The 55,871-nt window shown below is 36.8% G+C and carries 63 protein-coding genes and 6 pseudogenes (2 of these 69 only partly in view); 44 read left to right on the forward strand and 25 right to left on the reverse strand.

Annotated elements, in window-relative coordinates; genetic code table 11:
* Positions 1-182 carry the 3' end of a hypothetical protein gene (locus tag LEP1GSC059_RS10030; RefSeq protein ID WP_020980683.1) on the forward strand. The gene continues 571 nt to the left of window position 1, outside the view, so the window shows 182 of its 753 coding nt (coding positions 572-753); the start codon falls outside the window, past its left edge; the stop codon is at positions 180-182.
* Between the two features lie 12 nt (positions 183-194).
* Here the strand turns inward: LEP1GSC059_RS10030 and LEP1GSC059_RS10035 are convergent, their stop codons facing one another.
* Positions 195-920 carry a leucine-rich repeat domain-containing protein gene (locus LEP1GSC059_RS10035; protein WP_017213383.1) on the reverse strand — a complete coding sequence of 242 codons (726 nt, stop codon included), beginning with the start codon at positions 918-920 and terminating at the stop codon, positions 195-197.
* A 364-nt stretch (positions 921-1,284) separates the two neighbouring features.
* Here LEP1GSC059_RS10035 and LEP1GSC059_RS10040 point away from each other — a divergent pair, with 364 nt between their 5' ends.
* From LEP1GSC059_RS10040 to LEP1GSC059_RS10055, 4 genes are all read left to right on the forward strand, one after another.
* Positions 1,285-1,863, forward strand: a complete 579-nt coding sequence (locus tag LEP1GSC059_RS10040; RefSeq protein ID WP_002179683.1) for an LIC20153 family lipoprotein — start codon at positions 1,285-1,287, stop codon at positions 1,861-1,863.
* A 16-nt stretch (positions 1,864-1,879) separates the two neighbouring features.
* The gene (locus LEP1GSC059_RS10045; protein ID WP_017213382.1) at positions 1,880-2,581 is read left to right on the forward strand and encodes an HmuY family protein; all 702 of its coding nucleotides are present in this window, start codon (positions 1,880-1,882) and stop codon (positions 2,579-2,581) included.
* The gene (locus tag LEP1GSC059_RS10050; protein WP_020980664.1) at positions 2,560-4,713 is read left to right on the forward strand and encodes a TonB-dependent receptor plug domain-containing protein; all 2,154 of its coding nucleotides are present in this window, start codon (positions 2,560-2,562) and stop codon (positions 4,711-4,713) included. Before LEP1GSC059_RS10045 ends, LEP1GSC059_RS10050 begins: the two co-directional genes overlap by 22 nt.
* A gap of 493 nt (positions 4,714-5,206) precedes the next feature.
* Entirely contained in the window at positions 5,207-5,737 is a 531-nt protein-coding gene (locus tag LEP1GSC059_RS10055) for a DUF1564 domain-containing protein (RefSeq protein ID WP_036057431.1), read from the forward strand.
* 384 nt (positions 5,738-6,121) lie between these two features.
* Here the strand turns inward: LEP1GSC059_RS10055 and LEP1GSC059_RS10060 are convergent, their stop codons facing one another.
* On the reverse strand, positions 6,122-7,339 hold the full coding sequence (locus LEP1GSC059_RS10060; protein ID WP_017213379.1) for an MFS transporter: 1,218 nt from the start codon (positions 7,337-7,339) through the stop codon (positions 6,122-6,124).
* Positions 7,314-7,991 (reverse strand): biliverdin-producing heme oxygenase, encoded by a 678-nt coding sequence (locus tag LEP1GSC059_RS10065; RefSeq protein ID WP_004429493.1) that lies wholly within the window; start codon positions 7,989-7,991, stop codon positions 7,314-7,316. The genes LEP1GSC059_RS10060 and LEP1GSC059_RS10065 overlap by 26 nt, the downstream gene beginning before the upstream one ends.
* Before the next feature lie 1,361 nt (positions 7,992-9,352).
* On the opposite strand from LEP1GSC059_RS10065, the gene LEP1GSC059_RS10070 reads away from it, so the two are divergent.
* From LEP1GSC059_RS10070 to LEP1GSC059_RS10080, 3 genes are read left to right on the forward strand one after another with little or no spacing between them, the layout of a single operon-like run.
* Positions 9,353-9,745, forward strand: coding sequence for a Fur family transcriptional regulator (locus LEP1GSC059_RS10070; protein WP_002179801.1), 393 nt, complete (start codon positions 9,353-9,355; stop codon positions 9,743-9,745).
* Positions 9,742-11,319 (forward strand): hypothetical protein, encoded by a 1,578-nt coding sequence (locus tag LEP1GSC059_RS10075; RefSeq protein WP_017213378.1) that lies wholly within the window; start codon positions 9,742-9,744, stop codon positions 11,317-11,319. Before LEP1GSC059_RS10070 ends, LEP1GSC059_RS10075 begins: the two co-directional genes overlap by 4 nt.
* Positions 11,316-12,548, forward strand: a complete 1,233-nt coding sequence (locus LEP1GSC059_RS10080) for an AZOBR_p60025 family cell surface glycopolymer formation protein (protein ID WP_020980716.1) — start codon at positions 11,316-11,318, stop codon at positions 12,546-12,548. The genes LEP1GSC059_RS10075 and LEP1GSC059_RS10080 overlap by 4 nt, the downstream gene beginning before the upstream one ends.
* Positions 12,549-13,147: 599 nt before the next feature.
* Here the strand turns inward: LEP1GSC059_RS10080 and LEP1GSC059_RS10085 are convergent.
* The 7 genes and pseudogenes from LEP1GSC059_RS10085 to LEP1GSC059_RS10120 form a co-directional block, all read right to left on the reverse strand.
* Positions 13,148-14,740, reverse strand: coding sequence for a PDZ domain-containing protein (locus LEP1GSC059_RS10085; protein WP_020980691.1), 1,593 nt, complete (start codon positions 14,738-14,740; stop codon positions 13,148-13,150).
* Between the two features lie 14 nt (positions 14,741-14,754).
* A pseudogene (locus tag LEP1GSC059_RS10090) lies at positions 14,755-16,270 on the reverse strand (S1C family serine protease).
* 37 nt (positions 16,271-16,307) lie between these two features.
* Entirely contained in the window at positions 16,308-16,841 is a 534-nt protein-coding gene (locus tag LEP1GSC059_RS10095) for an adenine phosphoribosyltransferase (RefSeq protein ID WP_017213376.1), read from the reverse strand.
* A 288-nt stretch (positions 16,842-17,129) separates the two neighbouring features.
* Positions 17,130-18,017, reverse strand: coding sequence for a protease HtpX (gene htpX, locus LEP1GSC059_RS10100; protein WP_004444052.1), 888 nt, complete (start codon positions 18,015-18,017; stop codon positions 17,130-17,132).
* A gap of 405 nt (positions 18,018-18,422) precedes the next feature.
* Complete coding sequence (locus LEP1GSC059_RS10110) at positions 18,423-20,033, reverse strand: hypothetical protein (protein WP_002179964.1); 1,611 nt, start codon at positions 20,031-20,033, stop codon at positions 18,423-18,425.
* On the reverse strand, positions 20,030-20,500 hold the full coding sequence (locus tag LEP1GSC059_RS10115) for a hypothetical protein (protein ID WP_017213374.1): 471 nt from the start codon (positions 20,498-20,500) through the stop codon (positions 20,030-20,032). The genes LEP1GSC059_RS10110 and LEP1GSC059_RS10115 overlap by 4 nt, the downstream gene beginning before the upstream one ends.
* Positions 20,493-22,385 (reverse strand): polysaccharide biosynthesis protein, encoded by a 1,893-nt coding sequence (locus LEP1GSC059_RS10120; protein WP_002179684.1) that lies wholly within the window; start codon positions 22,383-22,385, stop codon positions 20,493-20,495. Before LEP1GSC059_RS10120 ends, LEP1GSC059_RS10115 begins: the two co-directional genes overlap by 8 nt.
* A 148-nt stretch (positions 22,386-22,533) precedes the next feature.
* Here LEP1GSC059_RS10120 and LEP1GSC059_RS10125 point away from each other — a divergent pair, with 148 nt between their 5' ends.
* Positions 22,534-22,998, forward strand: coding sequence for a hypothetical protein (locus tag LEP1GSC059_RS10125; protein ID WP_002180002.1), 465 nt, complete (start codon positions 22,534-22,536; stop codon positions 22,996-22,998).
* Positions 22,999-23,003: 5 nt separating this feature from the next.
* Here the strand turns inward: LEP1GSC059_RS10125 and LEP1GSC059_RS10130 are convergent.
* The 5 genes and pseudogenes from LEP1GSC059_RS10130 to LEP1GSC059_RS10150 all read right to left on the reverse strand — a co-directional run bounded on the left by LEP1GSC059_RS10130 (position 23,004) and on the right by LEP1GSC059_RS10150 (position 28,938).
* Positions 23,004-25,127: pseudogene (locus LEP1GSC059_RS10130) on the reverse strand (hypothetical protein).
* 439 nt (positions 25,128-25,566) lie between these two features.
* Positions 25,567-26,274, reverse strand: a complete 708-nt coding sequence (locus tag LEP1GSC059_RS10135) for a FecR family protein (RefSeq protein WP_017213370.1) — start codon at positions 26,272-26,274, stop codon at positions 25,567-25,569.
* A gap of 428 nt (positions 26,275-26,702) precedes the next feature.
* Positions 26,703-27,254, reverse strand: a complete 552-nt coding sequence (locus LEP1GSC059_RS10140; protein ID WP_002179724.1) for a HAMP domain-containing protein — start codon at positions 27,252-27,254, stop codon at positions 26,703-26,705.
* A 66-nt stretch (positions 27,255-27,320) separates the two neighbouring features.
* The gene (locus LEP1GSC059_RS10145) at positions 27,321-28,400 is read right to left on the reverse strand and encodes a FecR family protein (protein WP_017213369.1); all 1,080 of its coding nucleotides are present in this window, start codon (positions 28,398-28,400) and stop codon (positions 27,321-27,323) included.
* Positions 28,401-28,437: 37 nt separating this feature from the next.
* A complete protein-coding gene (locus LEP1GSC059_RS10150; RefSeq protein ID WP_001971886.1) occupies positions 28,438-28,938 on the reverse strand; it encodes an RNA polymerase sigma factor in 501 nt (166 codons plus the stop codon).
* 861 nt (positions 28,939-29,799) lie between these two features.
* Here LEP1GSC059_RS10150 and LEP1GSC059_RS24860 point away from each other — a divergent pair.
* From LEP1GSC059_RS24860 to LEP1GSC059_RS10330, 34 genes and pseudogenes are all read left to right on the forward strand, one after another.
* Positions 29,800-30,096 (forward strand): annotated as a pseudogene (locus LEP1GSC059_RS24860) (IS481 family transposase); the annotation flags it as partial.
* 218 nt (positions 30,097-30,314) lie between these two features.
* Complete coding sequence (locus LEP1GSC059_RS10165; protein ID WP_017213367.1) at positions 30,315-30,695, forward strand: hypothetical protein; 381 nt, start codon at positions 30,315-30,317, stop codon at positions 30,693-30,695.
* Complete coding sequence (locus tag LEP1GSC059_RS10170) at positions 30,695-30,892, forward strand: hypothetical protein (RefSeq protein WP_017213366.1); 198 nt, start codon at positions 30,695-30,697, stop codon at positions 30,890-30,892. The genes LEP1GSC059_RS10165 and LEP1GSC059_RS10170 overlap by 1 nt, the downstream gene beginning before the upstream one ends.
* A 230-nt stretch (positions 30,893-31,122) precedes the next feature.
* Entirely contained in the window at positions 31,123-31,332 is a 210-nt protein-coding gene (locus LEP1GSC059_RS10180) for a hypothetical protein (protein ID WP_017213364.1), read from the forward strand.
* Positions 31,329-31,703, forward strand: a complete 375-nt coding sequence (locus LEP1GSC059_RS10185) for a hypothetical protein (RefSeq protein ID WP_017213363.1) — start codon at positions 31,329-31,331, stop codon at positions 31,701-31,703. Before LEP1GSC059_RS10180 ends, LEP1GSC059_RS10185 begins: the two co-directional genes overlap by 4 nt.
* Entirely contained in the window at positions 31,700-31,885 is a 186-nt protein-coding gene (locus LEP1GSC059_RS10190) for a hypothetical protein (RefSeq protein WP_017213362.1), read from the forward strand. The genes LEP1GSC059_RS10185 and LEP1GSC059_RS10190 overlap by 4 nt, the downstream gene beginning before the upstream one ends.
* Entirely contained in the window at positions 31,882-32,088 is a 207-nt protein-coding gene (locus LEP1GSC059_RS10195) for a hypothetical protein (protein ID WP_017213361.1), read from the forward strand. The genes LEP1GSC059_RS10190 and LEP1GSC059_RS10195 overlap by 4 nt, the downstream gene beginning before the upstream one ends.
* 29 nt (positions 32,089-32,117) lie before the next feature.
* Positions 32,118-32,528 (forward strand): hypothetical protein, encoded by a 411-nt coding sequence (locus LEP1GSC059_RS10200; protein ID WP_155243426.1) that lies wholly within the window; start codon positions 32,118-32,120, stop codon positions 32,526-32,528.
* 72 nt (positions 32,529-32,600) lie between these two features.
* Entirely contained in the window at positions 32,601-32,837 is a 237-nt protein-coding gene (locus LEP1GSC059_RS10205; RefSeq protein WP_017213359.1) for a hypothetical protein, read from the forward strand.
* A complete protein-coding gene (locus tag LEP1GSC059_RS10210) occupies positions 32,830-33,021 on the forward strand; it encodes a hypothetical protein (protein WP_001124228.1) in 192 nt (63 codons plus the stop codon). The genes LEP1GSC059_RS10205 and LEP1GSC059_RS10210 overlap by 8 nt, the downstream gene beginning before the upstream one ends.
* The gene (locus LEP1GSC059_RS10215) at positions 33,018-33,860 is read left to right on the forward strand and encodes a hypothetical protein (protein ID WP_017213358.1); all 843 of its coding nucleotides are present in this window, start codon (positions 33,018-33,020) and stop codon (positions 33,858-33,860) included. The genes LEP1GSC059_RS10210 and LEP1GSC059_RS10215 overlap by 4 nt, the downstream gene beginning before the upstream one ends.
* A gap of 153 nt (positions 33,861-34,013) precedes the next feature.
* On the forward strand, positions 34,014-34,199 hold the full coding sequence (locus tag LEP1GSC059_RS10220) for a hypothetical protein (RefSeq protein WP_017213357.1): 186 nt from the start codon (positions 34,014-34,016) through the stop codon (positions 34,197-34,199).
* On the forward strand, positions 34,200-34,436 hold the full coding sequence (locus tag LEP1GSC059_RS10225; RefSeq protein ID WP_017213356.1) for a hypothetical protein: 237 nt from the start codon (positions 34,200-34,202) through the stop codon (positions 34,434-34,436). It begins immediately after the preceding gene.
* Positions 34,437-34,445: 9 nt separating this feature from the next.
* The gene (locus tag LEP1GSC059_RS10230) at positions 34,446-34,697 is read left to right on the forward strand and encodes a hypothetical protein (RefSeq protein ID WP_017213355.1); all 252 of its coding nucleotides are present in this window, start codon (positions 34,446-34,448) and stop codon (positions 34,695-34,697) included.
* Positions 34,698-34,710: 13 nt separating this feature from the next.
* Positions 34,711-35,091: a DUF736 family protein gene (locus LEP1GSC059_RS10235; RefSeq protein WP_020980650.1), complete on the forward strand. Its 381-nt coding sequence runs from the start codon at positions 34,711-34,713 to the stop codon at positions 35,089-35,091.
* Between the two features lie 185 nt (positions 35,092-35,276).
* Positions 35,277-36,440 (forward strand): replication initiation factor domain-containing protein, encoded by a 1,164-nt coding sequence (locus LEP1GSC059_RS10240; RefSeq protein ID WP_020980675.1) that lies wholly within the window; start codon positions 35,277-35,279, stop codon positions 36,438-36,440.
* Between the two features lie 302 nt (positions 36,441-36,742).
* Positions 36,743-37,315, forward strand: coding sequence for a hypothetical protein (locus LEP1GSC059_RS10245; RefSeq protein ID WP_036057434.1), 573 nt, complete (start codon positions 36,743-36,745; stop codon positions 37,313-37,315).
* A gap of 110 nt (positions 37,316-37,425) precedes the next feature.
* Positions 37,426-38,529: a hypothetical protein gene (locus LEP1GSC059_RS10250; RefSeq protein WP_017213350.1), complete on the forward strand. Its 1,104-nt coding sequence runs from the start codon at positions 37,426-37,428 to the stop codon at positions 38,527-38,529.
* On the forward strand, positions 38,530-38,832 hold the full coding sequence (locus LEP1GSC059_RS10255; RefSeq protein ID WP_017213349.1) for a hypothetical protein: 303 nt from the start codon (positions 38,530-38,532) through the stop codon (positions 38,830-38,832). It begins immediately after the preceding gene.
* Positions 38,825-39,439, forward strand: coding sequence for a hypothetical protein (locus LEP1GSC059_RS10260; RefSeq protein WP_017213348.1), 615 nt, complete (start codon positions 38,825-38,827; stop codon positions 39,437-39,439). Before LEP1GSC059_RS10255 ends, LEP1GSC059_RS10260 begins: the two co-directional genes overlap by 8 nt.
* Positions 39,440-39,475: 36 nt before the next feature.
* The gene (locus LEP1GSC059_RS10265; RefSeq protein ID WP_017213347.1) at positions 39,476-40,159 is read left to right on the forward strand and encodes a hypothetical protein; all 684 of its coding nucleotides are present in this window, start codon (positions 39,476-39,478) and stop codon (positions 40,157-40,159) included.
* A gap of 73 nt (positions 40,160-40,232) precedes the next feature.
* Positions 40,233-40,634, forward strand: a complete 402-nt coding sequence (locus LEP1GSC059_RS10270) for a hypothetical protein (protein ID WP_017213346.1) — start codon at positions 40,233-40,235, stop codon at positions 40,632-40,634.
* 15 nt (positions 40,635-40,649) lie between these two features.
* The gene (locus LEP1GSC059_RS10275; protein WP_017213345.1) at positions 40,650-41,345 is read left to right on the forward strand and encodes a hypothetical protein; all 696 of its coding nucleotides are present in this window, start codon (positions 40,650-40,652) and stop codon (positions 41,343-41,345) included.
* Positions 41,346-42,743: a phage tail protein gene (locus LEP1GSC059_RS10280; RefSeq protein WP_017213344.1), complete on the forward strand. Its 1,398-nt coding sequence runs from the start codon at positions 41,346-41,348 to the stop codon at positions 42,741-42,743. It abuts the gene before it with no gap.
* Positions 42,744-42,752: 9 nt separating this feature from the next.
* Positions 42,753-43,205 (forward strand): D-Ala-D-Ala carboxypeptidase family metallohydrolase, encoded by a 453-nt coding sequence (locus LEP1GSC059_RS10285; RefSeq protein ID WP_017213343.1) that lies wholly within the window; start codon positions 42,753-42,755, stop codon positions 43,203-43,205.
* Positions 43,206-43,212: 7 nt separating this feature from the next.
* A complete protein-coding gene (locus LEP1GSC059_RS10290; protein ID WP_017213342.1) occupies positions 43,213-43,812 on the forward strand; it encodes a hypothetical protein in 600 nt (199 codons plus the stop codon).
* Positions 43,809-44,183, forward strand: coding sequence for a hypothetical protein (locus LEP1GSC059_RS10295; protein WP_017213341.1), 375 nt, complete (start codon positions 43,809-43,811; stop codon positions 44,181-44,183). Before LEP1GSC059_RS10290 ends, LEP1GSC059_RS10295 begins: the two co-directional genes overlap by 4 nt.
* On the forward strand, positions 44,176-44,562 hold the full coding sequence (locus tag LEP1GSC059_RS10300; protein ID WP_017213340.1) for a hypothetical protein: 387 nt from the start codon (positions 44,176-44,178) through the stop codon (positions 44,560-44,562). Before LEP1GSC059_RS10295 ends, LEP1GSC059_RS10300 begins: the two co-directional genes overlap by 8 nt.
* On the forward strand, positions 44,562-45,008 hold the full coding sequence (locus LEP1GSC059_RS10305; protein WP_017213339.1) for a hypothetical protein: 447 nt from the start codon (positions 44,562-44,564) through the stop codon (positions 45,006-45,008). Before LEP1GSC059_RS10300 ends, LEP1GSC059_RS10305 begins: the two co-directional genes overlap by 1 nt.
* A gap of 6 nt (positions 45,009-45,014) precedes the next feature.
* Positions 45,015-45,479 carry a hypothetical protein gene (locus LEP1GSC059_RS10310; RefSeq protein WP_017213338.1) on the forward strand — a complete coding sequence of 155 codons (465 nt, stop codon included), beginning with the start codon at positions 45,015-45,017 and terminating at the stop codon, positions 45,477-45,479.
* Positions 45,479-45,919, forward strand: coding sequence for a M15 family metallopeptidase (locus LEP1GSC059_RS10315; RefSeq protein WP_017213337.1), 441 nt, complete (start codon positions 45,479-45,481; stop codon positions 45,917-45,919). The genes LEP1GSC059_RS10310 and LEP1GSC059_RS10315 overlap by 1 nt, the downstream gene beginning before the upstream one ends.
* Positions 45,874-46,074 carry a hypothetical protein gene (locus tag LEP1GSC059_RS24205; RefSeq protein WP_020980700.1) on the forward strand — a complete coding sequence of 67 codons (201 nt, stop codon included), beginning with the start codon at positions 45,874-45,876 and terminating at the stop codon, positions 46,072-46,074. The genes LEP1GSC059_RS10315 and LEP1GSC059_RS24205 overlap by 46 nt, the downstream gene beginning before the upstream one ends.
* Positions 46,065-46,280: a hypothetical protein gene (locus tag LEP1GSC059_RS10325; protein ID WP_020980639.1), complete on the forward strand. Its 216-nt coding sequence runs from the start codon at positions 46,065-46,067 to the stop codon at positions 46,278-46,280. Before LEP1GSC059_RS24205 ends, LEP1GSC059_RS10325 begins: the two co-directional genes overlap by 10 nt.
* 106 nt (positions 46,281-46,386) lie before the next feature.
* Positions 46,387-46,572, forward strand: coding sequence for a hypothetical protein (locus LEP1GSC059_RS10330; protein ID WP_017213334.1), 186 nt, complete (start codon positions 46,387-46,389; stop codon positions 46,570-46,572).
* A 176-nt stretch (positions 46,573-46,748) separates the two neighbouring features.
* On the opposite strand, the pseudogene LEP1GSC059_RS21815 reads toward LEP1GSC059_RS10330, so the two are convergent.
* A pseudogene (locus LEP1GSC059_RS21815) lies at positions 46,749-46,967 on the reverse strand (ISNCY family transposase); the annotation flags it as partial.
* A 363-nt stretch (positions 46,968-47,330) separates the two neighbouring features.
* Here LEP1GSC059_RS21815 and LEP1GSC059_RS10335 point away from each other — a divergent pair.
* Positions 47,331-47,638: pseudogene (locus LEP1GSC059_RS10335) on the forward strand (M24 family metallopeptidase); the annotation flags it as partial.
* Between the two features lie 191 nt (positions 47,639-47,829).
* Here LEP1GSC059_RS10335 and LEP1GSC059_RS24960 read toward each other — a convergent pair.
* The 9 genes and pseudogenes from LEP1GSC059_RS24960 to LEP1GSC059_RS10380 form a co-directional block, all read right to left on the reverse strand.
* Positions 47,830-47,947: pseudogene (locus LEP1GSC059_RS24960) on the reverse strand (IS982 family transposase); the annotation flags it as partial.
* 77 nt (positions 47,948-48,024) lie between these two features.
* Positions 48,025-48,800, reverse strand: a protein-coding gene (locus LEP1GSC059_RS23005) for an IS5 family transposase (RefSeq protein ID WP_238323707.1) whose coding sequence is annotated in 2 segments (ribosomal slippage) — positions 48,025-48,476 and positions 48,476-48,800 — 777 coding nt in all. Because the reading frame shifts where the segments join, the coding sequence is not laid out codon by codon here.
* A gap of 129 nt (positions 48,801-48,929) precedes the next feature.
* The gene (locus LEP1GSC059_RS10350) at positions 48,930-49,271 is read right to left on the reverse strand and encodes a hypothetical protein (protein ID WP_004426193.1); all 342 of its coding nucleotides are present in this window, start codon (positions 49,269-49,271) and stop codon (positions 48,930-48,932) included.
* 486 nt (positions 49,272-49,757) lie between these two features.
* Entirely contained in the window at positions 49,758-50,453 is a 696-nt protein-coding gene (locus LEP1GSC059_RS10355) for a hypothetical protein (protein WP_002180015.1), read from the reverse strand.
* A gap of 218 nt (positions 50,454-50,671) precedes the next feature.
* Entirely contained in the window at positions 50,672-51,292 is a 621-nt protein-coding gene (locus LEP1GSC059_RS10360) for a histidine phosphatase family protein (protein WP_017213329.1), read from the reverse strand.
* A gap of 16 nt (positions 51,293-51,308) precedes the next feature.
* Positions 51,309-52,256 (reverse strand): adenosylcobinamide-phosphate synthase CbiB, encoded by a 948-nt coding sequence (gene cbiB, locus LEP1GSC059_RS10365; protein WP_017213328.1) that lies wholly within the window; start codon positions 52,254-52,256, stop codon positions 51,309-51,311.
* Between the two features lie 2 nt (positions 52,257-52,258).
* Positions 52,259-54,850: a cobyric acid synthase gene (locus LEP1GSC059_RS10370; protein ID WP_017213327.1), complete on the reverse strand. Its 2,592-nt coding sequence runs from the start codon at positions 54,848-54,850 to the stop codon at positions 52,259-52,261.
* Positions 54,851-54,873: 23 nt separating this feature from the next.
* Positions 54,874-55,422 carry a bifunctional adenosylcobinamide kinase/adenosylcobinamide-phosphate guanylyltransferase gene (gene cobU, locus LEP1GSC059_RS10375; protein ID WP_020980697.1) on the reverse strand — a complete coding sequence of 183 codons (549 nt, stop codon included), beginning with the start codon at positions 55,420-55,422 and terminating at the stop codon, positions 54,874-54,876.
* Positions 55,404-55,871: the 3' portion of an adenosylcobinamide amidohydrolase gene (locus LEP1GSC059_RS10380; RefSeq protein ID WP_002180080.1), read on the reverse strand. It continues 216 nt past the right edge of the window; only the last 468 of its 684 coding nucleotides appear in the window; its start codon lies off the right edge, out of view; it ends in the stop codon at positions 55,404-55,406. The genes cobU and LEP1GSC059_RS10380 overlap by 19 nt, the downstream gene beginning before the upstream one ends.

Consider the following 55,871-nt stretch of genomic DNA (forward strand, 5'->3'; position numbering starts at 1 on the left):
TTTCCAGAGTGAGAAAAAACGCAACCGTTGTATTAGAAAAAGAAAACGGGCAAAAATATTCAGTCCGGGCCTTAGAAACCGTCGAAACCACTGGACAAGTTTTGGCGGAAAAAATCCCTATCGAAAAAGGAGATATTCTTTTGTATGATAATCATACCAATTTTGGATCTTTTATATATTAAAGAATTAAAATATTATAATCCTGGATGTATTGGGATCAGTTTTAAATAGGGGAGTCGTTTTCGGATTTGGTCTAGTTCTTCCTTGGATAAATTTAATTCCGACCATTCTAAATAACGTAGATAATTCATTTCGTATACTGGATGTATTTCTTTAATTTTGGTATGTCCGATTCTAAGTTCTAATAAATTTTTACAATTTGAGATTGGTTCTAAGGATGAAATTTCAGTGTTTCTAATATCTAGTTGTTGTAATTTACATTCTGAGCCGATAAAAGATAGATCTCTGATTTTCGTTTTATACAAACCTAATTTAGTCAATTTTCCAATTTCGGAATATTGTTTTAGATCTTTTTCGTCTACAGAAGTTTCTCCTAGATATAAACTGTGTAAGGTGGGCAGTTTGGACAAAGGAGAAAGTTCTTTTACTTTGGTTCCATTTAAGTTTAAAAAACCAATCGTTTTTAAAGAACTGAGTTCTTCTAAATTCTGAAATTCAGGATGTAAAATTTCCAACGAAACTAAATTTCTAAAATCTACTAATCTAGTTGTATCTGGAAATTCACTTTCATCAAATCCTATCCAACGGATTTGATACGGATAATATCTGAGGATTTTACCTTCTTTGGAAAATACTGGGATCCCACCTGGGATAAATTCTTTTTTGAATAAAGAACAGGAAAAGATCCAAAAGCAAAAAATTAAGATCTTGAATAAAATAAAAAAACGGATTCGGGTCATTAGGTTATTTTTAATCAATTAAAAGTAAAATGCCAGTGGATAAAATCCAACTTTAAAACTTTACCGTCAAGTTCGTAAGATTCTAGGAACTCCCGCTTTTTTAGAATGGGATACTTTGATTTTGAGAAAGTGGGACTTATTCAGGATCTTTTAGCTTTTACATCAAAATGTAGGAACTACCACAAACTTAAATTTTATAAATAAATTTTGAAAATACGGCTAGCATTTTTAGAGAATGATTTCTCATTTTCTTTAGGACAAAATTACGTTAAAAATCTAAATTTGTTTTACTTTATCCTGATTTTGAGTTTGACTCTCATCTTCACGTTTTCAAGATGATCCAAAATTAGCAAAGGAGTTCAATATGAGAAAAGTTCAAAAATATATAAATACAGCAGTTATTTTCAGTCTGATTTTTAGTGTATTCTTAAATTGTAAAGATGACAAAAAAGACGATATAGATCCGTTATTGATTTTGGTCGGTTTAGCTTCTGGTTCATCCAGTTATAACTGTTCAGCGACTGTAAAGGGGAAAGTTGCTTCTTTGCCTGCGATGACTGCAACTACCGCCGTTCAAACTCTTGTTTACGGTAAGGTTCCGTTTGTAAATCATTCTATTGCAGCCGTAAAAGTGACAGGCGCGGTTAACGGAACTAAAGTTGTTTTTACCGGACGAAACGTTGCTGATTTTGATGAAGGAACTTCAAATAATGAAAACGCACCTCTGATTTATAATGCTTCTTCTTGCCCACTTGCCGATTCTAACCTAGATACTACAAGATCTACTTACACAACAAATAGCGAAGGTCAGTACGGTTCTGCAGCCGGAGACGGTCCTTACACTTATACTTTAAACGCTACAAAAGGTGGAGATTATTACTTCGTTTTTTATCTTGCAAGTAGAACCGCAGAACCTCCTACAACCACGTTCCAACTACAATAAAATTTCTATCTATAAGATGAACCGATTCCCGATCCTCAAACAGTTTTTGAAATATACTTGTTTTTGGTTCGGGATTTTCTTTCTTTTTCATTGTGCGAGACAACATCCCGCCGTCGATCAAAACGAGGTCGCGTTTAAACAAGCGCTTCTCGATCTACAAAAACAAATCGAAGAATCTACTCGGTCCAAAATTATTTCTACGGAACCCAATGGAGATGGTTCTTTTACTACAAGAATTCGATCCGTTTCGTATGACGTTTGGATCAAATATAATTTTGCCGACAAGTCCCAAGCTTTTGTTTCGGACACGTCTGGTGGGTGGGACGTAGGTTTTCAAAGATTTAAACTTCAAACCAATAGTGGGCTCACACATTCAGAAGGACAAGGCGGGGCTTGTATGACTAATCCTGCGGTTACTGAATTTGAGGCTGCGGCTTCTTCTACTTCTACCGCTTTAGGTTGTACGAACGTTTCTTTTTCTTCCGATACGAACGTATCTGAACTTGCAAGTGGGGGAGTTCAGACAAACTATGTGGGTAACGACGTACTCAACAAGTGGTTTAATTACAGTCTCGCTTTTTTGCAACCTAATTATAAGGTTTTTGTAATCCGTTCGAACACAGGAAATGAATACTATTTGTTTCAGATTACAGGTTATTATAATCCCGAAGGCACTTCGGCCCATCCGACCATTCGATGGAAACAAATCCAGTATTAAATAAATTGAATATGTATTTCCGATTAAGTCGTTTTTTTTCGTCCAATTGGATTCAAATTTTATTCTTGTTTCTTTTTTATGTTTCTATTCAAGCTCAAGATGAAAATCCAAAGACTGAAAATAAAGTCGCCCCAAAAGAATCGCCAAACACAATCACTACGAAAGATAATACGATTACTACTGGCCCTAAAAAAGACAACGGAAATGGCCAAAACGGGCAAATCATTCCAGATGTATCCCAAATCGTAGTTACAGGTTCTAGGGGAGAACGTAGGCTCAAAGATTCTACAGTTGCTACCGAAGTCATCTCCCGTAAAAAGATAGAAGCAAGTGGGGCTAGAAATGCGGCAGAAGTTTTAGAAACCCAATTGGGAATTGATGTGGTACCTTTTTTTGGGGGTTCTAGAGTTCGAATGCTCGGTTTAGATTCTCAGTATGTTTTGATTCTCATCGACGGTGAAAGAATTTCCGGACGTTTAAATAACGCTGTGGACCTTAGTAGATTCAAAGTTCAAAACATTGAAAGAATCGAAATTGTAAAGGGCGCCTCATCGGCGTTATACGGAGCAGACGCAATTGGCGGAGTAATTAATTTAATTACGAGAGAAGCGGATAAAAAACTAAGCTACGAAATGAGAACCACTTACGGTAATGGAAGCAGTAAAAATTTCAATACCGAAGGAGAATTCAATACTACTGCTAACATGGGTTTTAGAAATGAGCATGTAAGTGGTGCGGTTTCCGCGGGTTACAATAAAAATCCCGGTTATAGATTGGTTCCAAATTCTCAGGCGACTACTGGGAACGCGTATCAAGATTTAAACGCAGGAATTAATCTTACCTTTAATCCGGATGGAAAATTCAAAGGTAAAACTAGAATTCTTTACCAACACAGAGATCAAAACGGAGTGGATGTGACCCAATCCAAAGCGGTTTTTGATCGTAATAATAAAACTCACGACTTTTTAGCTACTGGTTCTTTAGAATACGGATTTGGAAAAAGAAATTTGGTTTCCTTTCGAGGAAATATTTCTAAATGGGAAAACAAATACTATAACAATCAAAGAGGTTCGGATGAATTAGATGTAAAACAATTGAACTCTGAATTGACTTCTCAAGGAACTGCTCAATTAGACATGGAAGCTTCCGAAAGACATTTTATCACAATGGGAGCCGAGAACTTTGCAAACGAATTAGAATCAGATCGATTACAAAGTAGGTATGTATATAGAACTAGAAGAGCGGTATTTTTTCAAGACGAGTGGACCGTTTCTCGTTCTCCTCGGATTCGAGTAGTACCAGGAGTAAGATACGACGATGATTCTCAATTTGGAAATCAAACAACTCCTAAACTTGCAGCCCGTTATGATATTTTTCAGAATTTAGTTTGGAGGGCGAGTTATGGAAGAGGTTTTCGTCCTCCTAGTTTTCAAGAATTGTATCTTCGTTTTGAAAATCCAGCCGTAGGTTATGTTGTAGAAGGAAATCCAAATTTAAAACCAGAACGGTCGATTACGATTAACTCAGATTTAGAATACAGTCCTTTTAATTTTTTGACTTTTTCTTTAAGTGTATATCGAAACGATATTATCAATCTGATTCAGTATAAATTCGATTCGAACAAGGGAAGAGAGTTTGCGGAATTTCAATTGCGGAACATCGCAAAGGCTTATACAAGAGGCGGGGAATTTGGAGTTCAATATAGATTTTTAAAATACTTTACTCTTGAATTGGGATATAATCATACAGATACTAGAGATCTAAGTTCGGATAGACCTTTGGAAGGAAGAGCGCTTCATCAGGCGTCTGCAAATTTCATCTACAATTCTCCCGGAGGGTTTCAATTTAACCTCAGAGGGAAACATCTAGACAAAAGACCCTTTTATAGTTCGACTAACAATCTTTCAGCGGCAGGACAGGATTATATTCCCAGCGAAGTGAAATTGAATGAAAATCCTCCCGTGATTTACGGAAAACCGTTTACGATTTTAAACGTAAGAATAGAACAAAAATTTTTTAACAAGCACTTCGCTCTTTTTTTGGGAGTAGATAATTTACTCAATCAATACGAATTGGCTTACAATCCCACTCGGCCTAGATTTTATTACGGTGGGTTTTCTGCCCAATTTTAATTTCTTTTTTAAAATTTGATTCATTCAGTAAATTAAAAAAGTAAAATATTTGAATGTACTGTACCAAACTTCTAAATCCTTTGTAAGAAATTGAATACAAAAACTATCATATTTCTTTTGGAGGAGATAATTTCAGTTTAATTCGTTTCACTTTTTCAGGGACGACTATTTAAGAATTTGTAATGTGACTTAATTTGTGGGAAATACTACGTTTTGTTAAGAGTGCACTTGGAATTTAGAATATGCTAAGAGCTTGTCCCAAAACCTCAAAGAATTTTATGTCATAGTTTTAGAGATTTTTAATAAGATGCAGTAATTCCTACAAATTAGATCGTATTTGTCAACTTTCGAGCAGTTCTAACCTCGTTAAATTTTCGTAGTAGTTCCCACATTTTTAGGTTTTGGGACAAGCTTTAAATTAAAAACTATGTTTGATTCAAAAATTTTTTCTATAAATCGTTCCGCTTGGAAAGTTCTAAGAACCGTTTTTGGTATGGACATTCTTTTATTGGACGACAGTCAAAAAATTGAGTCTGCTTTGGTAGAAGATTCTGTTGGTACAGATTCTCTTTTGGTTCCAGATGTTTATTGGAATCGTTTGAATTTTCAAGAAAGAAAAGCGCTTCGGGGTAAACTTCCTTTTCTATTGAGAAAATATTCTAAGCAGATCGCTTCTATGAAGCGCCTCCATAACCGGGCGGGTAAAATCAAATACAATCGGGACGTTGGTAAAATGAAAAAATTTAGCATTCGGGTTCATACTGGTGTTTGGGCGACTTTAGGCGTGTTAGCTGCAGCTCATGGGGTTTCGAGGTGTTATCTTTTTAATTACATGCTTTGGTTGGAGGACCTTGGTGGAAAAGAGGATTTTTTTGTTAAAAGTTTAAACCGGGGAGTTCCTAACTTTCACTGGACTTACAAAATGACTTGGAAAATCAACAGGAGACAAAATCTCATTTCAAGAGAATTACAATTTGAACCAAACCCAATGACAGATAAATACCCATATTCTGTGACTTCGTGAGTAACTAATGAAAAGCGATTAGAATTGAAACATTATGTTGCGATTTATCCAGAGTAACATTTAGTTTTTTGTAACTAACGTGAATACGGCATAACACGAAAGGGATCGATGCGATAAAACTCAGCAGAACGCTCTCTATGGATCGTGTTCTATATTGAAACTAAAAAAGATTATTATATAAAGTTTTCTATATGTAATTTATTAACCAGAGTTCGGTCCGGCTGCCAGTGGCAAGTCGGATTTGCCCAGATTTTCTTACGCCGAACTTGCGTTAACTAAGGTTTAAAAATATACCAAAAAATTCAGTTTTTATGCAAAACTCAAATTTCTTGAAAACAAGAAAAAACAAATTCAGATACACAAGAATTTTAAAATATTCTAAAGTTATTTTTGATTAAGAATTTTGTAAAACGGAATGCTTGCCAGAACAATCAAAATTTGTGCTATTCCGAATAAGAGTGCGGTAGGAGAAGATCCTATAAAAGGGGGCCAAGCAGTTGAAAACCGATCCAATCCCACCGAAGAAACCGGGCCTAAAAAAAATCCGAGAGAACCAAATCCGGTTAAACTTGCCATTACGATCCCGTTATTCTCCCGAGGGCAAAGAGAAGATGCGAGCCGTAGAGAAGTAGCAAACATCAAACCTGCTCCTAATCCACAAAAGAAAAGTGAAATTCCAATCCAAACAATAGACTGAAATATACCGGAAAGTGTTAAAGAAATACCGTAGATCAAGGATCCGATTGCAACTGGAAAATACTTTCCAGTTTTTTTAGAAAGACGAATTGCAGGATAAGATAATAAGGCCATGGGTAAAAAAACTAAAGATAACATCTTTCCGGTTTCGGAGGGGTTGAGTGAAAATTCTTCCCGAAGACGTAGATTGAGTGAACTCATAAAGTATCCGGAAGTAAAACGATCTAAAAATTGAAATGCAAGAGGAAACAAAAGAAGAGGGTGTGTTAAAAATAAAATCAAAGATTCTTTCCAAGAATGTCTTTTGGAAACTATAGACTTTTCTTCGGGAACAAATTGATATACAATCCATCCAAGAAACAATAAAATTACCGAACCAAATTGAAACGGTAAAATTGGATTCAATTTTCCTAAAAAACCAAACGAAAGACCTACAGCGCCTCCTAAAGAAAGAAGCATTCCAGATAAACCTATCAAGGTTCCGTTTCCAAATTTACGTTTAAAATCTCCGTGTTCAAAATCAGCAACGGATGCAAGAAGTAATCCGATCACGAATACGTGCGCTCCTCCTTCCAAAAAGCGGAGGAATAAAAGAATGGAAAGAGTATCTGCGTAAGGAAGAAGATTTAAAAGTAAAGCATCTAACCCGCAAAAAAGTATGATAATTTTTTTGCGAGTCCCAAAAGAATCCGAAAGAAAACCAGCCACAGGAGAAAAAACAAAGGAACCGAGCATTGCTATACTCAAAAACCAAGCGACTTCTCCGTTACCGGATTGGAATCTATCCTTTACAATTTCCTTAAATACTGGAACGATCATCGTTACCGGAAGCATTGCCAAAAAAATCGCCACCGGTAAAAAGTATGCGGACTTTTTAGAATCAACCTTTTCCAAGAACGGAGTCATACGTTTCCTTACCGATTGCGGAGACTAAGTCTTGTTCCAATTCGGAAAAAATTCCCTGATTTAAAAGAAATACCTGTTTTGATTCAGTGAGAATAGATTGTTTTTCGGAATCATTTACTGGCAGAGAATCTAACGCGGCACGGTAATTTTGTTTGAATCCATTGATGTCTTGAATGGCAGGGAATTCGTAAAAAGAAATTCCTTTTCCTTCTGGAAGATTTAAAGCTCTGGCTGCTACTTTTTTCAAAATTTGCCCGCCGGAAAGATCCCCCAAATAACGAACGTAAGAATGAGCCGCTAAAAGTTCCGGTTGAGTTTCTGAAATTTTGCGAATTCTTTTCACATAGTCTTGAGTTGCCGCACTCGGCTGATGATCATTCGATTTCCAAGTTCCATAAAAAAATTGAAGGTCTTCTAAAAGTGCGTTTTTACGGTAGAGTTCTGGAAAATAAATAGACTTTAAAATCAGATTGTTCTTATTACGTTCCAACTCTTCTTCCATAGATTCATAGACATAATAAAACGCTTCTAAATGTCTTGCATAGGTTCCCTTTTCTAATATTCCTTTCATAAAACAACGAATGAAAGCAGAACTCTCTGCGGCTTTGTGCTCTTGAGATGTTCCTTCTCGTAAAATAGTTGCTAAACTCATTTTGGCTCTCCTGACAATACTGTGACAATTCTCACAAATTGATACTGAGAATCAAACTTATTTTTGGATAAATATACAGATTTTCTAAAAATGTGGGAACTCTTACAAATTAGGATCAGTGGCCCTATATTCAATTTTAATGATATATGAGTTTACTCAACAAATTATAGATGTAGAAACTCATACTTTCTTTTTATGAGAGTTTTTTTCGTTAGGAAAATATTAGAGATTCATAGAATATTACTCAAAACTATATAATAGAATTCTTACATATTTTATGATAAATTAATTTTATATTTTTCAGAGGTATATAAAGTACCTAATATTTTGCACTGAAACAGTGTTTTGCGATAAAATTAAAAGTACACAATTTTATGGAGATCAAATAGCAATCGTTTAAGCGACTTTACACCTTTTTTACTGGAATCTTTATCGTTTGCAGTACAGATTTTTCAGTAGAAACTCATTTTCTTCCGGCAAAATAGTTCTACAAAGATTATACGTTGTAGTTGTACTTAAAAAATCGTCTTCTTTCTTCAAGAGTTTATCCCAAAATTCAAAAGAAATCAGTTATAATTGTTTTAGTAAGTTCATTAGAGTTGTTGAAAAATGAATCGCCACTTAGTTTTTTTTCATGTAACGGTCAATTGAAGCAGTTTTGTTAATTTTAACTATGAAATTTTTCAACAACTCTATTATAAAACGTAGGAGGTTCCTACAATCCGAGATCTTGAGACAGACTTAAAATAACGCGAAAGGGATCGATGCGAGAGAACTTCAGCAGAACGCTCTCTCAAACTCAGCGCTCGCTTCTGGAAACTCAATGCATCCGCTCCGCAGGTGCTCGACAGATCGCGTTAAACTCAGCAGAACGCTCTCTATGGATCGCGTTCTATATTGAAATCTATGACGATAAGTAGTATAACGTTCCTGTATACAATTTATTGACTAGAGCTGGCAGCCGGATTCTTTCCATATTTTCTTACGTCGAACTCACGTTAAAATAAAAATACACGATAGAATATCTCATAATTTAAGAACGTAACAATCGATAAAAACAAGTTACACCATGACACATTTTACTATTTGGACGCATGAAAAGAATACCATGCTGCGTTTGTTTCAAAACTTAAAATGTGGGATCCTTTCAAAAAACCAACAATTCTAGGTTTGGCATAATTTCGCGAAGACTTCTTATCTTTAAAAAATTACCTGTTAATTTTTGGTACTATTTTCATTGTCTAAGTAGTAAGTTAGAAAGGTTCGTATTTGTAAAATAAAGAGTTCCCTACAAGGAAATGTTAATGGATTGACAAGAAAAACAAAAAGATCCGAAAATTTATAACAATCGGCCGTATAACGTGGAAAGTAAAAAGACAGTTCTTAGGAATACAAAACAGAAAGGAGAAATTTTGAAAGTTTTGGAAATGGCAAAAGGTCCACTTTCCATCAAAGAAATTTACGAACTTTCTCGAAAGAATCTAGACAATCTAGGAATCGCAACGGTTTACAGGGCAGTCAATCATCTGATGGAAACTGGGACCATCCATGAGATTCATCTTCCAGGAGAATCTTCCCGTTTCGAGGCGAGTAATCATCATCACCATCATTTTCACTGTAAACAATGCGACCGTGTATATGACATTGAAATCTGCCCGATTCCTCTGGACAAAAGTCCGAAAGGTTTTACTGTGGACACCCATGAGATCATTCTCTATGGAACCTGTTCCGATTGTAATTCCAAGGCACGATGAATTCTGAAAACCGAATCAAAATTAAAATAATCTGGATTTTTTTACTCCTTTTACTTGGATTTTTATTTTTAGACAGAGTTCTATTTCCGATCGCACTTTTTGAATTTCCGAATGAACTCGAATGGGACACGTCTCCTTGGTACAACTTTCTTCATAAACGAAAAAACATTCATTTTGAAAAAGACGAAAGGGGAATTCTCATAACGGGAAGTAGTGTAGCACTTTATTCCGCGTATCCAAAACAGATAACCGAAGAAATACGAAACTCTAACATAAAAGATAGAAAAAAATTCAGAACGGAATTTTATTCTCATCCGGCTCTGTCTCCTACAGATCTTTATTACTATTCGGACGATATTTTATCTAAAAAACCAGAACTGGTAGTCTACATACTCAACCCAGCAGATTTACAATTAGATTATATTCAAAAATTAGAATCTTCTGAAGTTCGTTTTGACGAACAAACAAGAATGAAAGACTACAAAGTTCGTCATCAGAACCGTTTCATTTTCCCTGGTGAATTTCTTGCGGATCATTGGAGAAATTATACAAAGGTGGAATTTTTTGCTCAATTGACAAAAACATTCATATTGTTGAATCGCTTTAGAAGTTTCTTATACGATCCTTGGACGGAATACATAGAACATCATACAAGAACCATGCGTTCTTATCATTACTACACAGGTTCTATACCTAAAGAAGGGATTTTTCTCCGAGGATGGACTCCTCCACAATTTACAATCGAGTGCGAACTCAAAGATGGAAAATTGTCGGAAGATATTTTTACTCAGAAGCCGGGGATTCGGGTTCAAATCGAAGAAATAAATCCAAGTGAAAAACATTTAAACAGAGAACCGATTTTTTATGATCAAACTTTTTCTAAACCCGGATGGAAACCGCTTTTTATCGATTTCAAAAAGAATTCATCCGTAGAAAATCCTAAATTAGTGACCTTAAAATTTACTGTTTCTCCTACTACAAGTTCTGATGAAGTGGACGCTAGAATTTTCGGAATTCCTGCTAACTACGGAATTCGTCTCCCTCAGAATTTTTGTAGAAAGGAAATTAAAACCAATATTTCTTACGATAGAATTCACGGTTTAGACGATGATCGAATTGAAACCATGTCCGATGAAGATTATTTAAAAGATTATGAAAAACGTCTTTATTTCAATCCGGAAAACGAGGGTGCTCTCAATCGTTTAAAAAGAATTCAAAGAAACAAAGAAATTTTAGGAAACTCAACTTATTTTACTTGGTCTGAAATTCAATTTTTGGAAAAGACAATCGCTAAATTTCAAGCAAATGGTCAAAAATGGATTATCGTCAATTCCCCTGAAAATCCGATTGAAAGTAAATATTATAAAAATGGAAATTGGTATCGCGGTTATCTTGAATTTTTAAATTCTTATAAAAATGATACCTACGGTTTTTATGACCTCAAAGATTCAATTCCGGATAAAAAATCGTTTTTAGATCCGCATCACCTAACATTTAACGCTGCAAAACGTAGTTCTTCTTTATATACAAATGTCATTCTGGATTTTTTAAACGTTTCGGAGCAGAGAAAATGATTCTGTTTTTTTCAAAAATTCGCACTTTTTTTGAAAACCCTTTTTGGATTCTTCCTTTATTTTTTACGTTATACGTTCTTTGTTCCTTGTTGATTTGGAAAAAATACGATTGGAATCCAAGTTCGCAAATTAATTTTGGAAAACAATTCGTAGTTCAAAATACGGAAGAAACTCCAAAAGGTGCGGTTATTTTTTTAGGCCGACCAGGTGATTTAGGAGCCGGTTACGACGGACAGATCTTCTATTACTATTCTAGAATGTTAAGCGGATTCCATTTAAATTGGCCCAAAGGATTTGAAGAAAATATCCGGGCTCCTAGAATCGGTTATCCTCTTTTGGTTTCTGTTTTCGGTTGGTCCGGAACTTGGGGAACTGTATTCGGGATGTATTTCTTAAATTTATTTCTGATCTTATTTTCCTGGTTCTTAATCAGAGATCTATGCGGGGCAAAATATCGTATCTATTCTAGTTTTTATTTATTTTCCCCTTTTCTTTTAGGAAGTTATGCACTTTTAGTCAGTGACGCAGTGTTAACCGGACTTTTAGTAATTACATTTTGGTTTTACAAAAAGGAAAAATGGATTTGGTTTTCTTTACTCGGTGGGCTTTCGATTTTAACAAAAGAACAGGCGTTTTTTTTACTCTTTCCTTTGGGCGTTCAATCTCTTTTAGAAAAAAAATGGAAGGATTCTAGTCTAATCGTTTCTACTTTGTTATTACCGTTTCTTTGGGCGGTTTTTTTAAGAATTCAATTTCCGAATTGGTCACCAATCCGATTTGCTGATTTTTTTACCCCGTTAGACGGTTTTATAGGTTACTGGAAGGAAATTAACGAACCTTCTATATTATCTTTTTTGCAAGTTCCTAATTTAAAAACGGGTCTTGTCCTTTTTGCTAAAAAATTTTCTAGACTTCCTCTTTTTCTTTTGTTCCTTGCGGGTTTGTTCGTACTTTGCAGTGGAAACTGGAAAAAAGGAATTGCGGGAAGACTTTCTTTTTTTCTGGTAATCTTTTCCGTTTTTTCCGCTGGTTATGTATTATATTGGTCTTCCTATGAAAATGTTTCTAGAATGTTTACGGTTTCGATCGCATTTTTAATTTTTTGGAAATTAGAAGACGATACTATTACAGACCTTTACTATTGGGTTGTTACGGCAAGTATCCTTTTGATCTTTTTGTTTAAACTTGCGTTTGTTTCTTCTATTCTTCCTTACGAAATTTGGAAATAATAGTATTTCATCAGAAGTTTCTAAACAAATTTAATCAATAAAATAAAGTTGAAGTTCTCGTCTTTCATTTCAAGTTAACGCGAAAGTTCGGTTATATGTTTATTACTTCAGAGTTATATAATAAAGTACCCAATCTTTTACACTTCAATAGTGTGAAATTCAGAGAAAGAAAACCGGGGCGAATCCGGCGTTGCCGGACCGCGCTTTCAGCTCCGATCAACAAATTGAGGGACAAAATCTTTTCCTGAATTCAATTTGTTGATCCCGCCTCAATCGCTTTCGCATTAGATGATACCGAAAACGCGTTAACCGACACTTTATCAGGTACTAATTCTATAAAAATCAGTAGTAAAAGTTTGAGTTCCTACATTCTAAGTCTGTATCTAAAATATCGCCCTGCTCACGTTAGATATTTCATATTAGAGCTGTTGAAAAAGATCAACAAAACCGCTTCAATCAATCGTTTTCATGAAACGGAAACTGATGGAGATTCATCTTTCAACAACTCTATTATCGAAAATAGATTTGTGATAGTTCTCATAACTTTGCGGAAAAATTTGGTGAAGTTCACGTTAATTGAATTTTATATTTTTCTAAAATCAATCTTCGTTTTCCGAAAAACGAATTTTGTAACTTTTATAAATTCTTTCGTTGATTTCCGGAAGTTTTTTTCGATTCAAAGCAATTTCAGTTCCATCATCTAAAGAGATCAAAGCGTATTCCAATTTACCGCGTTTTATACTTTGTCTTAAATCTTGAACGGATTTTACGTTTTGACCGTCTATCTTTTCCACGATTTTAAAATTTAGATCGTGGAAACCGTTGTTGGATTCGTCTGGAAGAACCTGAGATAGAAGAACGATCTTTCCGACGTCACCTTCCTTTTCGTGAAACTTGTAATAGTCGTAGAGATAAAGAAGTTTTCGATCTACTCTAGATCTCCAATCCTTTCCCCATTCTTCTAAAAGTGCTTCGGAAAGTTCTAAAAAAACAAAACCACCTTCTACGGCAAAATCGTTGGAAGCGGGAATATTTTTAAATGGAATTCGAACAGCAGAATAAGGAAATGGTTTTAATTTCATATTTAAACGGATCTTTTTCTTATCTCGTAATACTAGAATAGGAATTTCTTTACCTAAGGAATATCCGAACGAATCCCCTGCATGCGCCAGAAAGGAAAGAACTTGTTTCCCGTATAAAGGATGTTCTATGTATCCTTTAGAATCTACGTTCTTACCACCGAATTCTAAAATAATATCTTCTAATTTGAGTACACCGCTTGCAGATGATCCTGGAATCAAATCTGCAATTAGAATTCCAGAATCGGATTTTTCCATTCCATAATATTTTTTTACGGAACTGTCCGTAATTGGACGAAAACGAAATCCTTTATAACCGAAAATGTCAGAACCGGAACTACTTAAGAATTTTTGAATGATAAAAGAAGGTATCATTCTGCCTGAATTTTTACCGGAAGTAAATTCGTATAAAATACCGGAGACTTTTCCGTTTTCGATAATCACCTCTCCAAAACCGTTCAAACCTTCACTGGAACTTACGTCTACAACCGGAAGTTCGACCTGACCCAGAGGCATCTGATCCATGTCCATACTCAAAAGTGAAACACTTGTAGTTTGAATCGAACCCGAATTATCGAGTTGATAAACGTTTGTTTGTTTTGGAAATACTACAATGGGAGAAAATTTAAGAGGAACTAAATCTTGGAAGAAATCTTTTTTTTCTACAAGAAGAAGAGCTAAATTAGACTCCGGGTCCATACGAAACACGTTCGCCTTTATTTCGGAATAGGAAGAATATTTTTTTACTTCGATTAGAGTTGCATTCGGTAAAAGAGAGTAGGGAATCAGGATTTGGTTTTCCTCTGTAACAATACCTACACCTCTACGAACCCTGGGATTTTTTTTCTTCCAAGGTTGATGATATTCTGGTTCTTGATATGTAACTTTGATTTGAACGATACTTTTATGATATGTTTCCTGAGTTCTATTATTAGACGAAGCCGTATTCTCTTTGGATGATATGAGCCCCTCTTTCTTATTGAGATCAACTTTCTTTGTTTTAAAAGAATTTTTTTTAATAAGAATAAGATTGGATTCTCTTTTGGAAGGAATTTCTCCCGAAACTCCGAAGGAAAAACAAACTAATATTATTATGGTCCAGATTCGTAACATTATAATTTCCTTAACTATTCCAGGCCGTAAACTTTACGGATCTTTTCGTCCGCTTTTTCTGCTTCTTGACGATTTAAAATCAAAGGGACCTGAATATCTAAAAATTTCAAACGTAGATATTTATCCTTGGATTCTTTTAGAATTTTTTTTCAGATCTTTCAACTCTCCAACGGGTATTCCATTCACGGATTCTAAAATCATATTTACGAAATAATCCGAGGAAGAATTTACCGGATGAGAAAGTTTTCTATATAAAACTACGTCTGTCTTTTTAGTTCGATTGAGCCCATCCTCTATAAAGTAAAAAAATCTATATAATAACTGACTCCCTCCAGAAGTGTTTCCGCTTCGTCCCCAACTAGTAATTAAATCTCGAGACATCTCTTGAAATAGTAGTCCACCGATCATTTCAAAATCATACGATCGATCGTATTGATTTCTCATAAAATCGAAATCGGACATACGACGAGCCGGAAAAGACACAGACATTTCTTTCCCTTCCCGATACAACTTAAAAGAAATCTTATCTCCCGCGTGTTTGTTATCTACAATTTCTACAAAGTCTACTCTTGCGTCCTTGTCTTGCATAACGGTTCCGTTTTTTCCAATCGGCTGTCCGTCAATTTCTACTAGAAAATCTCCTTCTTTTAAATGGTTTTCAGCGGAACCATTTTTCAAAACTCTAGAAACAAAAACACCTTCCAAATAATCCGGAATCCCTTTTGCTTTTCTAAGAAAAACGTTAAACGAATTTAGAGTTCTCACTCCTAATTCCACGTATCCATCGTATTTTTCGTCTTCAATATCCGTGAGGAAATGGCGTATAACGTTTGTAGGAATGAGATAACCTATATTTTCTCCTTTGGTCGCTACTTGAAACGCAACTCCTACTACTTTGTCGTCTTGAATGGCGGGTCCTCCCGAATTTCCGGGATTGATTGCAGCGTCTACTTGCAAAACCAAATGACTGTCTACCGCAGAATGAGAATAAACCGATTGATCTTTTCTAGATACGATTCCACGAGTAACTGAAACTTTATTACCTCCGATCGGATAACCTACTACAATCAAAGGAGAATTGAGCTCCGGAATTTCTCCGAGTTGTAGATCTCTGGAATCTTTATAGAAGTCTGGATTTTCCGCTTCTAAAACTGCTAAGTCACAATCGTGAGCGAGATGTAAAATTTTGACTCCATACCATTCGGTTTGATTGTATCTTTGAACTTGAACGAACTTTGCATTGGAAACTACATGTGCGTTGGTTAAAATCCTTTTATTTCCGATTAAAAAACCAGTTCCAGAGCCCGCCCGAACTGTATCAGTCGTCCAAGGAGAAAACGGATTGACCGCTTGAGAATAAACCCGAATTTGTACGACTCCTTTTCTAAGTTCGTCAAAGGGTAAAGGATTTTCGACGGCATAAATCCCTGACTGTATAAAAAGTATCAATCCAAGTGAAAAAAAATGACCCACATTTTTAAAAAGGATTTTATTCCAGATTCTAAAAGAAAGTGATAATATTGCCGTCAATGAAATCTCCTTAAAAATATTCGAATTTTATAATTTTCTAATGACCTTCAAACTCACAAATCGAAAAAACCGGAACTTTGAGTTCTTCTTGAAGTTTTTTACTTCCTCCTAAATCTGGAAGATCTATAATTACTCCAGCTTCGTAGATTTCTGCTCCTAATTTTTTGAGAAGTTTCACCGCGGCGATCATGGTTCCACCTGTTGCAATCAGATCGTCCATCACAAGAATTTTATCTCCCGGTTGGATCGAGTCCTTATGTATTTCGATCATGTCTTTTCCGTATTCTAAATCGTATTCTTCCGACACGGTTTCAGAAGGTAATTTTCCTTTTTTACGTATGGGAATAAAACCAACTCCAAGTTGAAAGGCTAACGGAGCACCTGTGAGAAAACCTTTGGCTTCGATTCCTGCTACTTTTGTGATTCCTTTTCCTTGGTAACGGTTTACAAAAGTACCAATGGTAAGTGCAAGTCCTTCCGGATCGAGTAAAAGAGAGGTTATATCACGAAACAAGATTCCAGGTTTTGGATAGTCGGGTATGGTTCTAATTTTGGATTTAATGATAGACATTTAAATTTTACGTCTCGTAATTTTTAATTTACGGGTTCTATTCAAAAAATCCAAGACATTTCAAACAATTCTTTTTTGTCTTAAATACAAAAAAGCCCGGTAGGACCGGGCCCGTTTTATGTCTTTCGACTTACTTACAAAATCTTTTAGTACTTTTAATTTGGAAAACTTCTATCAAATCCAATTACGTTTGGCGAAGAATCTCAACGTAAAACAGGCATTTGACGACATCTCTACTTTTGAATACTTACTGATAGAGGTTCCCTTAAGATTTTACAACAAACGTATTCAATATCCAGAGTTTTTCAGAGCCGCAATTCTTGCTTCTAAAGGAGGATGTGTAGAGAAGATTGCCATCCACTTGTTATGTCCGGATATTTTCATTGTAGCAAGAGCTTCTTTTCCTCTTTCGTCTTCTGGAGCATCGAATGTGCGTTTTAGTTTTTCTAATGCGGCAATCATATTCTGACGTCCGGCAAGTTTTGCTCCACCTGCGTCTGCGCGATATTCCCTAGTTCTAGAAAAGTATGCTACCACAATTGATCCTAAAATACTGAATAGAATACTCAATACAATATTTGCAATCAAACGAACTGTATATTGAAGTTCGTCTTTGACCATTGTACTTAACGCGTAGCTGATAATCCTTGAAAAGAACATTACAAAAGCGTTAACAACTCCTTGGACCAGAGTCATAGTTACCATATCTCCGTTAGCTACGTGTGCTAACTCATGGGCGAGTACTCCTTCCACTTCCGAGTTATCCATCGTTTGAAGTAGACCGCTGGATACTGCTACTAAAGAACTGGATTTAGAAGGCCCAGTTGCAAACGCGTTTACTTCTGGAGAATGATAAATTCCTACTTCGGGCATCGGAAGATTGGCCGTTCTCGCAAGCCTTTCAACTCTGGAATACAATTCTCTTTCCGCTCCGGAAGCAGACCTTGGGTCTATGATTTGCACTCCCATCATCATCTTTGCCATAAATTTGGACAGAAGCAATGATACGAATGCGCCTCCCATTCCCCAAAGGAAACAGAATACTAGCAAAGAACCCAGATTGATTCCATTTGCATCCAAATACGGACCAATACCAAGTACACTCGTTACGATTGAAATCGTAACGACTACGAGTATGTTAGTCAGTAAAAACAATCCAATTCGTTTAAACCACATTTAGGTTTCTCCTTATAATTCTATAAATACTATCTAAAGTCCTTTTTCTTTTAGATCTCACAATACGACTCATGGAGCCATTGTGTTTTAATTTTTCAATACAATCTAACAACCGAAATCTTTGTTTGAGTTTAGAAACAAAACTTAAACTCGGCAAATTACTTTCTATAACCAACATCAATCCAGAAAAAACTGTGGATCTTTTTAGTTTTGAAATTGTGGGAACTCTTACTTTTTTGTTCACAAACAAATTTCGCTCTTGGGTAAATTTTCTATTACAAATTACAAGATCAGAAACGTTTTGCACCATTCAATTGTATTGTTTTTAATTTGAATCGATCCATCCACATTTAAGATCCAATTTCTATTTTAGACCTAAAAAACGTATTTTTGGTTTGAATCAATTCAAACCTTTCTAGGTTCCTTTCGAAAAAAAGAAGCCAGTAAAAATAAAATTCCTAATAAAACATAGGCAGTTACGAAAGAATTAACACTAGGTCTAAATTGATTGAGGATATCATTTCCTCTGAGCGAAAAACCGTGGATGAACCCAGCACCTGCAAGAACAGCCGCAATCCAACACGTGATCAAAGCCTTTTTGAAATCCCGATCGATTACAAAAACCGCAATCGAAGCCCAGATCATAGAAGAGATCAAAAATCCTTGTGACAAACTCAAAAGTCCTCCCATAGGATAGGGTAAAAATGGAAGAGAAAGAGGTACATCCGACATCCAAAGATGCGAAGTTTCTTTGACTCCGGCATTTTCCAAAATCCCGACAATCGATCTATCTGCGTAGTTAAAAGTGGACTGAATGAGTAACATTCCCCAACCGGCAAGTGCAGGTAAGGTTCCTATAACTACGGCGGGCGCATGTCTGCTCGGGGTTGCTTCAAATGCTTGGGATCCGATTACAATTCCAATCCAAAGAACGATTGCCATTCCTGCTTCTACAGGAATTAGAGCTTGTATGAAAGCGAGGAGCCCAAACAAGGAGACTAACGTCATAAAAATTCCGTTGAGAGTAGAATAACCGGCTCTTGCACCTAAGGCCTTCCAACCAGGATGACCTATGTAGATTGTAGTTGGAAAAGGAGATCCAAAAAAAGAACCAACTATGGTTCCTACTCCGTTTGCAAGAAGAGAATCTCTTGTGTTAAAAGAATCTCCACAAGCTTCTGCGGATTCTATGTTTTGTAAAGAACCGATCACATTGAAAATTCCCATAGGAATGATTACGGAGAGATATTCCCAAATGTCTGTAAGCCCCAGCGCAGAATATAAATCACCGATCGATAAAACAGGTAAGTAAAATCCAATCTGACTGGTAGAACCCTTTAGCAAAGCCGCATCCATGATCGGATTTCCCCACATTCCAGAACACCAAGCGAGAGTGGTTCCTAAAACTACGGATACAAGCCCACCAGGCAAACGGAACGGAAATACAACTCTTGCAAAATATTGTAGTAAAATTACTCCAAAAGGAAGAAAAGCAATGAGTGGATTTTGAAACGTACGAACCAAAAAATCCATCGAGATAAAAGTGATCGCAATTCCAGATAGAGAAGAAAGCAGAGCCGCTCTTGGAGTCACCTTACGAATTTTTTCAGCGACAAAAGAACCAAACATCTCTATTAATCCTGAAAGAAAACTTGCCACAAGTCCTACCTGCCATGCGGTTTTGTAATCTCCGGTTTTCTTATATACGGGAAGTATAATAAAGAATACAAATGCAAATAAAGAAACCGTATTGATTCCGTAGGGTAGGGCGGTGACGTCAGATCTATTTTCTTTTTTACCAAGACGATACGCTTGCCAAGAATAAAAAAGATTTCCAAGTAAAAGAGAAATTGCGGTTCCGGGAAGAATTACTTTATATATAAAATCTCCAGGAACACCACAGAGTGTAGTTAATAAAAAGGAAAGAACTAAGATCTGAATTAAATTATCGATCATCAGCCCAAAAAATCCGTCTAAATCCCCCGGCATAAACCATTTGAATCGATTCTGGTTCATTGTTTTGACTTACTCCCAAAATTCACTTGAATCACTTTGGACGAATCGCCCTCTTCATTTTTTTTCTTTTCTGAAACTGTTTTTCCACCGGGCAAAAGTTCTTTGAGAATTTCTTGTTCTTTTGTGAAAACTCTCATATTCGTCAAAGCCGTCTGGGTTTTATCAAAATAACGTAATATACAATCCCAAGGAATAAAAACCTCTTCCCAGGTATAACCAAATTGAAGCTCGGCGTAGATCCATTCTTCTCTAGAGTCCAAGTTTTTTACTCCACCCTTAGGTCCAAATACTAGAACGATTCCTACTTCCCGTTCATCTCCCACTAATCCGCGTTTACCGATAACCAATTGAGGATGAGGCAGAGCGTGTAAATAAAAAGTTCCAAATTTTTCACAGTAAAGTTCAAATAGAGAACGTTTGAATTTTCGGAGATTTAGAATTTCTTCTTTTAGATTTTGTTTATCCATTTTGCAGGTTTTGATCGGTATTTGTAGTCTCGTTCAAATAATCCCCGTGGATTTTGTATTCGGGAACCAAAGCCTTAAAAGCCAAAAAAATCTCTCTATCCTTATTAGCTCTAGCCAAGGTTAAAAGTTCATTAAATCTTGCTACAAACGTAGTGGCTTCTTGATTTTCCAAAGGAGCAGCGATTTTGATTTTCGGATGATGTGTTTTTTTAATTCCTTCTAAATCCAATAAGAGTTCTTCAAATAATTTTTCTCCCGGTCTGAGCCCGGTAAACTGAATCGGTATATCTACATGAGGTCTAAGACCACAAAGACGGATCATCTCTTCCGCAAGGTTTAGAATTTTTACGGGCTCTCCCATTTCAAGGATGAAAATTTCCCCACATTCTCCCATACCTCCCGCTTGGAGCACTAGTTGAGTCGCTTCCGGTATCGTCATAAAATAGCGAATTACGTCCGGATGTGTAACCGTAACCGGTCCTCCGTTTGCGATCTGTTCTCTAAATCTAGGAATTACTGAACCGTTAGAACCTAAAACGTTTCCAAATCGTACCGTGATAAACTTGGTTCTTGTTTCTCTGGAAATGTGTTGTAAATACAATTCGGCTGCTCGTTTAGAAGCCCCCATAATATTTACAGGATTGACTGCCTTGTCAGTAGAAATGAGAACAAAACGTTCCACACCCGAAATTCTAGAAATGTCCGCGATGTTCTTTGTTCCAAGCACGTTATTCATCACCGCTTCGGTAGGATTTACTTCCATCATAGGAACGTGTTTGTAAGCCGCGGAGTGAAAGACTACTTCTGGAGAATGTTTTTCAAAAATAGAACTGATTCTAGAAAGGTTTTTAACATCCGCTACGATCGGAACGAGTTCTATATTTTGTCCTTGTAATTTTTTTCCTAATTCATATTCGATTTCGTATAACGGAGTTTCTGCGGAATCTAAAAGAAGAATTCTAGAAGGTTCAAAAACCGCAACCTGTCTACAGAGTTCACTTCCGATTGAACCTCCAGCTCCGGTCACTAAAATGGATTTTCCTTTTAAATAGGAACGAATGGATTCTATTTCTAGGTCCACAACAGGACGACCTAACAGGTCTTCCACTTGAACCTCTCTGAGTTGATTCAATCTAGGAGAATCGAAAAATAAAGAACCCAAAGAAGGAAGGATTTTAAATTTCACGTCCGTATGTTCAAAAGAACGGATCAACCGACTGATGAGTTTCCCGTCCGGATTGCTCATCGCTATGATTACCTGTTTGACTGCGAAACGATTGATGATCTGTTCCGCCTGATCGATCTTAGCTAAAATAGGAATTCCCTGTATATGGGCTCCTATTTTTTGAATGTTATCGTCTAAAAATCCGATCGGATTGAGTTTAAGTTCGTTGTGTCTTCTAATTTCAGAAAGTAAAGTAGCGCCCACTTTTCCCGCGCCTAAGATCAAAGTAGGAAGTCCTTCTTCTTTGGATTTTTTAAGAATATACTGATCTCTAAATACTCTCCAAGAAAAACTACGGATACAAAGAAAACTTAAAAGAAGAAGTGTGTCTAAAACCGGAACCATTCTGGAAAGTTGTTCAAATCGATTATAAAACAAAAGCGCGGTGGTAGAAATAAGAGAAGAAAGAAGGGTGACTTTGATGATTTCCACAAGATCGTGAATGGAAGCGTATACCCAAATCGATCTGTAGATGTCAGATAAAATAAAAACGATTGCTCTTACCGTAATAACAATCGCTAAAGAAATGAAAAATCTTTCCGGTGAAGCAAGAAAAATAAACGACTCAAAGCGAATCCAATGTGCTAAAAAATAAGAAATCCCCATGAAGACCAAATCTAAAGGGAAGATCCACATTCTTCGATTCCATTGAGCGAACATGTAGGAAATAAAATCCGCTTGTTCTTAAAAGTCCAATCTTTTTGAAATAGTTCATTCCTATTTTTAAACGAATCGAAAAATGTGTTGCAGAAATTCTTTTCTTGCCTCACTCCAATAGTAGAATAAATAGGTTTTATATCGGGACAACTTGAAAGAAATTATCATTAACCTCCAAGGAGATCTGGACTTTAAATTAGGAGAGATCATTCTTTCTAAATTGGAAGAACTCTCTGAAGCGCCACGTAAAATTCTTTTAGACGCTTCTGGACTTGAGTCTGCTACCCTAGAAGGCACTTCTATACTCAGTCAACTTCCAGAACGTTTTCCAAATTCTAAATTCGCGATTTGTTCCGTACCAACTGGAATTGAAATTTCTGTAAAAGGCGAAAACAAAATTTCAGTTTTTTCCGATAGGGATTCTGCAAAATTACATCTGACCGCTAATTCCAAAGAAGAGATTTCTTCGTTTATTGAAAATATACTCGTTCACTGTCCTATTTGTTTTCATCTTTTGAAAATTCGAATTTCTGGGAACTACGGTTGTCCTGTTTGCCATTCCAAGTTTTTCGTGACAAAGGATTGGCGCACCTCCGCCTTTGAAAGATTATTATAATATTCTTACATTTCTTCGAAAAATCGGATCGTTTCTAAAACCTCCACCGGAACATTTCCGGCCTGGAAGTAAGGGTTGTATCTTTTTTTGATTCCCGAAACGAGTCTTCTTTTTTTGGCTTCAAAAGAATCCATCGACTCTTTGAGAATAGGATGTTTTTGTAATTCGGTTCTTAGTTGAGGAGAAAAAGGAACGTATCGATTGAGTATATCTCTGGCTACTCGATTGAGTCTGAGTTTTCCAGAGGATTCGAACAGGATCCAATATGAATAATCGGCAGCAAACATGTCTTTCAAATTTTTTCTATATTTCAAAAGTTGTTGATCGATTCCTTTTTTTGCATCGGGGGTAAGGGCTGGGGATTTTCGATAGTTTTCCAGATAAAGATAGTATTCGGAAGTTAGAGAAGGAGGAGAAGAATCTTTCCATTTTCTACCTCGAACCGTTCTTTCGATTTCCCATCTAAATTCTCCTAAAGTCCTTGTAATCGCCAGAGTCATATTCTCATTCAAAATTTGCGGAAACACAAGTCTTCCTCTCGAACTAAGTCCAGAAGTAATCTCTTGTCATAAAACTCCTCTGCTTCCGAACACTGGAAGTATGATACAATCCGGACAAATTTCTTTCATTGCAAGTTCCGGTTTGCCAGGAGTTTGTTCCAGTTCAAAGGAAATTTGTCTGTAAAAAAGATGCTTATCTATTTTATGAACGTGGTCCACGACCGAATTTATTTTTTCGCGCGTGACTAAAAACGCGTCCGTTTCTCCATACATTTGATCTTCGGAAAGAATTGGATAAGCAAGATTTGGATTAGAAGAAACTCCGATCAATCCGTTAAATAATAAATTGCTTAATTCCCAATCTAAAAGATGTAATAGATCTTCGGTTCCGCTTTCTCCTGCGTATTCGTCCGTTCCAGTTTTGCGGACCATAGAAGCACGGACTTGTTCGTAGGATTGTGCGAGATGATTTCTGGAAGGAGTTTTTTTTCCGGAAAGTATTAGTCCCAGCCATTCCGGTAAAAAGTAAACCGCAAGTTTATGATCGGACGGATATGGGTCTTGTGTGTCTTTGATTTTTTCTAGAGTTTCATAGAGTTGAACGATTCTTGTGGGAGAAAGTAAATTCTCGTCCATATAAAAGAAATATAAAAAAAGTAAAACTGGCTTTGGAACCGGAGATATGTCCGATCTATATCTCGCATAACAGGCCGAATAAAGTTCTATAAATGTCTGTATCTCTTCTGGTTTGTGTTCTTTTCGAACTAAACCAGGATGTTCTTTGAATGTTTGTACTCTTCTTTGAATTTCAGATGTACCAGAAGCACTTATAGAACCGTAGTTTAATATCTGAGACAAACTTCCTTGGAATTCATCCGGTAAGGTAGAATCTTCTAAAATTCCGCCTCCCATTTGGATTCCACCCCAAGCTCTCGTTTTTTCAGAATCTTTTTCGGGAGCCGTTTCCACTTGAATGCCTAAATCGTTTCCGTTTAAGCTATAAATCTTTGCGTCAAAACGAATCCAATCTCTATCTTCCCCAGAATACAAAACGTGAATTTTATCTCCTGTAGAAACCGGAAACGAATGATAGAGTTTTTTTGTGAATACTTTTGCATGAATCGATTTTTGTACAAAGTCCGGTCCGGGAGGTCCAGAATACAAAAGACCGGGGAAGGCTTCTTCCCCATCGGTTAAAAATACTACCGGTAGTATTTTTTTTGGATGAGGACCTAGATCGTGCACAAGATGTTGCAATTTTTTGAATATGATTGCGTCTCTCCAAGCGGGAAGTTCTCCTTGATGTGCAAGATAAGTTGCAAGTTCTGGAAGAAATACTTCTTGAAACCAAGAAGAAGACTCAGCAATTTTTTGAAGAACGGAAACTCCGGCGTTATCTAAAAAGGAATGGATTTGAATTACGTCCCTTCCGTGCATGTAGGTAAGAGGTAATTTTTTTAGAATTTTCGCTCTAAGTGCCGCGCGGCGTTCAATAGAATTACGCAATCGTTTTTCTAAATAATATCCTGTAAGTAAAAGTAGGGCTACAAAGATAGTTCCATTGATAACCGGAATCCAAGAAAATTCCGGCCAAATAAGAACTGGACGTGCTTGGGCCAAAAAAAACATGCAAAACTATATAGGCTTCTTTTTTTTAGGGTCAAGCAGGATTCTTAAAACTCTTTTCGAGAATCCTACAATTGAATTCCAAAACTTCGAACGATTCTATCTTAGATCGGATAAAGCGGGGTTTCAACTCTAAAAAGTGAATTTGAATTTGTTTGTATTACTTTTTAAAAGGTTTGTGTGTAAAATTCTATAGTCTTTTCGTAAACTCGTAGTTAGATACCCGTCATAACTTGGTAGTTCCGGTTTCGAATTCCTAAACCTTTTTATATAATTTTTATCTTAATTTCAATGTTTTGATAAAACCGTAAAACATTTTCGATGTGGGAACTCATACAATTTCAATTTACTTTAAAATTCTATTTTTTACTGATCGTGTAAAATATAAGATTTTATGAATTTTGAATTGATCCATTTTTTTACAAAGAATGTTTACATGAAATTAAGATTTAGGAAAGTTTTCTAAAAGTTCTTTATTTTTCAATTTTTGTTCTTTAAGCATTTGGTAATTTTCACTTTTGATCGTTTTAAAGTTTTGAATGATTTTCATTTTCTCCTTCATAAATTCTTTGAGAGGTTCCGCCAACAATTCCTTACCGTTCCAAGATGCTTGTTCCCCTGCTTGAAGATTCAAATCGTTCCCTGAAGAGGGGTGAACCGCAACTTCTCCTTCATTTACAAAAACTCCTTCAGGAATATCTGAATCCTCATTTTTAGGAGCTTTCGTTTTTTCTTCGCTAATTACAAATTGAGTTCCGCGAACTCCGGCGGTGTAAGAGGCGGAACTGATTTCTAGTTCTTCCTTTTTATTAGATTTTTGAACGTTTGTAAATAGTTTACCAGAGACTAAAGTAAGCTTTGCAGTGTTTTTAGAACTATCTGAAAAAAGTTCTGCAATTTCAATTTTTGTAAATGGGGCTATCCTAATTACGGCATTTGCACCTAATTGTAGATCGGCTTTCCCTTCTCCAGTTTCTACTTTTGCGTTTTTTGTTAATATAACGTTTTTCTTAAGTGTTTCCGTTTTCCCCGTTTGAGAATACTGAACCTTTCCGGTTACAAAAAGTACAATTGCGACTTCCTCATCTGCAAAAAGAATTTGAGGTAGTAATAGAAAAAAAACAACAAGGAATAAAACGTTACGAATCATATCCGAAAAATTTACATGGCTTTTTTAAAAAATCTACAATTAATTTTCGAATTGCTTATTCAGAACTAAATAATGTGAGTTCAATATAAGGACATATTTTTCACTAAACAAGAAACTTAAAATCTGTTGTAATCACATTAAATTTTGCAAAAATGTGGGAATACCACGAATTGTAATTTTAAGGATAAATCCTAATGTAGGAACTCATATTTTTTAAAAATTCATTCTTATCTTCATATGCCGAATTCATGTTAAATAACGTAAACGCCAAATATTTTGTTTTGAAATCGTGTTTTGTGATAAAAATTTAAGATACTTAATTTTATAGGATTGGTAAAAGTCGTTTCGTAATCTGAGATTCATTCTTAAAAACTTTCTTTCATTACATTCAACGAAAGAAAGTTACATCATCTTTAGAGGGAAAAAATTCAGCCTTTTCGATTGTTGATTCTGGTTTCAATAACCTGATTTAGAAGATCTGCAAGTTCTTGAAATTCATCTCCTTTTCGAATTTTAATTTTCCGAACTGGATCTTCTCCTGCTGCTAATTTTCTAAGTTGATTTTTGATATTGTAAATAGGACCGGCCATTTTATGAGAATAGAATACAGTAAAGATCGCGGTCATTCCCAAGAACAAACAGGATAAGAATAATATTCCTTTTACTTGAATTGTGAACATGTCTAATTTGTGATCGTAATCTGGAAGAAAAATTTCCCTTTCTACAAACTTTTCTTTTTCTACTCCGTTATGATCTTCAAAACCTTTTTGATACACTTTGATAGGGTCGTTTCTTAAACGAAAAACAACTCCTTTATCAAACTTGGTATAGTTTAACCAGTATAAAAAACCTAACGTTAAAACAAGACCAAAAACGATAAGTAAAGAATAATTCAATAAAAACTTAAATTGGAAATCTCGATCTACGATGTAGTTACTAAAAATTCTTTTTTTACCGGCGTCTTCTTTTGTCATTGCCATGTAATGGGGTCCTCTCGCGAACTAAATATCCCGATTTACCGACTGACTGTCAAAGAGAATTTGTTTTTAGTAGAGTTGAATTACTTCAGAGACGGATTCTCTCTGAATGATAATTTCTTTTTCAAGAGTTTGAATGTACATTGCCTTTTCATCCATATCTACGATTACACCTTCGATTTCTTTTCCATCGATCAAAATAATTTTTTCTAATCTTTGGAAGTCCGTTAGTAACTCTTGTCTGCTTGAATAGGTTCGATATTTATCTCTAGGAATGTTTTCGATCGGTAGTTTTTCGAACTCAGTTTCTAAACGATTCTTTTCAGAATCGTTCAAATGGCTGCGAACAAAACCTTTTTGATTTACGAAAATTCCCTGATTTGGCTCCAGAACTTGTTCACCTTCTGGAGCTGATTTTTGAGATTCTACGTGAGTACTGACTGCTATTCGACCTTCTAAAACTTCTACTTTGGTCCCTTGTCCGGGAACATTTTGAAAACTGAAACTTGTGCCCCGTACTTCCGCGCTTAAATTTTCAGAACGAACTATAAATTCTTCTTTTTTAAGATTTTTATGAATATGTGCTAATAATTCTCCTTTTTCTAAATCGATTCCAATTTTGTAATGTGTGGAAAGATCGATTAATCGAAAGGAAACTTCCGAATCGGAAAGTATTCTCACTACAATTCCATCGGACACTTTTAAATTTAAAATGGCTCCGGAACCAGTGATTACTCTCTGACCTTCTTGGATTCGTACTCCTGGTTTTAAAAGAATTTTGTCATTTGGATCGGAGGAGGTGAGGTAGGCCTCTCCTTCTACTTGTGAAATTTCTACGCCTCCTTTTTCAACTCCGAGAGAGGGGTTATCCTTAAGAATAGAATAATACCCTAATGTGATTGTAAAAAGAAATATCGCCGCCGCCGAAATTCCCCAAACGAATTTGTTTTTTGTAAAATATGAAAAGGAAAATACTTTAGAAGAATCTACGTTGTTGGCCTTGGCATAAAGAGATTCAAAATCCGATTTCTTGGGTGAATATTCTACCCAAGAATTGCTTAAACCTTTAGATAACCATTCTATGGAAGGACTAAGATCATTTTGTTTTCCTTCAAAAAGAATTTCTTGAATCTTTTGTTCCCTTTTCATTCCCTTTTTTTATTCCCTTTTTATTTAAACTCTACGATTAGGGTTTCAAATTCTTTTTTTCTGCGATTTCGGTCACTTTCGCTGTCGCTTTGACGATTAGACGAGAAGCTGTCGATACCGATATATTCATAATTTCTGCTATGGTAGTCAGATTGTAGTCCTCCATAAATCGAAGAATCAAGGCATATTTTTCGTCTTCTTCAAGTTCATCCAAACAGACTAATAGACGTTCTTCTAAATCCTTTAGTTCTGCCTTCCTGACAAAAGAAAGTTTTTGTTCCTGAAACTCCTGCATTTCGGAATTTCCACTTTCCTTTACCGTGGAAAACTTCCGGGAATAATTGATGGAGCGGTTCCGAGCGATCGTATAAAGCAAACGGATCGCTTGTTCCTGGTCTATATCTGTATCGGAATATTTCCTGAAAAAATTCAGAAATGTATCCTGCATCAGATCCATCGCAATTTCAGGATTCCCGGAACTATATTTATAGAGAAAATCAAAGATTTTTCCACTGTACTCTCGATAGAGAGCATCCATAAAATCTTTCCGAGCAGTCATTGGAACTAAGTTGAAATTGCGAAACCCGATTTCAAGTAAATTCCTTTGTCTTTACTTCTATTTCTATGCTAACAGGATGAGTGTTCATTTTTTGCAAAATATAGTTTTTTTTTTAAAAGGATAGTATATTTTTTTGTCTCTATCATTTTGCCACTTTTCTGAATTCAAAAGAGAATTTGAGATTGTTATTTTGTATTTTGGAGACCTTTAAATTAAGGTTTCGTCTTACAAAAGAATCAATCCATAATTTCTTGCATTAAAAGATAAATTTTTCGCAAAACTATAATTAGGTTACGGACATAATCGACTCATTTCATTGTTACAGATCTTTGTAATATCTTGTCTTTTAGATAGGTTTTTCTGTTTGGTGTTTTATTTTTGAATTTTAAATTAATGTGAGTTTTTTGGTGTAGGGAGAAAATTTCGTGCTAAAAACGTCAGACCGCATATTGAATCGATTTTTCAGAAAAAAGGACAAATAACGATATTTCAGTTATAGGTTTATTTCCTGAAAAAATTTAGATTTGAATTTTGCAGATCGATTCCTAAAATGTGGGAACTATCACAAATCACGATTTTACGGACAAATTCTAAAATTGTAAGAACTCATACTTTAAAAAATTCTTTCTTATTTTCTTACGCAGAACTTACGTTAAATATGGATCTGATGTTGGGATTTCCAATTCCTTTTCGAAGACAAACTCAAAAGCATTTTTGGATTTATTTTTTGTTCTTACAAAAATCATCTATTACACAAAATACCAAGTTCGGCCCGAATAAAGTTGCAATGGTCGTAGTAGAGAATTTAAAAATTATTATTTGATAGAAATAAAAAAGAATCTGAAATCCGAATTTCCAAAATCATACTACAAAGGATCTCAAAAAGTCTTTCCACCTGATCTTCCGGAGGCTTTCTATCCGACGAACATAGTGGTCACTCCAGTGAACGATTTAGGTAATATTTATTTTGCTGGCCATCGCATCTTCCTTTCTTCAGCTCTTGCTGAAGAGTCGGTGTGACTTCAAGACATTTCGGATCGTCACGTAAGAATTATATTTCACAAAGCGGCACTCGGGGTAATCGATACGTTCACTGGAAAAGTGTTGCAATATAAGAATCCTATGCCAATTGTTTGATCGTGGGTTGCATGTTTACGTTTCTTTTTGTAAAGGATGTATTGAGTATAATGTGTAAAGTATGTATGGATACGTTCATTTTATCATCCCAGAAATGAGACATAAGATACAAAAGAGGAAGTAGAATTATCGTCACATTAGAAATTCATTTTATAATAATGAAGTAATTCATTTCGTATTAATGAATCCGGTTTTTTGCCTAAGAAATCTAAATATTTATGGCAAAAACTAAACCAATATCACAATCACACAATGATCAACAGATATTAAAGATCATTGAAACCTTTAAAGAAGCTCAAACTAACGCACTTCAAAAGCTCGCAAGTAGGGAAGACAACGAATTTAAACCCGGAAGCCTAAACTGGTGGTCGGGGAAAGTTGGCTCTATCATTCAAAACGCCTCCGAGATCCGAGACAGATTTCAGCGTGGGCAATTCGCATTAAAAACCTTCGACGACGATGCGGCCATTCAAGCCATCGGGAACAATATCAAAACTTCAGCGCGGAAGAACTTGGAGGAAATCATTCGGATTTCTGTGACCATGTATTATCAGTTTTGCATAGATACAGATGAGATAAAAAACAAAGGAAAACGATAATGGAAACAACACTAACATTAGGCGAATTGATTGAGCTTAGGATGCTGGTTGGATTTAGAATCAGTCAACTCCAATACGAAATCGAATTTTTTGAGAAAGAGCAAAGATGCCTTGGGATGGTGGAGTGTCACAAGCGGGATATAATAACAATTGAGTCTATCAAATCTAAATTAGAAAAGATGGAAGTAGTGGCCTAAGACAAACCCATGAACGAATTCCAAATCATGTTTATCATTTCTCGTTCAAACGGATCTCATGAGCATTCGTTCAGAGTGGTTTCGAAATCTCTTCTGGGTGCTAAACAAAAGGCATCCAGAATTTTTAAGAAAACGAACTCGCTGGAGATAACAGCTATTGAGATTTTCGACATGTTAAAAAACTGCGTAGCTCACAAATTCATTGAATCAAAAAAATGGAGTTCGTTCGCATGAGAGTTTCCAAGCTCGTCGTCAAAAGACGGAAAAAAAACGCCTCTTTGCTTAGAAGGGGAACTGATTTAACTCTCAACGAAGATTACATTCACCTAAGAGACGGCTCTCTTTGGGTTGCATCTTGGGCTTGGCCTACTCGTTGTTTTCCAATTACACTACAAGGCGCAAAACAATTTTTAAGAGATGGGCGTGAGGTTTTTCTATGAAAATCAAAACAATTGAATTTAGTCACGGTCCTGTTTCGATTTACGCGCATTCGTTCGAGTCTGAAAATATAACGATGCACGTGAAGGAATTCTTATCAACCTTCAAACTGTTTCAAACTTTAACTCACGAATTGAGTCCCGGGATCGGAAGGGTTACGATTTGCTCAACGGATCAGAGCGTTATTCCATTTGAGCATTCTGATAAAATCGGAACACTGCATTTGCACTTCTCAAACGGACGAAATTCGATCGATCAGGACGTAGTCCTGTCCGCTCTCCAAAACCCTGAGAAAAAAATCGCGGTGAATCGATTGATAAACGCAATTCGAAACCTCATTCAACTTAACAAACCGGAGTTCGTTTCCGCATGAAATATTCTAAATATCTAATTTGTTTTTTCGTCGGAATGGCCGTTGCGTTTTTTCTTTCGTTTTTGATTGAGGCATTGAATCCGGAACCGCACGACGGTGCACTTTTGTTTACTTCGTTTTCTTGGTATTTGTCGGTATTCATCACTGGCGTGTTCATATTTTGGGTAGGAAAGGGCAAATGAAAGACTTTATAGACGAACTGAATAGCGAACTCAAAGTAAAAGGACTTCCGGAAGTAAAGCCCGGAAGCCAAACGCACATCAAAACATGTTCCAAGTGCGGAAGAGCCACGACAGTTCTGTATCAAATGAATCGTTGTAGAATCTGTATCACCGCAGGATTTCGGGATCTTCGTTTAACATTAGGAAGCAGTCGTTTTTTGTAATATACAATGAGACATAAAGAGGTATGGGTATGATGATTACAATATTTTTAAGCATAGTGCTGGGCGCGTTAGTCGCTCTTTTTGCGATTTTTTTATCTGAAGAGAATCGGGATCGGAAGTTTCGAAAGCTAATCAAACCAGATGGCTTTTTTTTACCACCTCTTACTTTAGAAGGGGTTTCGGATCAGACGTTAGAACATTTAGCCGATACCGCTATAGAAAAAATTGCAGCTTCGCCTGAAGACACTTCTAAGAAGCTGGAGGGTTTTCTTAAGTCTCTTAAATTTCACGAAAGAATACTTGATAATATCTTTTGTGATAAGTTTGGTTCGGTGGATCATTGTGTCATAGGAAACGCATTAGAGGACTTAATGGAGAAAATCGAATCACGGATTCGTGTATTACAAAAAGAGGAATCAAATGGAACTCCTCTTAATTGAAATCGTAGGTTCTCTTTTCGCATTCGGCCTTTTCTATCTCGATAACCTTGCAAACCGAAGAGAGACCTCGAAGTGAATAAGAAGACGAAAGACGTTCTTGAAGCTCACCTTGCCGGATTTCTCGACGAGACACTAAAAGGTATTCGGAGTGTTGCCCAAAAAGAAATCTTTAATAAAGAGACCCAAGAACTAAACGGACTTCCTCAAACAACTGAAATGGAGCCATGCGAATTTTGCGGAACCGTAAAGTCGAAGGGAATGGTTTGCCTACCTTCCAATACAAATTGCAGGAGGCGACGCAATGCCTAAGATTTTAAGAACCGTAGAGTTCTGCGAAGATGTGAAGACGATGACGCGTAACGGACATTCCAAAAGAGATACGGCGAAAAAACTCGCAAAAAAATACCTCGGACCGAATGGAAAGATTTCAACGAAGACGATTCGAATCGCGTTAGAAGAGGGTCCGCTTGCACCAAAGGAACCTAAGTTATGATTTTAGATTTAAAAGAAGCGAAACGAGCCTTGCAAGCCATATCGGCCAACTCGGAAGCAGGAACAAAGTTTAGAATATCTTTTTCCAATTCGAAAGCCAATATACTCCATTCACAAAACGTATTGAAAATTCCTTCTTGGCTTCCGTCCGGAGATTACTCAGTAGAAGTTTTCCAAGTGTCGGAAGAAGAAGAAAGCCCACGCTCTGCATTTGAATTCAGACTACCAAACAAGAATCAAATACAACCCGAAGAGGCCGTCCAAGAAACTCCAAACAGTTTACAAAATACGAATATTCTGGATGGGAATATTCCCGTTTCCGCACTCAACGCTTTATTGGCCCTTAGAAAAGAAGATCAAAAGGAAATCGATCAAAGGAGGGAATCCGATCGACTGATCTGGGAAACAAAGATTGCGTCTCTAATTGATAGCCACAAAAACGAAATCGAGAGAATCAAAGAATCGTATAGAAACGAAATCGAACGACTGAATTCAACCCACAAGTTTGAACTGGCACTAACCCAAGGGAATCTAAACAAACTCGAAGAGGCTAAAGAGCAACTTACGAAATCAATCGAAAGCAGATTGAGAAAAGAACAAAAAATAGTAATCCCCGAACCTGCTTCGAGTTTCGACGTAAATATGATCATTCAACTACTGAGCCACCCGTTGGCTTCGACTTTCATGTCAAAAATATTCGGGGTAGAAATACCGTCTGTTCCCGCTCTGGCCGGGAACCCTCAAGCCTTGCAATCAGTCATTTCGGAAGTCATGGGTATGCTCGGATCGGGAGAGGATTCGGACGCGCTTTCTAAATTATTAAACAGGGGGACTGAATGAAGAGTCAAGAAAGAGAAATCCAGGAATTGAAGTATAAGATTTCACTAATAAAGGAAATCTTTCATCTGATATTCCCAAAAGTCGAGTCGTATTTAAGTTCAAAGGATCGTGAACTTATCAAAGCCGCGCTCATAAAAATAGGAGAATAAAAAGATGAATCGAATAGTTGCGATCAACCTAATCTGCGACGACGGGTCTATGATCGTTTTAAAGGTTTCTGAGATGACAATCATCGATAAAAAGATGATTGAGATCATTCAGAAAAACGCCGCCTCGGGGGAGAACATCAAAGAAGTTCAAGAGCAACTTGAACAAGCGTTAGGAGCTAATCCTGGTTAGATGAGCCACGCTTACTACTACGACTCGAAGCGAGATAAGCGAGAACCGCCTAAACCTCGTTATACCCCGAAGGGAGACGGCAAGGACTGGAGTCGAGAACTCTACGCAACGTTTCGAGGGACTGTAATTCCTCCGGAGAATTACAAACCGGAGTGGAAAAAAATCGACTGCCTTGGTAGTGAGCCTGTAAATCCCGAGCCGGTAGGCGAGAAGCATTCAAAAAAACTAAAGGAGTAAAAAAAGACAATGGGTATTTACCAAAACGGAGCGGTTGAAATCAACCCTTCCACAGACGAAACAAAGATCCCTCGGATTCAGATAAAACTTATGGAGGGAAGCGGAAACTACTCGTTTACGATTTCTGAATCTAAGTTTCAACTTTTAGAGAAAGCAATTCTCGAAAAAAATTTGTTCAAACCGATTCCGAACGAACTGATTCCGATCGACAACGAACAAGAAGAGAGCGGAACCGATTTGGGCTCTCTCGAAGTAGACTAAAGGAGGCTAACGCATGAGTAACACATTAGGATTTATGCAAGCGAAGTTGGATAAAGAAGGAAACGAATTTTTCAACTTGGAAATCAATCTTCCTTTTTCTCCGAAAATGGAATTCTTTGTCGGAAAAAACGCAAAGAAAAATTCTCCGGAAGCAAACGACAACGCACCCGACTACTTAGTTTACTACGCAAAGAATCGGGTGGGCGCCGTTTGGAAAAAAACCTCAAAGAATGGATCTAAGGAGTATCTTTCTTGCGAAATAGTCGCGCCGCTTTCCTTACAAGGCAAGCTGAATTTTGCGTTATTTCCGGATCGAGAAACGGAAGGACGGTTCAACGTTTCCTATTCCGAACCAACTGAGAAGAAACCAACCGAGGAAGAGGTTCCTTACTGATGAGAAACAGGCTTTATTTTGTGGCTGGGAAGCTAAGGGGATAAAGCAACACCATAGGCAGGCCGGGGGACGGGAACGTCCTCCGGTTTTTTTTGTGTCCGGCATTCCGCCGGAGGCGAGGGGGGTTAGTAAATACCCCCTTGCTAACTTAATTTAATAAATCCAAAACAATTAAAGGTAAGAATATGAATTCTTTAAATCAAAGTCCTTCTTTGGCGGCCATATCTGTTCCCGAAAACCTAAAACTTCCGTTTGTGGATTGGTTGTCCTTTTCAATCGAGTATTCGGAAAAAGCCTGGGAATGGATTCGTAACGTATTTGGAGAGCCTCAAATCGAGGAAAAAGGATCGAATACCGGACACACCCATAGATTCCGCGCTCCGGGGGATGTATTCGGTGCGTTTTCTCCAGAAAGGAAAAGTCAGAAAATTTACATTTCACTTTCTTCCAAAGCGTTGTTTTCGTTTCGCTCTTCTTCTCTCGGATTGAATAGATTGATTTCCGAAGTAATCAAGTTAAACGGGCGATTCACTCGAATCGATTTAGCCTTAGATGATTATGAAGGCCATTTGAACCTACCTCATATCTATGAAATGCTAAACCGAAAGCATGTAGCGACGCGGTTCCGTGGATTTAGTAAATTCGAAGCTCCTGTAAATTTAGTCGAGACTGGAAGTCTATTCAAAGATCATAAAATAGGTCGTCACGGATATACAATTTATATCGGAGCGTTTCGAGGAAGTAATACGTTTGTCCGAATCTATGACAAGAAAAAGCAGGTTGGTCCGGAATGCGTCTGGCCGGTCTGGAATCGGTTAGAATTTCAGCTTACTCACCAAGCCGCGGATCAGTATTGTAACCCAACTTGGAATGTAGTTCCGGAGACCGGAGAAATCACAAACTCGAATGAAAGATTTCCAGATCCCAGGAGAGCAAAATTTGAAGATAGAAGTTTTCCTAAAACTGCATTTTACTATTTAAAATTTTTAGAACCGACCTACGTTCAGAAAAAAAATGATTTAAATCATTACTATTTATCTGAAAAGCAAAAACATTTCTGGGTTCCTTGCAGTTGGTGGACAAATTTTTTAAAAACGTCGGAAGGACAATCGATCGGACTTCCTAAAAATGAATCTGGATTGCAAAATATTGATAACTGGTTAAGAACTCAAGCCTCCGGAGCCGCGTATCTTCTAACCGAATTCTATGGTGATGAATATTTGAACGATTTTCTCAAAGACGGTAAGGAAAAATTTGAAAAAAATAAAAAATACCAAACAATTCTGAAAGAAGAGAGAGAAAAGCGAGAAAAAGTAATGCAAACTCGCTTCAACGAGGTTCCGTTTTAATCAAAACGGAACTTTAGTGAAACCTTCCTGAAACCTTAGTGCTACTTTAACGGGACTTTAGTAAAACCTTAATGAAACTTTACTAAAACTTTAGTGAAACATTTAGTAAATTAAAGTCCCGTCATATTCCTTTCATTCGGTAAATACTCTTAAAATTCACATTTTCTATTTGTATCCGCGAATTCTTTTAAGAAGCAGAAAATAAATCGGCGAAATTTATTTTTTCGAAAACGAAACATTAGCGAAACCTTAAAAAATAAAGGTCTTGTGCTTTTTTGAAAGTGGGTTCTGGAATCTTTTTTGTGATTCCAAATGACTTAAAAGAAATTATCCAGAAACTTCCGAAGAAGGATCAAGAGTCCTTCGAACTCATATTCAAATTGTTTGAAAAAGATCCTTCTCTTGGAGTGATCCGCTCAACCCTCGTTCCGTTGGGATCATATCAAGATACAGTTGAGGACGTTTTTCGAATCGCTTACTCATATCCGCAAGACTTAGGCGAGTATTTACACAAAAGCATTTTTGAATTGTATAACTTCATTCGGTCTCTTCCGTATTGTGCCGACCCTCCGGGGCTCGAAACAGTCAGTCGTTTTAAATTTACAAGACTTCCCTGGTTTCCGATCCGGGACTGTGACGACAAAACGATTCCGATTTTGTCGTGGGCGATCTTTCATAACGTGCCTTGTCGTGCAGTCGTTTGCGGACAGGCTGAAAAGCCTCATCACATTTACCCGGAAGTATTTCTAAACGGACATTGGTATACAGTTGATGCAACATATTCAAATCGATGCTCGTTCGGACAAAAATTATACGGAGAAAAGTTCCGAGAAGAGTTCTTCCTCAAAGACTTTGAAAAAAAATTCAAAAAATGAAACTTTAGCAGAACTTTAGTGAAACATTAGAAATGACTAAAGGAGTTTTACCCCGAAATATTCTGTACTTTTGATTTCGTCGGTGTTAGTCTATCGAAAGAGAAATCAATATGACGTTTCGATATACTTTAGAAGGTGATCAAAGAACGGAGCTTCCGGAAGACGTAGTTCTTTTACGTGTAAAAGGAAAGTATATTCCTACAGACGATCTTGGAAACGGAATCTTAAACGGAGACTTTTATGTTGAAGAGTTAGACTATCATTCTCCTTCGAGAGCACAACTTTCCGGAGAGGAAAACTCGGTGATTCCGGTTCGACTCGGAACGTTGTATCACGATGACGCGATGTCGATCGCTTTATCCGGCGACGAGCTTGGAATGTTTGGAATGGCGCGGCTCTTCGGTCGTGGTTTTAGACTTCCTTCTTTCGGACGCCTTCCATCGTTTCGCGGAATGAAAATCAATACGAGTGGACTTTCCAAAGGATTGAAAGGCGCGACAAGATCGATTCAAAAAGCAGGAAAGGACGTTTTAAAGACTGGACAGAAAGCGCTTAAAGACTACGGAAAGACATTACAAAAAAGTGTTAAAGACGTAGGTAAATTTGCAGGCAAAGCGTTAGAGGCGGTTCCGGACGTATTACAAGCTGTCGGCCAAGGACAGGGAGCAAGCCAGGAAGGTGGAGAAGAGGAACAACCGGAGGAAATGCCTGACGAATCAGGACAAGTTTCAGAAGAATCTTTTTCCGAAGAAAATCCCGGTCCTGCGTATGATGAATCTGGTTTCGGCGACTCATTAAACGGAGAACTCGGTTTTTTTCAAGCCGCAATGGCCGCGGCTCCGATGATTACCAATACTCTCAGTCAGTTTTCAAACATTCAAAATCAAAGAACACAAGCCAAAAGCCAGGCACGAGCAAACTCGATTAGCTCACTCGCTCAACTTTTGCAACCCGCGAATCGTGCACCTGTAAGAAAAGCGGTTCCTGCACAGAATAGAAATTTTTCTAATCCCGCGCTTTCAAAAACTTCCGAAGGGAAGTTCGCTTTAACGTATAGTTCGAGTCGAGGCGGGAGCGGAGAGGGACCACCTGCACCAAATCCAAACGGAAACGATGACAAGAAAGACGATAAGATGCTTCTTTATGCCGGAGGCGGCCTCGCGGCCATTATCGTTCTTGTAGTCGTTCTGAATAACATGAAAGGAAAGAAGTAGATGGCTAAGAAAAGTTCTAAGTCAAAACGCAAAACGACAAAACGTAAAACTACAAAGCGTCGGGTAACTACGAAGAAGAAGTTTTCTGGTTTGAAGTTGATTACGAAACGATACGAATCAACGAAAAAACCGAAACTTCACAAGTATCCGAAAAAACCTTCTCACAACGCGACCAATGACGATAAAGAGAAGTATCTCGAAAAGAGAAACGAAGCGCATTCAAAAAATCTAAAGCTCATCAAAGAGTGGCAAGAAAACGTCACGAGAGCTAACGCACTGAATAAGGAGATCTACGGTGGCTAAGAAAAAAGGTTCTTTTATAGACACATTGAAAGAGGGTTTTAACGGCGATACACTCATCGGAGCGGGGATAACCGTTTCGGCAATGGCCCTTAGTTATTTAGGACAAAACTTTGTGCCGGAATCAATGGACACAAAGAAAAAAGCTCGCCCTATCTTCATTCCGATCCTGGTCGCGCTGATCTCTGCATTTCTTCCCAAAAAGGAATTCAAGATCTACGGAATCATCGGAGCGGCGGTCATGCTCATGTTTGGAATTCTTCGCGCGCTTGACGAAGAGAAAGCCAAAGACAAACGGATCACCGGCAAAATCTTCGGACTCGATACCTTAGGCGGGGATCCGAACGAAAAACGAATGGTATTCAATAATTTGAATGAAGTCGGACAGTTCATCCAGGCTACACAGTCTCAAGTTTCCGGATCCGACGGAACAGTATACGATTTCGTTCCCCTTGCGGACCAAACGGTCCACGGGGATGAGAACGGTCTCTATGGAGACGACGGCCTTTCCGGAGATGACGGACTTTATGGGGACGATGATCTTTCCGGAGACGAAGGCGGCCTCTACGGAGACGAACCGGTGCGCGAATATGCGGGCGGACTGATTTAGAATTTTAGAATATACGCAATTTTAGGAGAATTTGCAATGAGAAGAACACTCACAAAAAGAACATACGGAATTGATCCTACAACCAGGAAACGAGTTGTTACGGGAGCAAGAAAACTACCGTTTTACAACCAAACTCTTAGGACCACTGCGATCTTAAAGAGTGGTGTAATGGAATACAACCTCTTCAAAAAAGAAGAACCTGCGTATCTTCGGAATTACACCGGAGAGAAAAACCCGTTTCCGAACGGAGAAGGGGAGTTCATCGCTGTAACGGCCCGTTTCTTAGCTCCGGATCAATCCACGATCACGTTTAACAACGCAACGGTAGCGGTTTTGAAAGGGTTGTCGATGATTCAAAATTCCGGTTCGTTCACGATGAAAATCGGGGACGAAATCGTCGCGAAGGATCTTCTTTCGGTGATCATGTCGCCGATTCCTTGGCTCGTTCTTCCGTTTGTAAAAGGAAATCCAAACGACGTCGTGTTTCCTCCTCCTGGAGTGATTCATTTCGAACCTCAATCGGGTTGGATGGAACGATCGAAACAAAAGATGGTCTCTTTCAAAACTCCTCTACCTGTGACGTCTCAGGAAGGTGTCGATTTGATCATCAAAATCGACAAGGATCCTTCGATCCCACTTCCTCCAGAAATCGACAACTATCTCTTAGAGTTCCAAACTCCCGCAAACATCTTTTTGAAGAGTGTTAGCGTAGAGAGATAGATTTAAGACCTAAAACCAATGAATCAAAAATCCGGATCACGACGGTCCGGATTTTTTAAAGGAACATTAGAAAATGCTTACGTTTGATTTAGTCGTATCCGGAGTTACTCAAAAACAAATCGAGGCAAGCTCGAACGTGTTTACCGATGCGTTTACAATCGCCAACAGTTTCGGAAGAACTCTGAAGGTAAAAGCGATTCAGATAAAATACAAAAAAGAACTCAAAACGGCGCAAATCAAAATTTCTCAGAACGGGGATTCCACTCCGTTTGTCAAAGAAACCCAACTCTCACAGTTGGGAAGCTCGCATGACGCAGAAATCGGCTTCAAACTATTTCCGGTGAATTTGACCTTCACGCATCAATCGAATGTCAGTATAGAGTTAAAACCCGCGGGAGTCGTTATTGACAAGGATGACGTTTCGGTATCCCTTTTTTGCGATTACGTCAGAGCCGCCGCACCTGCCAAAAAATAATAGGACAGGTCAGGTATGGAGATTTTTGTTTTTAAAAAGATTGTTTATTCGGTTCGGAATATTTTAAACCCTCCGGATTCTTCGGTCCTTTTAGAAAAAAATCTTCCTAAGAGCGCGTATAACGTCCCAGGAGAGCAGTATTTTACGATCGGAGCTTTCGACGTAAGTTCTTTAAAAACTCCTACAATCACGGGAATCCTTGCGACTCTGGCACAAAATTATTCCAAAGTTAGGCGCTCCTATCTTCCGGCGACAACTCTCCATTTTTTTTCTGTGAGTGATCGAAGCCTTTATTCTGTTCTTTCCAAATTTACCGATTCCGAATTTTCAAATTCGGATTTCAAGTTGGATGACAGACCCGTTCCGACGCTTTCAACTCTAAAGGATGAATCCTTTTCTTTGAACTTTAATAAAAACGATGTCGCTTTAAAAAATGTAGTCTCTTACAAAACGTATGGTCCTGATTATACGTTTCTTTTTGCACCTCGTCACAACCCGGTTCGTTCTATTTTTGATAACATAACCAAGTTTTGGTCGGTATCGTTTACCGATTATTTAGAATCGAAAGTGAAGGTTGAAATTCCTTCTCAAACAAAATACGTTCTTATCTTTCCGGATGCTTCCGCTCCAACTCCAATTTCTAAAACTCAAACGAAATCGGACATTTCTTTGCAAACTCTCGTAACGTTGAATATCAGCGAGGGAACCTAAATGGCTTGGTCAGAAACAGAACCGGGACAGTGGTCAAGTGATTCCGGCCTTCTCCTTGAAAATCGGCCCGGCATCGGTCCCTACGTTTATTCGGAAGAACTCGAGGACGAGATTCCGGATTCAGGTTTGCCTCTTGCGGATTTTTTCAAGAATCCGCTTCTTTCAGTCGTTACCGTCGATCCGGATACCGGAAAACTCCCGGTTTCTCTCATGCCTCCGATTGCGATTACGGATCTTTTTCCCGTCAATTCCCAGGCGGAAATGTTAGGTCTTTCTGCACAAAAAGGGGATCTTGCAATCCGAAACGATTTACCGGGCGCACCCGCTTTTATTCTTACAGGAGACGATTCCACTTACTTAGGCAACTGGAAAGAAATTACGGTCCGTTATATTTCCTGGAATCACATTCAAGGCGTTCCCTCTCAGTTTCCTCCGGCGGATCACAATCACAATCTCCTTTATTATCTGAAATCAGAAATCGATTCTGCTTTATCACAAAAACGGAATACTGGAAACATTCCCGCGATCGAAATTACGGAAGATACAAATCACAGATTTGCAACCGATACCGAAAAAACAAAATGGAACACTTCTGCCGATTGGCCGAATATTCAAAACAAACCTACGGCGTTTCCTCCAACGAATCACAATCACAACACGGATTACTATACAAAGCCCGAGCTTGATTCGGCTTTATCACAAAAACGGAATACTGGAAATATTCCAGCGACCGATGTCATAGAGGATTCTTTTCATCGATTTGTGACCGACGCGCAAATAGCCACATGGAATTCCGGTGGTTCGTCTGCTGGTGGTTTCGATGTTGGCGATGTGAAGACGTCCGCTCGAAATACTCCTCCGACCGGTTGGCTCCAAGCGAACGGTCAAACGATCGGAAACTTAAGTTCCGGTGCGAACCGAGTAGGAGCAGAATACCAAAACCTTTATATTCTACTTTGGAATGATTGGTCGAATACCGTTCTTCCAATTCAAAATTCAACCGGTTCCGCGACGGTTCGGGGAGTAAGTGCAATCGCTGATTGGGACGCCGGCAAACGTCTACCGATTCCAAACATGGCCGGTAGAACTGCGATCGGTTCCGGAACTGGAACGGGACTTACTCCGAGAGCAGTAGGGGAAACGTTCGGAGAAGAGGCCCATACGCTTACACTTCCTGAGATTCCAAATCATGATCACGGTGGTGGGGTTCACAACCATCAAATCTATCGAGCTAATTTTACGATGTCCGGCGGTGGGATCAGTATCGCTGTTGGCTATTCCTCAACCTCGACGACGGGTACGCGCAATTCAGCGGCGATCATCCAAGCGCAAGGCGCCGGATTGCCCCATAACAACATTCAGCCGTCTTTAGTCTTAAACTATTTTATTAAATATTAAGAATATATTATGAATCTTTCCAAAAATTTTACTTTAGAACAAATGACCGTCACCGAGACGGGTTTATTAAACGAACCGGACGAAAAATCAATTGAATCTTTGAAACGATTATGTGAAACGATTCTTGAACCACTTTACGAAAACGTAAAGCTTCCGATTTCAGTTTCTTCTGGTTACAGGTCTCCCGAAGTAAACAGAAAAATAAAAGGTTCTATTACGAGCCAGCACATGCGGGGCGAAGCGGTTGATTTTGGGATCAAGGGTATGAGCAAAACGGAAATCTGTAAAAAGATCATCGATCTTGGACTTCCCTATCATCAACTTATCAACGAAGGGACTGTGTCTGGTGCGACCTGGATTCACGTTTCGATTGCTCCTAATGGAGTAAAACCAAAGAAAGAGTTTTTAAACGGAAACGGTGTTTCCGGAAAAATGAAATACCAACGCGTTTCAATAGGATAACAAGAAAGTGGAAGCAGTATATTTAGAAATTATAAAATTCTTAAATGAAGGATCTCTAACAAGAGTCCTTCTCGTCCTATTTTCATTTTTCTCTTTTTTGCTCCTTGCGGGTGTGGGGTTTTTGTGGTATAAAAATCCGGACATTATCAAAGAAGCCCTGCACACGCTTTCACTTAGAAAACTTCCGGAGAAGGTCGCGGAAGAGGAAACTATTTCTTTGGTTCCCAGCCTTGATCTGATCCGGAGTCTTTTTTCAACCTCGGTGGATTTTGGTTTCACCGAAAAAGGGGCGATCCTTCATTTTCCTTCGTATATGCGAACCAGAGAACAAGACGGCCTAAAGGAACTCTTGCAATCCGTCGTTTCCTCGGTGCGTGAAATTTCCACAGAAAACCGTTTGATCGAATTCGATTTAACAAACACACAACTTGTAAATCCATATTCCGCGGGGGCAATCTTTGAAATCATTGAGGATGTCCAGGCAAACAACGGCGTCTACTTGGTTCTTTCGTTTAAGGGGAATCACTTAAAAACTTTTGAAATCGATGTTCGAAAACTTCTCTCTCGTTCTGATTCCAAATCTGTAAATGTGAGGAAAAGAAGATGAAACGGTTTTTAACATTATTCCTAATTCTTTCTTTTATCTCTTGTTCTTCGTATCAATCCAAAGTTGAAAAAAACAAAACCGACTTAGACCAGGTGGAACAAATTGTATTAGATTCTAACGATATACCAGAAAAGAATAAAGATTTTATCAAACAAACTCTAAAGGAAACAAAGAAGCTCTTGGATAAAGGAGTTTCGGAATCGGCTCTTGCAGACAAGTGGCGGGATCATCTTTTTAACAAGTGGCTCTACATTTCTTTGTTTCTCCTGGGTGCGTTTACGTTGCTTGTTTTAAAATTTAAATCGTTCTCTTGGTCTTCTTTGATTCCAAATTTTGGAAAATCAAAACCCGGAGGTGAATCAAGTGGCTGAAACTGCAACCCCCGAAATTCCTAAAATCTTTCTCTTTCGTCTTCAGAATTGGAGTCCTGAGAAAGAAAAACTTTTATACGACAAACTGAAATCGGAGGGAAAAGGTGTAATTGATTTTTGGAATCGTTTTGAAGTTCCGGAGCATCCGGAAATCAAAAATTTTTATTTCGTTCCGAACGAAGAGGATCTTGTCAACAAAGTCAAATTTGTCGGACTTTCGAATACTGCTTTCCTTTTAGATTTTATCGGTTCTTTTGATCTGTCTGAGATCCCTGAATCTGTTTTTGAAATACCGGAAAGACAAGTCGGTGTTCCTATTTCCTATATCATTCTTGGAATCGTCTTACTTCTGATTATTTTTATGGGAGTGTTGAGATAATGGCTAAACGTTATTATTTATATTACAAGCAAATCGCAACGGGAAATTTCACAGTCGGAAAACCTGCCGGCTATTCGAACTTTCTACACAATCCAGACGCGAAACGAATGTCGTTTATTCTGCCTGAAAATTCGGGTAAAGCGCAAGAGATGATCGGAAAATTTGTTCAAGACTTTCAGAGACTGAACGTAAATAAATTTTCGATTTCGAATACTTCGATTCAAAACACGTCCACGACTGGACCAGCTCCATCACCAAAACCCCCTGTAGGTTCCACAGATCCACCGAGTCCGACTAAGGTGATTACGCATTCGGAGAAGATTGAGCCGAAGAAAGAGGAAGACAATAACGATAACCGAATCCTTATAGCGGGCGGTATTTTTATTCTCGCGATCGTTGTCTATTACTGGAAGTTTGCTCCGAAAAAGAGCAAGAGAAGAAGGTAAAATTTTGTGCCTGAAACTCCATTTGATTTTGACGGGAAATATACACCATCCGGGGACGTAAGGCATGTCATTGATTGGTCTGGATACTCCGGAGAGGTAAACATTCCCGATTCTCTGAAAATCTTTTACGGATTTTTAGAAGAGCCTGAAAAAAGAAGAATCTCTTTTATTGTTCAGTCAGGAACCGTATTTCGTGAACAGTTTACCTTCAAAATCTATTCTAAAGATCCGCAAATTTCCGAGTTTAACAAAATATTCTCTCAATCGAATATTCAAATTCCAAACTTTTCTAAATCTGTTCGAACCTATGATTACGATACGAAAGGAACGAATATTCCCGGTATTCCTGAACGCGTAAAGAAAGAGGCCGAAGATTTCTTCAAGGATGCGAAAAACATCGTCCTTGCTGGTCTGGGTATTTTTATTGGCTGGCAAATTTTCGGTGATGATCTTCTCGGAAGGAAGAAATAATGTCGGTTATCAATTCCTTAGAAAACGTGGACTCTCGTCTTGTTTCGTTTATGCAGGATTTGAAACGAACTCTTCCGAACGTTTACGTTTTTGAGTCTCGCCGGTCGTGGGCAAGGCAAGCTAAGTTGTATGCGGCCTGTAAGACGGGAACAGGTTCTTGTCCGGCGGCTCCGCCGGGATCGAGCGCGCATCAATACGGTCGGGCTCTCGATGTGAACGGTTTCAGTGCGGTGAGTGATCGGAAAACGATCGAATCCGTTTTAGTTCGTCATCCTGAAATCGAATGGGGTGTTGACTGGAAGCAATCTGATCCTCCTCACTTTCAGATTCGAAATTGGCGCAAGAGCCTCGGGCCCTCTTTTTCTGAAATAATAATCGACGGAGGTTATTGGGTATGGATTGTAATTGCAATAGTCATAATATATCATCTCAGCCGGTAAACGGGGAACTCGGATTTTGGCCGTTCGATTGGATCGAACAGAAAGCGACTGAGTTTTGTATGGAGAAAGCATATGATCATTTAACTCCGATTGTAGCTCTTCTAATCGCTCTGTTTGTTTTTGTTATTTTAAGCGGAAGAGTTAAGTGGGTTTGAAACAAGATCAAACCTTAGAGAAAGCTCGGGCTTTAACTATATCACTTTCCGCTAAGGCAAAAGCAGACGCTTTGAAATCCGGCCTGAACGTTCTGTTTCGAAGAGGAAACTTTCTTATCTGCCGAAAACCCGACGGTAGCGAAACGGAAATAAAAGAGCTTCGTCCAAGGGTTTCAGGTTTTCCTACCGACTACAATTTATCCTAAACTCAAACGAGTTTTCATGCATTTTTTCCATTTTCCCCTAAATTAACATTGACAAAATGGAAGAAATGCATATCCTACACTTATTCTTTGAAAGAGGGGGTGATACATGGAAATGGCGACCGCAAAAAATCTACATTCAATAAACGTAGATAAAGATTTAATGCAAAGACTTCTCTCCGCTTTTGAAAGAGCGACAGGAGCCGAGCCTTCTATCAAGAGCTTAGTTGAAAATGCTTTGAAGGAAAAAATCGAATACTACGAAAAACGGTCGCTGGTTGCAAAAAACCGGTGAACGATAAGAACACTTCCGGTAATGTATATTTTTGTTTTACGATCTAATGAGACAAAATCTGGCTCATAATTTCAAGAGACATAAACTACATTATGGGAAGTAACTCATTTGAAAATATACTTGAAACACTGAATGTTTCCTCATCTAAAAACCTACACGAAACCTAATCAAAGATCAGTAGTCGGACTAAATTCTCGTCTCCATTTTGGAATCGTATGATAGATTGCCTTTTTTCTACACTTTCTTATTTATACATTAGGTGATCGAATTGGCGCAGCTATTTTGATTAGATCATCTTGTAGTTGGTTTATTTCATTTTTAATCGAAAAAAGGTCGAGGTTCTTGTAAACTGATTTTATATCTAATTTATTTGTACTTGGAATTTCTTTTTTTTCTTAGTGGCATATCTGTATCTTTCTCGAAATAACTTAATCACAACCTTTCGTTCCTCTAAAAATAGTTTTTATATTACGGCCCTTACTTAAAAGAGTACTTCAAATCCATTTTTACAACGTAAAAAAATGCAAGAATTAAGGAGGCCACCGAAAAGATTTGGAACAGGCACAAATAGTATATTCAATTACAAGCATTTAGGTTACATTTGGAGTAAATTTTTAGATAACGAAACAATGCATGTTTCATACTCGTTTTTCGTGAGGAAAGTTGAGTTACCAATGGTATTTAGCTTTGATTTACGAATAGATTTTTTATCGTATATCATATTTACAGTCTTTTAGAAAAATATACGACATATGCGAAGTTGGCATTCAGCCAGAGATTTTTATAAAAATAAAGAAAGAGTTACAGGCAAAGATTTATTTCAATTTGTGGAATCCATTGCAATGGAAAAAGGATATTTTTTTGGAAATAATATCGCCGGTCATCTTATTGATGAATTTTCTCATTATAAGATTCACGAGTCTACTCCAGAAAATTACATTTGTTTAGATAATTTAACCGATCTAAAATCGCCTTTCAATGGTTTTTCTAGATTTTGGATTCTTGAAATTCATTTTATTGATAAGAATAAACAATTTGGAAGTTTTTTGAACAGATTCTAATTTAAGTTGAACAGTATATAACATCGGCTACCACTATGCTTCAGGACTTGCCTTCGCTGGGTTATATTCGCTGCTGTCGGATTTAATTTTTCTAAGCTCATTCGAGCCGTTTTTAATCGTATCTTTACTTATCGTTTTTATTTTTAATTTGGGTCTTGTGCCTTTCTTTTCTGAAAGACCTCTCTTTTTCAGAGACGACTAAATATTGTATATTGTCATTTACTTTCAAATTCAAAGAGTTTTTTTAGAAAAAATGAGAACGCCACTAAACCGCTAAGTAAATTAACTGCCCAATCGAAAAAGTTCTGATATCTTAGATCAAATTTGAACAGTTAATGAAGTTTGTTTGATTAAAAACTTGGTAAAATTGAATTTAGAGCCGGTCTCAAAACTACCTATCAAAAAAGTTAAAAGCAATGATAGAGCTTGCGAGATAAAGAGATGCAAGATAATTTTCAGATTTTCTTTCCCAACGAATTAGGATAGCCCTGAATCGATTGTGCCAACTGTTAGTTCTTTCAACGACCCAACGTCTAGGTTTTCCTTTATATTTACCGATGAGAGGCTTTTCACCTTTTTTCCGAATATGAGATTGAATGTTTCTTCTTTTGATTAAAACTTCTATATCTTTGAAATCATAACCTTTATCTAAACAAATATGTTTTGGCTTCTTTCTTCTTTTTCCGGAAAATATTAGGATTGAATTCAACGTATCTTTTACACCGTGTTTGTCATGAACGTTAGCTCCAGTCAATGTAATTGCCAAAGGAATTCCATTTCCATCTGTAAGAATATGCCGTTTAACCCCTAATTTGGCACGGTCTGTAGGGTTTTTCCCAGTTAAGCTCCCCCTTTGGGAGCTTTAACCATTGCCGAATCCATCGAAGCCCAGTCCCATGCTATTTGATTCTTTACATCATAATATTTTAAAATAGATTTATAAATCTTTTTGAATACTCCTGCTCGTTCCCATTCTTGAAATCTTCTGTGACAAGTTTGGCCTGATCCAAACTCATTCGGAATGGCACGCCACTGACAGCCTGTTTTCATTCGATAGATGATACCTGACATTACTACTCGTGTTGGTACTCGATTGCGACCTCCTTTCAGATTTACCTTTTCTTTCGGGATTAATGGGGCTATTTGTTTCCAAAGTGCATCCGGTATCTCTGAATAATATTTGTCCATTTCACATTGATATTATTACCCTTTCTCTCTACAAACAGTTTTGAGACCGGCTCTAAGTATAAATATAGTACTTAATATAAATTGAATATAATATTTACTTAAAAAATATTAAGTATTTCCTCCACTTTTCACTTTAGAAATGAATTCACCTAAAACTTTTAAAATCTCACCCATTTTAAACCAAGAGATTAAAACAATTCCAGAAGCAATAAAAAGACCGTATATACTGATTCCTCCAAATCCTTCCGATATTTTTGCATCTGGAAATGCCTTTAAAGTATAAAGACCTAATATAAGGAAGAAAAGACCTACAAAAAAAGCTTGGTTTGTAATACGAAAAAAACTTTTTTCCACTACAATAAAATTATCTAGTTTTTTCTCTAGTTCTTTTGCCTTTGAAGAATCTGGATGTATCTCCAAAAGATCTTTTGCTTTGAGTTCTTGTTTCATATTTTTTACCCCAGAAAAAATTTTTGGCATATCTTGTGTGCCAGATAGATCTTAAAAACTATATTATCAAATAATCTACAAGAGTCATCTTAGATTTGCTTTCAAGATTTAGAAGTAAATTTTTTATAATATTCTTTTACAAACATTTATGATCTTTAAGTAAGTCTGATTTTTTATATATCATTGTATTAATCGATTTAAATTGAATCGTATTTTTAAATTCATCAAACATAAACTCATTACTTTGGTATCGCTTCTTGAAAACTCAAAGATAGATTTACTACTCGGATGTATGAAGAATAATATCAAAAATTAATGATTGATTTTATAAAAATGTAAAAGAAATTAAAAATTGCACCTAACTTAGAATTCTTGGCTTTTTTGAAATAGCTTCTCTATTTTAAACTTTGAAACAAGTTTAGTTTAAATACATCTAGAATGGTAAAAAAACTATTAGGGAGTTTTTAGTAATTCTGTGTATAATTTTTATTCTTCAAGTTCTGTACTGAAATCTACGAAAAAGATTTCTCTTGTACTTGTAAGATGCTCTTTCCAGAGAAAAATATATTCATTCCAAGTCCCTCCTTGCCAGTTTGTAAGAAAATAATACTTATTATAAATAGTATCATAATCTCTGAATATTACACGATCGCCAGATTTCAAACATCCTTCTTGAAGAAGCCAGATTTCAAGTGCATTAGAACCGTCATTGTATTTTGGATAGTAAGCATAATTTCCAACTCCTCCAAGCCACCAATTCCAATAATAATTTGGATAAGCAGAAGGCTCAATTTGTATAAGACCCTCCGTTATACAATTAGGATCACCTTCTTGATATAAATTGAACTTTGTAAATTCTGTGTCGCTTAAACCGTTTACCTTCAGCCATCCATTTGGTTTTTTAGAATTCGCTTGAACCTTTTTTCCGGTTGCTGCAGATGTCAAAGTCACTCTGTCGTATTTTCTTTTAACTTTAGATTTTTTTACAGATCTATCTTTTAAAAGTTTGATTTTTTGATAATCTTCAGGAAATAAAAGCAAGGAATGAAGTAAATTACTTTCAGAAGAATATTGATCTGGTAGACAATTTGAAAAGATAAATACCCAGTAAATTATCAAAATTTTTAGATCGATTAGACCCGTTGTATTTTTCTTTTTGAAAAAAAATTGTACCATTTTCATATCAATTTCCATTTAAAATTTTAATACATTATAACATAATAATTTAAAAAAGTAAATTTATAACATTAGGGTATAATTCCCTATTTAAATGAGCATGTATGTCACTTTAGTTCCAAAAAAATATCTATTCTTTTATTTTAGAATAAGCTCTTGGCATAAAAGTTTAAGGGTGTTCGATTTTATTAGTAATTATCAATATTATTTTTATGTGTCATAGTTTAAAATGATTTTACAAAAAGTGAGTTGGCAGTTTCAATTTCTTCGAAATTAAATTGAATACATTCTGTATTTTGAATATTTGAGATACTTTTTGTTTTAGGCTTATAAGTCTTTAGCATTCTTTTTATAACAAAGCCATGTGTACATAACGCTATAATGTGATTGGAAAACAGATTGATCATATTCATTAAGGAAAAATGTATTCTAATATCTGTTTCTTGTTTTGATTCTCCATTTGGAAATCGAAGTGTGTCATATTTAGAATTATGATCATTCCATTTTTTCCAAAAGTTTTTTCCGAAATAAAAATCCACTTCGTTTATCAATTTTCCTTGCGCCTCTCCCAGAAATACTTCTCTGAAGCCAGAATTCAATATCGGATTTAGATTCAGTTCGTCAGATATAATTTGACTCGTTTCTTGGGCTCTTTTTAGATCGCTACCAAATAAGACTTCGATTCCTAGACGTTTTAAAACTAACGCTAAAGATTTTGACTGAAGTTCTCCCCTCATATTAATCGGAACTTCCAGATGTCCTTGAAGCCTTCCTTCTCGATTCCAATCCGTTTCCCCGTGTCTGAAAACATATATAATATTTGATTTTTTGAATGTATTCTTCAATTCTTTAATTTCTTTTTTACAAAAGATAAACCACTCCTGAATAGATTAAAACGTAAAATGTAAATGTTAAAATCGAAGATAGTAAAATTAGTTTGTTGGTTTTAAGAATTTGTTCGATTTGAAATTCTTTTTTTGGATCCCCAAGTTTCGGTTTTATATTTTGAACTCCACTGTAAAAGTTAATTCCGCCTAATTGTATTTCTAAAGCTCCTGCTACAGCTGCTTCTGTAAGACCTGAATTTGGGCTTGGATGTTTTTTTCCGTCTCTTTTTAGAATATATAATGAGTTTTTAAAGTTATAACCTAAAAAGAAAGATGAAAATACAAGTATATAAGATGTAATTCTTGCAGGTAGATAGTTTGCTAAATCGTCCATTCTTGCCGGAAAACTTCCGAATCTTAAATACTTTTTGTTTTTGTACCCAAAAAGAGAGTCTAACGTGTTGATTGATCGATATAACATGGCCCATGCAGGTCCACCAAAAACCGCATAAAATAGTGGAGTTGTAATTCCATCTACTAAGTTTTCAGCAGTACTTTCCACACAGGCCCGAATGATCTCAGACTCGCTCAAACTTTCCGTATCTCTTGCTACTATTTTAGATACTTTTTTGCGTGCTAGTGAAAGATCGGCTTGCACTAACGCATCGTAAACTTCCTTACTATGATCAATCATATCTCGAATTGCAATCGTAGTATAAATAATTATTATAGATAAGAACTCACCTAAAATCCAATGAAGTTGATTCACAAATTTTATAAATAAAAATGGTATAATAAAAGAAATCAAATATACAAAACAAGAGGTCAAAATTCCAGCCACTTCTTCCGAAGAACAATTGTTTCTAAAAAACTTTTCTAAAGTTCTTGCTAACTTTCCGATTGCTCTTACCGGATGAGGAAGATTTTTAGGATCTCCTAGAATCAAATCTACAAGAATGGATATGGTAATGCCCCAAGGCATTCTTAGCTGAGTCCCAATTTACGATAGATAAGATTTATATTCAAAGATCGTCTAACGTGTTTGGCTAATTTATCTAAAGACTTTTCTAAATTATAAGAAACTTGAACATCGACTAAAGGGGCTTTTCCTTTCCGGATTCTAATTTGATCCAGATATTTCCTGCGAAATTGGTCCTTGTCAAAAATTCCGTGAATATATGTTCCCCAAATCCTTCCCGTTGAATCACTATGTCCTAACTCTTCGGATTTTTCGTTTAAAAGTATCACATGCGTATTGCCGACGGATTTTGTTTTACCATGATGAATTTCGTATCCTTCTACCTCTGTTTTTGTTGGGATATGAGTGGCAAAAACTCTTTTGATAGATTTAATTTTTTCTAATATAGTTTCAATTGGTAAAAGCGAAATTCCTTGTATATGACCTTGATTACTTTCAATACAATACGGATCGAAAATGTTTTTTCCGAGCATTTGATAACCTCCGCAGATTCCTACTATATCCGTTTTTTGATTCCGAGATAACGCAAAAATTTTATCTGCTAAACCGACATCGTATAAGTGATTTAAATCAGAGATTACGTTTTTGCTTCCCGGAAGAATCAAAATGTCCGGTTCTCCTAAATCTTCAGCAGTTCTTACGATCCTAACTCTAACATCTGGTTCGGCTTTAAGTGCGTCTATATCTGTATGATTGGAAATCCTAGGAATATCGATCAACACAACGTCTAACCTGTCTCCCAACATAGACGTGTCGTATAACGCTCTAGATTTGAATTCCAAAGAATCTTCTTCAGGTAATTCAAGATTTTTAATATATGGAACAATTCCTATAACTGGTCTATTTGTGTAATCCTCTATATAGTTTATGCCAGTTTTCAAAAGTTCTTTTATTCCACGAAAACGGTTGATGACAAAACCAAAAACAAGCTTTCTTTCCCATTCTGTTAGTGTTTCCATCGTTCCTAAAATGGATCCAAATAATCCTCCATGATCTATGTTCCCTACCAACAATACGTCTGCTTTTGCATATTCCGCCATTCTCATATTAACTATATCATTTTTTTTCAGATTTACTTCAGAAGCGCTACCGGCACCTTCTATTATAATTACATTATATTCTGATGAAAGAGAATCATAAGATTTTTTTACTTCTTCAAACGCAATCGATTTGTATTGATCGTAGTTTTTAAAATTCATCGAGTTTATCACTTTCCCATTGATGATTACTTGAGATTTTTTTTCGCTTGAAGGTTTGAGTAAAATTGGATTCATTCGTACATCGGGGAGAATCTTAGCTGCTTGCGCTTGTAGTGCTTGTGCCCTGCCGATTTCTTCTCCATTTAAAGTAACAAATGAGTTGAGAGCCATATTTTGAGATTTGAAAGGAGCTACTTTGATGCCATCTTGTGCTAGAATTCTACACAACGCAGCAGTCAAAATACTTTTTCCAACGTTAGACGCAGTTCCTTGAAACATAATGGAAGGAGTTTTTTTTGAGAATTTTAGTTTTTGTCGAGTTCCATAAAATATATTTGAAAATGCATCTATAATTTTTTCATTCTCTTCAGGAATTCGTACTGCAATTCGGATAAAGTTTTTAGACAACCCTGAAAAATTTTCGCAATTTCGTACTGCAATTTTATATTTTAGAAGTAATTCTTGGACTAAATTAGATATATTTCTATTACCTAATATTTTAATTAAAATAAAATTGGTATCGCTTGGAAATGGATTCAAAAATTCTAAATTAGAAAGGTCATATATTAATTTTTCTTTCCAAACTTGCATATTTTGTTTTGAATTTTTTATATAATTTTCGTCGTCGATTGCTTTTTCATATACCGAAGCGGCAAGACTATTTACATTCCAAGTGGGTAGTTTTTTAGAAATATTAGAACAAATAGAAGAGGAAGCATAACAAATTCCAATTCTTAAACCGGGAAGAGCCAAAATCTTAGTCATAGATTGGATTAGAATCATATTCTCGGTTCTATCTTTAAGAAAAGAAGATCCTTTCGTACAAAAATGAATAAAGGATTCGTCGATTACAAAAATAGAATTTTGAAATTCTTGTGCGAGTTTTAAAATTTCTATTTTATCGAGTGTTACCCCGGTGGGGTTGTTCGGATGCCCTAAAAAAATCAAAGCTTTTTGATTTATCTTAGACTTGAGTACATCTCTAACCTCGTCTATATCTAAACGAAATTGTTTTTCTTCTTTAAGAATAACTTCAACACAAGGAATTTTTCGAAGTGATACTGCCTCTTTGTATCCACTATAACAGGGAACAGCGATTAACGTATAATCTGCCTTAACTACAAACGGGATTTGAAGTATAAGTTCGGAAGCTCCGTTCCCTATAACGATTTGATCTGAACATATTTTATATTTTGAATGTATTTTATTCTTTAAAGAAGTATAATTTGGATCCGGATAAGAAATAAGATCTTCTATCTTAGAATGTAAAAATGGCCTTAACCATTCTGGAAAACCTAATGGATTTATATTAGCCGAAAAATCTAGAATTTCTTTCGGATTACACCCTACTCTTTTTGAAAGTTCGATCAAATTTCCTCCGTGTTCAAATAAGTTCATTGGAGCTTTTTATTTTGCCTTGTTTACCCTTTGATTTTAATAGGAATTCCACTGGACATAAAATAAACATAATCTGCGTTATACGCTATTGTTTGGTTGCAGATTCCAAGTAAGTCTCTGTAAATTCTACCAGTTTTGTTTTCGGGAACAAGTCCAAGTCCAACCTCGTTACTTACAAATATAACTTGTTTTACCTTGGCGTTTCTAATATGTTCCACAAGTTCTGTACAATTTTTTTTAATCGTAGTTTCTTCGATTTTCTTTTTTTCTATTTTAGATTTATATAATAAATTGTTGATCCAGAGACTAAGGCAATCGACTACTATAATCGATTTTTCAAAAAAGTATTTGGATTTAAATAGATTCAAAAGATTGAATTCTTCTTCTATAGTTTTCCATATAGAATTATCTCTTTCTTTTTTATGCTTTAGAATTCTTTGATTCATTTCTTCGTCAAAAACAGGACAAGTTGCAATAAAGTATTTTTGTCCTTTTATATTTTTTGTAAGTTCGAGCGCAAAGCGGCTTTTACCACTTCTGCAACCTCCCGTAATCAAAGTGATCGTGGACATTCGTATCTTTTTTTTTCTGTTTTGAATCTGCTTTTTTTCCAATTTGAAATTCCTTGACTTACTGATTGATAAACCGCCTTTCCAATCAGATGTCCTGAAAGTGTGTGTTTTCCAGTATAACGTTTTGTTGAACTGCGAGAAGGAGATGCAAATGCGATACAATCGGTTCCGGTACCAGTTACAAGTCCGGTCTTACTTTGTATCTTTGCTTCCAATACGGCGAGAGTCCTTGCTTCAGCAATGAGGGAAATTGCTTCTAAAGAAGTATTCAACTCAAATGGAATAGAACATTGTACGAGTATATTGATTGTTCCATACGAATTAGATTGAAAAGGTGGATCTCCAATTCTAACCGAGTTACCTAACCCCACTGTAACTACAGATCGAATTGTTAAATTTTGTTTTTCTAATATCACTTCCGAATAGTTTTCAAGAGGGACACTCGTAAG

Source organism: Leptospira noguchii serovar Panama str. CZ214 (assembly GCF_000306255.2).
GTDB classification, from domain to species: Bacteria; Spirochaetota; Leptospiria; order Leptospirales; family Leptospiraceae; genus Leptospira; species Leptospira noguchii.

Excerpts from the sequence above, each read along its gene's own strand:
- LEP1GSC059_RS10150 (WP_001971886.1), bottom strand. The coding sequence starts at position 28,938 with ATGGATGCTCTCTATCGAGAGTACAGTGGAAAAATCTTTGATTTTCTC.
- LEP1GSC059_RS10270 (WP_017213346.1), top strand. The coding sequence starts at position 40,233 with ATGCTTACGTTTGATTTAGTCGTATCCGGAGTTACTCAAAAACAAATC.
- LEP1GSC059_RS10135 (WP_017213370.1), bottom strand. The coding sequence starts at position 26,274 with ATGATTCGTAACGTTTTATTCCTTGTTGTTTTTTTTCTATTACTACCT.
- LEP1GSC059_RS10140 (WP_002179724.1), bottom strand. The coding sequence starts at position 27,254 with ATGGCAATGACAAAAGAAGACGCCGGTAAAAAAAGAATTTTTAGTAAC.
- LEP1GSC059_RS10220 (WP_017213357.1), top strand. The coding sequence starts at position 34,014 with ATGAATCGAATAGTTGCGATCAACCTAATCTGCGACGACGGGTCTATG.
- LEP1GSC059_RS10295 (WP_017213341.1), top strand. The coding sequence starts at position 43,809 with ATGAAACGGTTTTTAACATTATTCCTAATTCTTTCTTTTATCTCTTGT.
- LEP1GSC059_RS10285 (WP_017213343.1), top strand. The coding sequence starts at position 42,753 with ATGAATCTTTCCAAAAATTTTACTTTAGAACAAATGACCGTCACCGAG.
- LEP1GSC059_RS10210 (WP_001124228.1), top strand. The coding sequence starts at position 32,830 with ATGCCTAAGATTTTAAGAACCGTAGAGTTCTGCGAAGATGTGAAGACG.
- LEP1GSC059_RS10095 (WP_017213376.1), bottom strand. The coding sequence starts at position 16,841 with ATGTCTATCATTAAATCCAAAATTAGAACCATACCCGACTATCCAAAA.
- LEP1GSC059_RS10265 (WP_017213347.1), top strand. The coding sequence starts at position 39,476 with ATGAGAAGAACACTCACAAAAAGAACATACGGAATTGATCCTACAACC.
- LEP1GSC059_RS10255 (WP_017213349.1), top strand. The coding sequence starts at position 38,530 with ATGGCTAAGAAAAGTTCTAAGTCAAAACGCAAAACGACAAAACGTAAA.
- LEP1GSC059_RS10055 (WP_036057431.1), top strand. The coding sequence starts at position 5,207 with ATGGACATTCTTTTATTGGACGACAGTCAAAAAATTGAGTCTGCTTTG.
- LEP1GSC059_RS10050 (WP_020980664.1), top strand. The coding sequence starts at position 2,560 with ATGGAAACAAATCCAGTATTAAATAAATTGAATATGTATTTCCGATTA.
- LEP1GSC059_RS10215 (WP_017213358.1), top strand. The coding sequence starts at position 33,018 with ATGATTTTAGATTTAAAAGAAGCGAAACGAGCCTTGCAAGCCATATCG.
- LEP1GSC059_RS10250 (WP_017213350.1), top strand. The coding sequence starts at position 37,426 with ATGACGTTTCGATATACTTTAGAAGGTGATCAAAGAACGGAGCTTCCG.
- LEP1GSC059_RS10330 (WP_017213334.1), top strand. The coding sequence starts at position 46,387 with ATGGAAATGGCGACCGCAAAAAATCTACATTCAATAAACGTAGATAAA.
- htpX (WP_004444052.1), bottom strand. The coding sequence starts at position 18,017 with ATGTGGTTTAAACGAATTGGATTGTTTTTACTGACTAACATACTCGTA.
- LEP1GSC059_RS10370 (WP_017213327.1), bottom strand. The coding sequence starts at position 54,850 with ATGAACTTATTTGAACACGGAGGAAATTTGATCGAACTTTCAAAAAGA.
- LEP1GSC059_RS10040 (WP_002179683.1), top strand. The coding sequence starts at position 1,285 with ATGAGAAAAGTTCAAAAATATATAAATACAGCAGTTATTTTCAGTCTG.
- LEP1GSC059_RS10235 (WP_020980650.1), top strand. The coding sequence starts at position 34,711 with ATGAGTAACACATTAGGATTTATGCAAGCGAAGTTGGATAAAGAAGGA.
- LEP1GSC059_RS10115 (WP_017213374.1), bottom strand. The coding sequence starts at position 20,500 with ATGGATAAACAAAATCTAAAAGAAGAAATTCTAAATCTCCGAAAATTC.
- LEP1GSC059_RS10080 (WP_020980716.1), top strand. The coding sequence starts at position 11,316 with ATGATTCTGTTTTTTTCAAAAATTCGCACTTTTTTTGAAAACCCTTTT.
- LEP1GSC059_RS10145 (WP_017213369.1), bottom strand. The coding sequence starts at position 28,400 with ATGAAAAGGGAACAAAAGATTCAAGAAATTCTTTTTGAAGGAAAACAA.
- LEP1GSC059_RS10165 (WP_017213367.1), top strand. The coding sequence starts at position 30,315 with ATGGCAAAAACTAAACCAATATCACAATCACACAATGATCAACAGATA.
- cobU (WP_020980697.1), bottom strand. The coding sequence starts at position 55,422 with ATGTCCACGATCACTTTGATTACGGGAGGTTGCAGAAGTGGTAAAAGC.
- LEP1GSC059_RS10190 (WP_017213362.1), top strand. The coding sequence starts at position 31,700 with ATGAAATATTCTAAATATCTAATTTGTTTTTTCGTCGGAATGGCCGTT.
- LEP1GSC059_RS10280 (WP_017213344.1), top strand. The coding sequence starts at position 41,346 with ATGGCTTGGTCAGAAACAGAACCGGGACAGTGGTCAAGTGATTCCGGC.
- LEP1GSC059_RS10275 (WP_017213345.1), top strand. The coding sequence starts at position 40,650 with ATGGAGATTTTTGTTTTTAAAAAGATTGTTTATTCGGTTCGGAATATT.
- cbiB (WP_017213328.1), bottom strand. The coding sequence starts at position 52,256 with ATGCCTTGGGGCATTACCATATCCATTCTTGTAGATTTGATTCTAGGA.
- LEP1GSC059_RS10305 (WP_017213339.1), top strand. The coding sequence starts at position 44,562 with ATGGCTAAACGTTATTATTTATATTACAAGCAAATCGCAACGGGAAAT.
- LEP1GSC059_RS10185 (WP_017213363.1), top strand. The coding sequence starts at position 31,329 with ATGAAAATCAAAACAATTGAATTTAGTCACGGTCCTGTTTCGATTTAC.
- LEP1GSC059_RS10195 (WP_017213361.1), top strand. The coding sequence starts at position 31,882 with ATGAAAGACTTTATAGACGAACTGAATAGCGAACTCAAAGTAAAAGGA.
- LEP1GSC059_RS10180 (WP_017213364.1), top strand. The coding sequence starts at position 31,123 with ATGAGAGTTTCCAAGCTCGTCGTCAAAAGACGGAAAAAAAACGCCTCT.
- LEP1GSC059_RS10350 (WP_004426193.1), bottom strand. The coding sequence starts at position 49,271 with ATGAAACAAGAACTCAAAGCAAAAGATCTTTTGGAGATACATCCAGAT.
- LEP1GSC059_RS10170 (WP_017213366.1), top strand. The coding sequence starts at position 30,695 with ATGGAAACAACACTAACATTAGGCGAATTGATTGAGCTTAGGATGCTG.
- LEP1GSC059_RS10065 (WP_004429493.1), bottom strand. The coding sequence starts at position 7,991 with ATGAGTTTAGCAACTATTTTACGAGAAGGAACATCTCAAGAGCACAAA.
- LEP1GSC059_RS10200 (WP_155243426.1), top strand. The coding sequence starts at position 32,118 with ATGATGATTACAATATTTTTAAGCATAGTGCTGGGCGCGTTAGTCGCT.
- LEP1GSC059_RS10045 (WP_017213382.1), top strand. The coding sequence starts at position 1,880 with ATGAACCGATTCCCGATCCTCAAACAGTTTTTGAAATATACTTGTTTT.
- LEP1GSC059_RS10075 (WP_017213378.1), top strand. The coding sequence starts at position 9,742 with ATGAATTCTGAAAACCGAATCAAAATTAAAATAATCTGGATTTTTTTA.
- LEP1GSC059_RS10230 (WP_017213355.1), top strand. The coding sequence starts at position 34,446 with ATGGGTATTTACCAAAACGGAGCGGTTGAAATCAACCCTTCCACAGAC.
- LEP1GSC059_RS10085 (WP_020980691.1), bottom strand. The coding sequence starts at position 14,740 with ATGTTACGAATCTGGACCATAATAATATTAGTTTGTTTTTCCTTCGGA.
- LEP1GSC059_RS10240 (WP_020980675.1), top strand. The coding sequence starts at position 35,277 with ATGAATTCTTTAAATCAAAGTCCTTCTTTGGCGGCCATATCTGTTCCC.
- LEP1GSC059_RS10110 (WP_002179964.1), bottom strand. The coding sequence starts at position 20,033 with ATGAACCAGAATCGATTCAAATGGTTTATGCCGGGGGATTTAGACGGA.
- LEP1GSC059_RS10315 (WP_017213337.1), top strand. The coding sequence starts at position 45,479 with ATGTCGGTTATCAATTCCTTAGAAAACGTGGACTCTCGTCTTGTTTCG.
- LEP1GSC059_RS10120 (WP_002179684.1), bottom strand. The coding sequence starts at position 22,385 with ATGTTCGCTCAATGGAATCGAAGAATGTGGATCTTCCCTTTAGATTTG.
- LEP1GSC059_RS24205 (WP_020980700.1), top strand. The coding sequence starts at position 45,874 with ATGGATTGTAATTGCAATAGTCATAATATATCATCTCAGCCGGTAAAC.
- LEP1GSC059_RS10355 (WP_002180015.1), bottom strand. The coding sequence starts at position 50,453 with ATGAAAATGGTACAATTTTTTTTCAAAAAGAAAAATACAACGGGTCTA.
- LEP1GSC059_RS10060 (WP_017213379.1), bottom strand. The coding sequence starts at position 7,339 with ATGACTCCGTTCTTGGAAAAGGTTGATTCTAAAAAGTCCGCATACTTT.
- LEP1GSC059_RS10225 (WP_017213356.1), top strand. The coding sequence starts at position 34,200 with ATGAGCCACGCTTACTACTACGACTCGAAGCGAGATAAGCGAGAACCG.
- LEP1GSC059_RS10035 (WP_017213383.1), bottom strand. The coding sequence starts at position 920 with ATGACCCGAATCCGTTTTTTTATTTTATTCAAGATCTTAATTTTTTGC.